General features: G+C 63.4%; 42 protein-coding genes and 1 pseudogene (1 of these 43 running past the window's edge). 18 read left to right on the forward strand and 25 right to left on the reverse strand.

The window, feature by feature from the left end; genetic code table 11:
• The first annotated feature begins 14 nt into the window (after nucleotides 1–14).
• The 6 genes from HV796_RS28850 (at nucleotide 15) to arcC (ending at nucleotide 6,975) form a co-directional block, all read left to right on the forward strand.
• Nucleotides 15–152, forward strand: coding sequence for a hypothetical protein (locus HV796_RS28850; protein WP_281369883.1), 138 nt, complete (start codon nucleotides 15–17; stop codon nucleotides 150–152).
• 10 nt (nucleotides 153–162) lie between these two features.
• Entirely contained in the window at nucleotides 163–1,797 is a 1,635-nt protein-coding gene (locus tag HV796_RS28855) for an NAD-dependent malic enzyme (protein WP_175230255.1), read from the forward strand.
• 376 nt (nucleotides 1,798–2,173) lie between these two features.
• Entirely contained in the window at nucleotides 2,174–3,631 is a 1,458-nt protein-coding gene (gene arcD, locus HV796_RS28860; protein WP_175230258.1) for an arginine-ornithine antiporter, read from the forward strand.
• 21 nt (nucleotides 3,632–3,652) lie between these two features.
• A complete protein-coding gene (gene arcA, locus HV796_RS28865) occupies nucleotides 3,653–4,906 on the forward strand; it encodes an arginine deiminase (protein ID WP_175230261.1) in 1,254 nt (417 codons plus the stop codon).
• Between the two features lie 37 nt (nucleotides 4,907–4,943).
• Entirely contained in the window at nucleotides 4,944–5,954 is a 1,011-nt protein-coding gene (locus tag HV796_RS28870) for an ornithine carbamoyltransferase (RefSeq protein WP_175230264.1), read from the forward strand.
• 79 nt (nucleotides 5,955–6,033) lie between these two features.
• Complete coding sequence (gene arcC / locus HV796_RS28875) at nucleotides 6,034–6,975, forward strand: carbamate kinase (RefSeq protein ID WP_217478029.1); 942 nt, start codon at nucleotides 6,034–6,036, stop codon at nucleotides 6,973–6,975.
• Nucleotides 6,976–7,011: 36 nt separating this feature from the next.
• On the opposite strand, the gene HV796_RS28880 is transcribed toward arcC, so the two are convergent.
• From HV796_RS28880 to HV796_RS28890, 3 genes are read right to left on the reverse strand one after another with little or no spacing between them, the layout of a single operon-like run.
• The gene (locus HV796_RS28880; RefSeq protein WP_175230273.1) at nucleotides 7,012–7,899 is read right to left on the reverse strand and encodes a hypothetical protein; all 888 of its coding nucleotides are present in this window, start codon (nucleotides 7,897–7,899) and stop codon (nucleotides 7,012–7,014) included.
• A 58-nt stretch (nucleotides 7,900–7,957) separates the two neighbouring features.
• Nucleotides 7,958–8,875, reverse strand: coding sequence for a DUF2950 domain-containing protein (locus HV796_RS28885; protein ID WP_175230276.1), 918 nt, complete (start codon nucleotides 8,873–8,875; stop codon nucleotides 7,958–7,960).
• A gap of 11 nt (nucleotides 8,876–8,886) precedes the next feature.
• Nucleotides 8,887–10,380 carry a DUF3300 domain-containing protein gene (locus tag HV796_RS28890; RefSeq protein WP_175230279.1) on the reverse strand — a complete coding sequence of 498 codons (1,494 nt, stop codon included), beginning with the start codon at nucleotides 10,378–10,380 and terminating at the stop codon, nucleotides 8,887–8,889.
• 257 nt (nucleotides 10,381–10,637) lie between these two features.
• On the opposite strand from HV796_RS28890, the gene HV796_RS28895 reads away from it, so the two are divergent.
• On the forward strand, nucleotides 10,638–11,666 hold the full coding sequence (locus tag HV796_RS28895) for a BamA/TamA family outer membrane protein (protein WP_175230281.1): 1,029 nt from the start codon (nucleotides 10,638–10,640) through the stop codon (nucleotides 11,664–11,666).
• Between the two features lie 63 nt (nucleotides 11,667–11,729).
• Nucleotides 11,730–11,987, forward strand: coding sequence for an RNA recognition motif domain-containing protein (locus HV796_RS28900; protein ID WP_175230285.1), 258 nt, complete (start codon nucleotides 11,730–11,732; stop codon nucleotides 11,985–11,987).
• Between the two features lie 71 nt (nucleotides 11,988–12,058).
• Here HV796_RS28900 and HV796_RS28905 read toward each other — a convergent pair whose 3' ends face one another.
• Nucleotides 12,059–12,457, reverse strand: coding sequence for a hypothetical protein (locus tag HV796_RS28905; protein WP_246356097.1), 399 nt, complete (start codon nucleotides 12,455–12,457; stop codon nucleotides 12,059–12,061).
• A gap of 26 nt (nucleotides 12,458–12,483) precedes the next feature.
• Nucleotides 12,484–12,960, reverse strand: coding sequence for a YMGG-like glycine zipper-containing protein (locus HV796_RS28910; protein WP_175230288.1), 477 nt, complete (start codon nucleotides 12,958–12,960; stop codon nucleotides 12,484–12,486).
• A 336-nt stretch (nucleotides 12,961–13,296) separates the two neighbouring features.
• Here HV796_RS28910 and HV796_RS28915 point away from each other — a divergent pair, with 336 nt between their 5' ends.
• From HV796_RS28915 to glgX, 4 genes are all read left to right on the forward strand, one after another.
• A complete protein-coding gene (locus HV796_RS28915) occupies nucleotides 13,297–13,800 on the forward strand; it encodes a hypothetical protein (RefSeq protein WP_175230405.1) in 504 nt (167 codons plus the stop codon).
• 17 nt (nucleotides 13,801–13,817) lie between these two features.
• Nucleotides 13,818–14,033 (forward strand): DUF2964 family protein, encoded by a 216-nt coding sequence (locus HV796_RS28920; protein WP_175230293.1) that lies wholly within the window; start codon nucleotides 13,818–13,820, stop codon nucleotides 14,031–14,033.
• 574 nt (nucleotides 14,034–14,607) lie between these two features.
• On the forward strand, nucleotides 14,608–17,109 hold the full coding sequence (locus tag HV796_RS28930) for a glycogen/starch/alpha-glucan phosphorylase (protein WP_175230299.1): 2,502 nt from the start codon (nucleotides 14,608–14,610) through the stop codon (nucleotides 17,107–17,109).
• 64 nt (nucleotides 17,110–17,173) lie between these two features.
• Nucleotides 17,174–19,186, forward strand: a complete 2,013-nt coding sequence (gene glgX / locus HV796_RS28935) for a glycogen debranching protein GlgX (protein ID WP_246356103.1) — start codon at nucleotides 17,174–17,176, stop codon at nucleotides 19,184–19,186.
• 18 nt (nucleotides 19,187–19,204) lie between these two features.
• Here the strand turns inward: glgX and HV796_RS28940 are convergent, their stop codons facing one another.
• Both HV796_RS28940 and HV796_RS28945 read right to left on the reverse strand, forming a co-directional pair.
• Nucleotides 19,205–24,700, reverse strand: a complete 5,496-nt coding sequence (locus HV796_RS28940; protein ID WP_246356098.1) for a trifunctional serine/threonine-protein kinase/ATP-binding protein/sensor histidine kinase — start codon at nucleotides 24,698–24,700, stop codon at nucleotides 19,205–19,207.
• 154 nt (nucleotides 24,701–24,854) lie between these two features.
• Nucleotides 24,855–25,748: a LysR family transcriptional regulator gene (locus HV796_RS28945; RefSeq protein WP_246356099.1), complete on the reverse strand. Its 894-nt coding sequence runs from the start codon at nucleotides 25,746–25,748 to the stop codon at nucleotides 24,855–24,857.
• A 168-nt stretch (nucleotides 25,749–25,916) separates the two neighbouring features.
• Between HV796_RS28945 and HV796_RS28950 the strand changes: the two genes are divergently transcribed.
• Nucleotides 25,917–26,798: an aldo/keto reductase family oxidoreductase gene (locus tag HV796_RS28950; protein WP_175230308.1), complete on the forward strand. Its 882-nt coding sequence runs from the start codon at nucleotides 25,917–25,919 to the stop codon at nucleotides 26,796–26,798.
• A 15-nt stretch (nucleotides 26,799–26,813) separates the two neighbouring features.
• Here HV796_RS28950 and HV796_RS28955 read toward each other — a convergent pair whose 3' ends face one another.
• From HV796_RS28955 to HV796_RS28980, 6 genes are all read right to left on the reverse strand, one after another.
• Nucleotides 26,814–27,863 carry an NAD(P)/FAD-dependent oxidoreductase gene (locus HV796_RS28955; RefSeq protein WP_175230311.1) on the reverse strand — a complete coding sequence of 350 codons (1,050 nt, stop codon included), beginning with the start codon at nucleotides 27,861–27,863 and terminating at the stop codon, nucleotides 26,814–26,816.
• The gene (locus HV796_RS28960) at nucleotides 27,860–30,307 is read right to left on the reverse strand and encodes a hypothetical protein (protein ID WP_175230314.1); all 2,448 of its coding nucleotides are present in this window, start codon (nucleotides 30,305–30,307) and stop codon (nucleotides 27,860–27,862) included. Before HV796_RS28960 ends, HV796_RS28955 begins: the two co-directional genes overlap by 4 nt.
• Before the next feature lie 158 nt (nucleotides 30,308–30,465).
• Nucleotides 30,466–32,748: a TonB-dependent receptor gene (locus HV796_RS28965; protein ID WP_246356100.1), complete on the reverse strand. Its 2,283-nt coding sequence runs from the start codon at nucleotides 32,746–32,748 to the stop codon at nucleotides 30,466–30,468.
• 625 nt (nucleotides 32,749–33,373) lie between these two features.
• The gene (locus HV796_RS28970) at nucleotides 33,374–35,575 is read right to left on the reverse strand and encodes a TonB-dependent receptor (RefSeq protein WP_175230317.1); all 2,202 of its coding nucleotides are present in this window, start codon (nucleotides 35,573–35,575) and stop codon (nucleotides 33,374–33,376) included.
• A 414-nt stretch (nucleotides 35,576–35,989) separates the two neighbouring features.
• The gene (locus HV796_RS28975; RefSeq protein ID WP_175230320.1) at nucleotides 35,990–37,453 is read right to left on the reverse strand and encodes a GntP family permease; all 1,464 of its coding nucleotides are present in this window, start codon (nucleotides 37,451–37,453) and stop codon (nucleotides 35,990–35,992) included.
• The gene (locus HV796_RS28980) at nucleotides 37,450–38,508 is read right to left on the reverse strand and encodes a patatin-like phospholipase family protein (protein ID WP_175230325.1); all 1,059 of its coding nucleotides are present in this window, start codon (nucleotides 38,506–38,508) and stop codon (nucleotides 37,450–37,452) included. The genes HV796_RS28975 and HV796_RS28980 overlap by 4 nt, the downstream gene beginning before the upstream one ends.
• A gap of 319 nt (nucleotides 38,509–38,827) precedes the next feature.
• Between HV796_RS28980 and HV796_RS28985 the strand changes: the two genes are divergently transcribed.
• Nucleotides 38,828–40,204: an aldehyde dehydrogenase family protein gene (locus HV796_RS28985; RefSeq protein ID WP_175230328.1), complete on the forward strand. Its 1,377-nt coding sequence runs from the start codon at nucleotides 38,828–38,830 to the stop codon at nucleotides 40,202–40,204.
• Nucleotides 40,205–40,624: 420 nt separating this feature from the next.
• On the opposite strand, the pseudogene HV796_RS28990 reads toward HV796_RS28985, so the two are convergent.
• A pseudogene (locus tag HV796_RS28990) lies at nucleotides 40,625–41,770 on the reverse strand (glycosyltransferase family 4 protein); the annotation flags it as partial.
• A gap of 618 nt (nucleotides 41,771–42,388) precedes the next feature.
• On the opposite strand from HV796_RS28990, the gene gmd reads away from it, so the two are divergent.
• From gmd to HV796_RS29005, 3 genes are read left to right on the forward strand one after another with little or no spacing between them, the layout of a single operon-like run.
• Nucleotides 42,389–43,501, forward strand: coding sequence for a GDP-mannose 4,6-dehydratase (gmd, locus tag HV796_RS28995; RefSeq protein ID WP_175230334.1), 1,113 nt, complete (start codon nucleotides 42,389–42,391; stop codon nucleotides 43,499–43,501).
• A 4-nt stretch (nucleotides 43,502–43,505) separates the two neighbouring features.
• Nucleotides 43,506–44,483: a GDP-L-fucose synthase gene (gene fcl / locus HV796_RS29000; protein ID WP_175230336.1), complete on the forward strand. Its 978-nt coding sequence runs from the start codon at nucleotides 43,506–43,508 to the stop codon at nucleotides 44,481–44,483.
• Nucleotides 44,480–45,157: a putative colanic acid biosynthesis acetyltransferase gene (locus HV796_RS29005; RefSeq protein ID WP_175230340.1), complete on the forward strand. Its 678-nt coding sequence runs from the start codon at nucleotides 44,480–44,482 to the stop codon at nucleotides 45,155–45,157. The genes fcl and HV796_RS29005 overlap by 4 nt, the downstream gene beginning before the upstream one ends.
• 7 nt (nucleotides 45,158–45,164) lie before the next feature.
• Here the strand turns inward: HV796_RS29005 and HV796_RS29010 are convergent, their stop codons facing one another.
• Nucleotides 45,165–45,338, reverse strand: coding sequence for a hypothetical protein (locus HV796_RS29010; protein WP_175230343.1), 174 nt, complete (start codon nucleotides 45,336–45,338; stop codon nucleotides 45,165–45,167).
• 64 nt (nucleotides 45,339–45,402) lie between these two features.
• On the opposite strand from HV796_RS29010, the gene HV796_RS29015 reads away from it, so the two are divergent.
• Nucleotides 45,403–45,750 carry a hypothetical protein gene (locus tag HV796_RS29015; RefSeq protein WP_175230346.1) on the forward strand — a complete coding sequence of 116 codons (348 nt, stop codon included), beginning with the start codon at nucleotides 45,403–45,405 and terminating at the stop codon, nucleotides 45,748–45,750.
• On the opposite strand, the gene HV796_RS29020 is transcribed toward HV796_RS29015, so the two are convergent.
• The 10 genes from HV796_RS29020 to HV796_RS29060 all read right to left on the reverse strand — a co-directional run.
• Nucleotides 45,736–47,088 (reverse strand): glycosyltransferase, encoded by a 1,353-nt coding sequence (locus tag HV796_RS29020; RefSeq protein WP_175230349.1) that lies wholly within the window; start codon nucleotides 47,086–47,088, stop codon nucleotides 45,736–45,738. The two genes, HV796_RS29015 and HV796_RS29020, sit on opposite strands and share 15 nt — an antisense overlap.
• A complete protein-coding gene (locus HV796_RS29025) occupies nucleotides 47,085–48,218 on the reverse strand; it encodes a glycosyltransferase (protein ID WP_175230352.1) in 1,134 nt (377 codons plus the stop codon). The genes HV796_RS29020 and HV796_RS29025 overlap by 4 nt, the downstream gene beginning before the upstream one ends.
• Nucleotides 48,215–48,349 carry a hypothetical protein gene (locus tag HV796_RS45495; protein WP_281369880.1) on the reverse strand — a complete coding sequence of 45 codons (135 nt, stop codon included), beginning with the start codon at nucleotides 48,347–48,349 and terminating at the stop codon, nucleotides 48,215–48,217. Before HV796_RS45495 ends, HV796_RS29025 begins: the two co-directional genes overlap by 4 nt.
• A complete protein-coding gene (locus HV796_RS29030; protein ID WP_175230354.1) occupies nucleotides 48,346–49,539 on the reverse strand; it encodes a glycosyltransferase family protein in 1,194 nt (397 codons plus the stop codon). Before HV796_RS29030 ends, HV796_RS45495 begins: the two co-directional genes overlap by 4 nt.
• Complete coding sequence (locus HV796_RS29035; protein WP_175230358.1) at nucleotides 49,536–50,801, reverse strand: hypothetical protein; 1,266 nt, start codon at nucleotides 50,799–50,801, stop codon at nucleotides 49,536–49,538. Before HV796_RS29035 ends, HV796_RS29030 begins: the two co-directional genes overlap by 4 nt.
• Nucleotides 50,802–50,835: 34 nt before the next feature.
• Entirely contained in the window at nucleotides 50,836–51,792 is a 957-nt protein-coding gene (locus HV796_RS29040) for a glycosyltransferase family 2 protein (RefSeq protein WP_175230361.1), read from the reverse strand.
• A 17-nt stretch (nucleotides 51,793–51,809) separates the two neighbouring features.
• Nucleotides 51,810–53,252, reverse strand: a complete 1,443-nt coding sequence (locus tag HV796_RS29045; RefSeq protein WP_175230364.1) for a lipopolysaccharide biosynthesis protein — start codon at nucleotides 53,250–53,252, stop codon at nucleotides 51,810–51,812.
• Between the two features lie 7 nt (nucleotides 53,253–53,259).
• The gene (locus HV796_RS29050; protein ID WP_175230367.1) at nucleotides 53,260–55,230 is read right to left on the reverse strand and encodes an acyltransferase family protein; all 1,971 of its coding nucleotides are present in this window, start codon (nucleotides 55,228–55,230) and stop codon (nucleotides 53,260–53,262) included.
• Nucleotides 55,231–55,312: 82 nt separating this feature from the next.
• Nucleotides 55,313–57,406 carry a right-handed parallel beta-helix repeat-containing protein gene (locus HV796_RS29055; RefSeq protein WP_175230370.1) on the reverse strand — a complete coding sequence of 698 codons (2,094 nt, stop codon included), beginning with the start codon at nucleotides 57,404–57,406 and terminating at the stop codon, nucleotides 55,313–55,315.
• Between the two features lie 2 nt (nucleotides 57,407–57,408).
• A protein-coding gene (locus HV796_RS29060) for a polysaccharide biosynthesis tyrosine autokinase (RefSeq protein WP_175230373.1) crosses the window boundary here: on the reverse strand, nucleotides 57,409–57,671 show its 3' portion. It continues 2,026 nt past the right edge of the window; 263 of the gene's 2,289 nt are visible here — the last part of the coding sequence; the start codon falls outside the window, past its right edge; the stop codon is at nucleotides 57,409–57,411.

The raw sequence follows: 57,671 nt of genomic DNA on the forward strand, positions 1-57,671 counted from the left end.
ACAAGGCCTCGAAGATCGCCCACCATGCGATGGACCACGACCAGACGCTCAGGCAGGCAGCGCTCGAACTCGGTTTCGTCACCGAAGCGGAGTTCGATCGCATTGTCGATGCCCGCAAGATGGTCAAGCCGTATGTCGCCACTGAACAATGAGGAGGTTTCGATGAGCACGCAGCAACCCACACTCGCCGGTTACGAGCTTCTACGCTACCCGCACCTGAACAAGGGCACCGCATTCACCGACGCTGAACGGCGCACTTATCACCTGGAAGGATTATTACCGCCGGGCTATCGCACGCTGGAATTGCAGATTGCGCGCGTCCATTCGGAGCTTGCGCATCTGGACGGCGACCTGCAGAAGTATCTCTATCTGTCAGACCTTCAGTCGCGCAATGAAACGATGTTCTATGCGACGTTAATGTCGGACCCTTCGCGCTTCATGCCGATCGTCTATACGCCGACGGTCGGCGAGGCCTGCCAGAAGTTTGATCACATCTATCGCGGCGCACGCGGCATGTACCTGCCGATCTCCGCGCGCGGCCGCATCAAGGCACTGCTGCAAAACTGGCCAGAGAAGGATGTGCGGTTTATCGTCGTGACCGACGGCGAACGCATTCTCGGCCTCGGCGACCTCGGCATCGGCGGCATGGGCATTCCGATCGGCAAGCTGTCGCTTTACACCGCGTGCGCCGGCGTGCCACCGCAGTACTGCATGCCGGTGACGCTCGACGTCGGCACCAACAACCATGAACTGCTGGAAGACCCGCTTTATCTCGGCCTGCGCCACGAGCGTGTACGCGGCGACGAATATCGCGCATTCGTCGGTGAATTCATTGATGCGGTGCAAGCGCTGTTTCCGAAATGCTGCGTGCAGTGGGAAGACTTCGCAAACTTCAATGCGGTGCCGCTGCTCGCGCACTACAAGGACAAGCTCTGCACCTATAACGACGACATTCAGGGCACCGCGGCGGTCGCACTTGCCGGTATCTTCGGCGCATTGCGAATTTCGGGCGGGAAGCTGACTGACCAACGTTTTCTGTTTCTGGGCGGCGGTTCGGCCGCAACCGGTATTGCCGAGCTGATCAGCGAAGCGATGACGCTGGAAGGACTGACCATCGACGAAGCGCGGGCGCGGCACGCGTTATTCGATGTGCACGGGTTGATGGTCAGGTCGCGTAGCGACCTTGCGGATTTCCAGAAGCCGTTCGCCGTGGACCACGCGCCGCTCGACAAATTCGTCGATGCGGTGAAGGCGCTGAAGCCCACCGGCATCATCGGTGTCAGCACGGTGCCGAAGCTGTTTAACCAGCAAGTGATCGAAGCGATGAGCGAGCTCAACGAACGGCCGATCATCTTCCCATACTCGAATCCGACCTCGCGTTCCGAATGCACGGCGGAAGAAGCCTATACATGGTCGAACGGGAACGCCATTTTCGCGAGCGGCAGTCCGTTTCCTCCGGTCACGCTTCACGATGGTCGCACGTTCGTGCCGGGGCAAGGAAACAATGTGTATATCTTCCCGGCGATGGGAATGGCCGTCTATGCGACCGAAGCGACACGCGTCACGGAGGAGATGTTTATCGTCGCGGCAAAGGCGGTAGCGGAGCAGGTCTCCGAGGAAAGTCTCGAGACCGGATTGATCTATCCGCCTCAGGCGAAGATTCTGGACGCATCGCTGCATGTGGCGGCACGGGTCGCCGAACACATCTTTGACAAAAACCTGGCTCGTGTGCCGCGCCCGAAAGACATCGAGGCCTATATCAGGGAACGCGCGTACAAGCCGGCCTATACAGCGTGATCAAAGCGGCGCCCATGCGGCGCCGCTCCCATCTTGCACGTTGATTAAGTGACCCCGTGAAACGTTAATTATCCTTACCAATTCACTGTTACTCTCAATCATGCCGACCGGACAATTCGTATCGTGTCCTTGAACAATTCGGCTTCATCTACCAGAATGACTTACGAAACACTTCATCCCTGATAGCAAGTATTGCTGGCAACGTGGATTGCAATAGCAAGAATCCCGTGTGCGCTTGTCAGTCCGTCGCGCTTATTTAGCATTCGGAATTAACTAGCCGAATTACACATGTCCTTGTGCAGGGTCTGCGTCCGAACGATGCCCATAAGGCGGAGATCGGCGCGGGACTCGCATGCGCCAGTCGCAGGGAGGAGACATGAACGAAGCAACGGGTGTCACTCACGCGGAGCCCACCACGCATAAGCTCAGGCTTGGTGCGCTCACTGCGCTGGTCATCGGCTCGATGGTCGGCGGAGGCATTTTCTCCTTACCGCAGAACATGGCCAATAGCGCCGATGTCGGCGCGGTGGTGATCGGATGGGTCATCACCGGCATCGGCATGCTGATGCTCGCGTTCGTGTTCCAGACTCTCGCGATCCGCAAACCCGATCTCGATGGCGGCGTCTATGCCTATGCGCAGGCCGGCTTCGGCGATTACATGGGTTTCTCATCCGCCTGGGGATACTGGATCAGCGCGTGGCTGGGAAATGTCGGCTACTTCGTTTTGCTCTTTAGCACGCTTGGCTACTTCTTCCCGATATTCGGCGAGGGGAACACCGTCATTGCGATCGTTTGCGCATCGGTGCTGTTGTGGTGTGTGCATGCGCTCGTGTTGCGCGGCATCAAGGAAGCGGCGTTTATCAATCAGGTTACGACGGTGGCCAAGATCGTGCCGCTCGTGCTGTTTATCGTGATCTGCTTCTTCGCATTCAAGCTCGACATTTTTACCGCGGACGTATGGGGCAAATCCAATCCGCAACTCGGCAGCGTGATGAATCAGGTGCGCAACATGATGCTCGTGACGGTGTGGGTATTCGTCGGCATCGAAGGTGCGAGCATTTTTTCAGCGCGCGCAGAAAGACGCAGCGACGTGGGTCGAGCAACCGTGATCGGCTTCCTGACGGTGCTGCTGGTGCTGGTGCTGGTCAACGTGCTTTCGCTCGGCATCATGACGCAACCGGATCTGGCCAAGCTTCAGAATCCGTCGATGGCGGGCGTGCTCGAACACGTCGTCGGCCATTGGGGCGCGATATTGATCAGCGTCGGCCTCGTCATTTCGCTTGCCGGCGCGTTGCTGTCATGGGTGCTGCTATGTGCGGAGATTCTGTTCTCCGCGGCAAAGGATCACACCATGCCCGCGTTTCTTCGCAGGGAAAACGCGAACAACGTACCAGCCAATGCGTTGTGGCTCACCAATGCGATGGTGCAGGTCTTTTTGATCATCACGCTGTTTTCGAAGGGCACCTATCTGTCGCTGATCTACCTCGCGACGTCGATGATCCTGGTGCCGTATCTGTGGTCCGTTTCGTATGCGTTTCTGCTCGCGATTCGCGGCGAAGGCTACGAGAAGGTCGCCGCATCGGTGCGCAACAAGGACCTGATCATTGCGGGAATCGCGGTGATCTATGCGGTATGGCTGCTTTACGCGGGCGGCGTTAAATACCTGTTGCTGTCGGCGCTGCTTTACGCGCCGGGCGCCATTCTGTTTGCAAAAGCCAAGCGCGAAAGCGGCCGGCCCGTTTTCACATCGATTGAAAAAGTGGTTTTTGCCGCCGTCGTGATTGCAGCGGTCGTTGCGGCATTCGGACTCTACAAGGGGTTCCTGACGCTCTGATTCTGTGATGGGAGAAACGCGATGAGTACCGAGGTCAATAAGCTGGGTGCCTATTCCGAGGTCGGCAAGCTACGCAAGGTGATGGTTTCGTCGCCTGGACTCGCGCATCAGCGGCTCACACCTAGCAACTGCGACGAGCTCCTGTTCGACGACGTGATCTGGGTCAGCCAGGCAAAGCGCGACCATTTCGACTTCGTGACCAAGATGCGCGAGCGCGGCGTCGAGGTGCTCGACGTGCACAACCTGCTGACGCAGACGCTCGATAACCCGGAAGCCCGCACCTGGGTGCTGGATCGCAGAATCAACGACGATACCGTCGGCGTGGGCTTGAGCAATGAAGTGCGCTCGTGGATGAACGAACTGGAGTCGCGCAGGCTCGCCGAATTCCTGATCGGCGGCGCGTCGATCGACGACATCCCAGCCAGCGATGCGCCTGTCGTCAAGCTATTTCGCGAATACATCGGCTATTCGAGCTTCCTGTTGTCACCGCTGCCGAACATGGTGTTTACCCGCGATACGACTTGCTGGATCTACGGCGGCGTGACGCTCAATCCGATGTATTGGCCGGCCCGGCGCAGGGAGACGCTGCTCGCCAGCGCGATCTACAAGTTCCACCCGAGCTTCGTGAATCAGGACTTTGAAGTCTGGTACGGCGACCCTGACAAGGATCACGGCGCATCGACACTGGAAGGCGGCGACGTGATGCCGATTGGCAAAGGCGTCGTGCTGATCGGCATGGGCGAGCGTACGTCGCGCCAGGCCATCGGCCAGGTCGCACGCGCGCTATTCGCAAAGGGCGCGGCCCAGCAGGTAATGGTCGCGGGGCTGCCGAAATCACGGGCCGCGATGCACCTCGATACGGTCTTCAGCTTCTGCGACCGCGACCTCGTCACGATCTTCCCCGAAGTGGTCAATCAGATCATCACCTTCTCGCTCAGGCCCGATGAGAAAAGCGCCTATGGCATGAGCATCCAGCGCGAAGACAAGCCGTTTGTCAAAGCCGTCGGCGATGCGCTGGGCCTGAAGGAACTGCGCGTCGTCGAAACGGGCGGCAACTCGTTCGCCGCGGAGCGTGAACAATGGGACGACGGTAACAACATGGTCTGTGTCGAGCCCGGCGTGGTGATCGGCTACGACCGCAATACGTTTACCAACACGCTGCTACGCAAGGCCGGTGTCGAAGTGATCACGATCACCGCCAGCGAACTGGGCCGCGGACGCGGCGGCGGCCACTGCATGACCTGCCCGGTTCAGCGCGACGCGGTCGATTACTGAAGCGTTAGCACGACATTTCATTCGACGGAGACGACTCATGGCCTTCAATCTGCGAAATCGTAGCCTACTCAGTCTGATGCATCACAGCACGCGCGATTTACTCTATCTGCTCGATCTGTCGCGCGACCTCAAGCGCGCCAAGTATGCAGGCACGGAGCAGCAGCACCTGTGTCGCAAGGAGATTGCGCTGATCTTCGAAAAAACATCCACGCGCACGCGTTGCGCGTTCGAAGTCGCCGCGCACGATCAGGGGGCGAATGTCACGTACATCGACCCGACGTCGTCGCAAATCGGGCACAAGGAGAGCATGAAGGATACCGCTCGCGTGCTAGGCCGCATGTACGACGCGATCGAGTATCGTGGCTTTAGCCAGGAGATTGTCGAAGAACTCGCGCACTATGCAGGGGTACCGGTCTTCAATGGCCTGACCGACGAGTATCACCCGACGCAAATGCTTGCCGACGTGCTGACCATGCGCGAACACGCGGACAAACCGCTTCACGACATCAGCTATACGTATCTCGGCGATGCGCGCAACAACATGGGCAATTCGTTGCTGCTGATCGGCGCAAAGCTCGGCATGGAAGTGCGCATCGGCGCGCCGAAGTCGCTATGGCCCAGCAAGGAACATATCGCGGCCTGCGAGAAGTTCGCAAAGGCAAGCGGCGCGCGCATGAAACTGACTGAAGATCCGAAAGAAGCGGTGAAAGGGGTGGACTTCATCCACACGGACGTATGGGTGTCGATGGGCGAGCCCGTCGAAGCATGGGACGAGCGCATCAAGGAATTGCTGCCGTACCAGGTCAATATGGCGTTGCTCCAATCGACCGGTAACCCGCGCACGAAGTTCATGCACTGCCTGCCTGCGTTCCACAATAGCGAAACGAAGGTCGGCAAACAGATCGCGGAACGGTATCCGCATCTGGCGAACGGCATCGAAGTAACGGAAGACGTATTCGAATCCGACTACAACATCGCATTCGAACAGGCGGAAAACCGGATGCATACGATCAAGGCGATTCTCGTCTCGACGTTGGCCGACATCTGATTGCGTCGGGCCTCGCTCCAGTCTGCGCAGCCGTGTGGCGCTACGGCCCCTGCGGCTGCGCGCAATTTCGGAGGGATCTATCGTGCGCCTAGTGATTGCTTTGGGCGGTAACGCGCTATTGCAGCGCGGCCAGCCGATGACGGATAGCCAGCAGCGCGACAATGTGAGGATCGCCGCCGCGCAAATTGCGAAAGTCGCACCAGGCAACGAGCTCGTGGTTGCGCACGGCAACGGTCCGCAAGTCGGTCTGCTTGCGCTGCAAAGCGCGGCCTACAAGGAGGTCACGCCTTATCCGCTCGATGTGCTCGGCGCACAGACCGAGGGCATGATCGGGTACATGATCGAACAGGAATTGGGCAACCTGCTGCCGTTCGAGGTGCCGTTCGCGACCATTCTGACGCAAGTCGAAGTCGATCCCGACGACCCCGCGTTCAAGCGTCCAACCAAGCCCATCGGGCCGGTTTACACGAAGGAAGAAGCGGAACGCTTCGCAAAGGAAAAAGGCTGGAGCATCGCGCCGGACGGCGACAAGTTTCGTCGCGTGGTCGCCAGTCCGCGGCCGCACCGAATCTTTGAAATCCGGCCGGTCAAATGGCTGCTCGAGAAAGGCACGATTGTGATCTGCGCGGGCGGCGGCGGCATTCCGACTTCCTATGGACCGAATCGTCAGTTGCACGGCGTGGAAGCGGTGATCGACAAGGACCTGTGCTCCGCGCTGCTCGCGCAGGAGCTCGAAGCCGATCTGCTGATCATTGCCACCGATGTCAACGCAGCGTATGTCGACTGGGGCAAGCCGACACAGAAAGCCATTGCGCGCGCGCACCCGGATGACCTCGATCAGCTCGGGTTCGCGTCCGGATCGATGGGACCGAAGGTGCAAGCCGCGATGGAGTTCGCGCGCAACACCGGAAATGACGCGGTGATCGGCGCGCTGCCCGATATCGTGGCGATTGTCGAGCGCGCCGCCGGCACGCGTATCAGCACGCGCGAACATGGGATGCAGTTTTATCCGCCCGCCTAGTACCCGGGCCCGCGATGGGCCCACGCGCACAGACGTCTAACGTGCCGGTGCACGGCCAGGTTGCGCGGACGAAGGTGACGGCACGGCGGGCGGTGTGTCAGACGGAGTTTCGCCGCCGGCCGGCGCCTTTTTTTGTGCGACCGACTGCAGGATGCTGATCAACAGAATGAAGTCGCGGCCTGGATCGGGCATCGACAGGATCGCATGCATCGTCACGCGTGTTGCCCAGCATGTGTCGCTGGGCGTGGCCTGAGCAGGATTGGCCGAATAGTTTTTGAAGCGTGTCATATCGGATTCATCGCCGCTTAACTGCGCGAACAGCGCATGCGCAAGCTGCAGTTTCGCAGCGGCGTACTGCTCGTGCGTGGGCAAAACGATAGGGGCATTGAGCGCGTCACTCACCATCACCTTCGCCAGCAGATCGAAATATTGCGCGGCGTCCGCATCGGACATTTCGCGCAGCGAGACCCGGTTCATCACGTCGTTCATATCGACAAGGCCAAAGCAATCAACCGGAACCAGTTCGTCGAGAAACTTCGACAGAAGCTGGACATAACTCAGCCTGTCGGCCGCGGAAAGCCGTACCAGCCCGTTCAGCAGCACCGTTTCCCGCGTCTGCGTATCAAGAAATAGCCGGCCGAGACCTTGCGCGCCACCCGGAATAGCCGACGCGATAATCGGGTCGTGCCGCATTTTATTAATCCACGTGCGGACGATTTGCGCCTTGGCGGAATCGGGTTCGATGCCCTGCTCGCGAAACATCTGATCGAAGTAGCGCTGCTCGGACTGCCGCGATAGCCTCGGCAATTCGGCGGCTTGCGGAACCAAGACGTCGTCCCAGTCGTAACGCAGTGCCGCGTTAGCGAACGTCGCGGCGAAAAGCGTGACGATGAGCGAGGTCAGGCAAACGGAGAGCCGGTTCATGCTGCCCCCCCGAAGCGAACGAGGCGGCACAGAGGCCTGTCGCCGCGCGCCGTTCGCATCAAGGCGCGACTTTCGTCCAGCCCGGTCCGGGATCGAACGACTTCATGGCGCTTGCGACGGCCGCGCCATCCGGGCCCAGGTCCCGTTGATAGACCTGCCCCGCATGACTCACCATAAAGCTCTTGATGCCCGTGTCGCCATATTTCACGGGCCATGCGACTACCGCGAAGCCGCCGAACAGCCGGCCATGCGTCATATAGTCGTAGGCGCCGCCCGGCGCGTGCGGGCCCTGCGACGTGAGCAGCTTGTAGTGATAGCCGTGATATCCGGCCTCCCCGGCTTTACGCGCGCCCGCCTTGATAAAGGCTGGGCCGAGCGGACTGGGCGGTTCGTTCGCCTGCGTCGGCCAATAGAGGCCGTCCTGCTTGCCTGGCGAACTCCTTAGTTTCGACGCATACGCGAGCAAACCGTCTCCGTTGTGATCGGTCGACGCGTATTCGCGCTGTGCGTCGTAGATCGCGAGCATGGTCTGGATCACCGCGAGCTCGTTGCGTCCGATGCGGCGTGCGCGCATTTCTTCGGCACCCGCATGAGTGTCGAAGTGCCACCCTTGCGACGACTTCACGAGTGGAATCGGCAACGTCCAACCATCGTTGCCGACTGCAATTCGCGCATGAGTCGCATCGACTGACTGAACCGTATGCGATACGCCCCATTCATCGATAAAGCGATCGCGCACGTCGGCGCCGACCGGCGGAATCAGCTGACGGAAGTCCTGGCCGAAGAGCGATTGCAGCCCCGCTTCCTGATTGTGAATGACCGCATCGCCGAACGCGTCCATCGCCGCTTCCGGAGTACTGAAGTTCTTTTCCGCGTGAGCGGCGGACAGCGTCGCGACGCTGAACACGCACGCCGCCGCGATCATGCGAAGCGCGCCAGCGAGCGACGCGGATGCAAACCGTAACCATGGCTTCATGCTGTCGCCTCCTAGCGCCTGCCGCCGCGCGCGCCACCGCCGCCACCCCGCATTCCGCCGCCGCTCGGCCGGTTAAAGCCCGAGCCCTGCATGCTGGAACGTCCGCGATCCGCGCTGCGCTGCGTCGCACCACCCGCGCCTACGCCTTGAAATGCATTGTCGCGCCCGCCACCTCCACCACCGCCAAAGCCGCCGCCGCCAACCTGATCGCTTGCGCGGTTAAAGTTGCCAGCGCCCGCGCCGCCCCGGTTCGATGCGCCGCCGCGATCATTCAGGTTGGACCGATCCGCGGTCGTCGCCCGATTGCCGGCGCCTCCCCGGTCAGCGGTTGTCGCGCGATTGCCGGCGTTTCCGCGATCAGCTGTTGTTGCGCGATTGCCGGCGTTTCCCCGGTCAGCCGTTGCAGCGCGATTGCCCGCGCCCGCCCGATCGGCAGTGGCTGCGCGATTGCCCGTTCCCGCACGATCCGCGACGCTGGCGCGCTGATTCGTACCGTTATTGCGTCCACGGAAATCGGATCGTCCTTCCGCGCCGGGAACGTTGCCTGCGTATTTGTTACGCGTCGCGTTGTCGCGATACGCGACGCCCTGCCGATGGCTCCCATCATGCTGCCAGCGGTTGCCGTTGCCCTGCACCTTCGTGCGATCGAAGTTGCGATCGATGTTCGCCGCTTTGTTGACATTGATATTGACGTCGCCGCCGCCCCAGTTGCAGTCGCTGAAAATCGCGCCTGCAGCGGCAAGACCGATGCCCCACGCAAAGCCAGTCGCGAGCGCCGCGCCCGGATAGTAAGCGGGCGGCGGCGGCCAGTAGTACGGCGGATAAGTCGGATAGCTCCACGCGCCGTAAACGACCGTCGGGTTATAGGCCGGAACGTAAATTACCTCCGGATTCGCGGGCTCGATGCGCACAATGGTCTGCGTGGGGGGCTGGCCTCCGCCTGCGGGAGGGGGCGCCTGCTCGACGACCACCTTCTGCTGCTCGGTCGACTTGAGGTTGCCTGCTTCCTGCGCACGCGCGCGCAACCGCTGAATCGCGGCGAAAACGTCCTTTTCCTGCGCCAGAAATGCATCGCCCAATTTTTGCGTCCAGTCGAGCTTGTCATTCATCGGCTCGAGGATCTGCGGAAACGCCACAAGCGACTTCACGCTGACATCCCAGGGCTCATTCTCGACAGCCTTGACGGCCGCATCGCCCTTCAGCTTCGGGTTGGCCTTGGCCCAGCGCGCCGCATGCACGATCTCAAGCGGATAAGTCGACGCCATCAGCACTTGCGACAGAACAGAGTCCGGATAAAGCGCAATCGGCGCGACCAGCGCTTCGATTTCCTCGGGCTTGAATGGAACAGGCTGATTGGGTTGAGCAGACGGGGCCGGTTGAGCGGGTTGAGCGGGCTGCGGCTGTGCGGGCTCGGTTTGGGCATGCGTAAAACCAGCCGCCGACGTCAGCATGACGAGTAGCCACATGCGCACGGCTCGGGCCCATCGTTCGTTATGCGAGGACATGGCCGCTCCTTGGGTGGGGGCGTCAACTCAATATGATGTTAGGACATTCACCGCCATTTTGTAACGCGGTAACGCACTCAAGTGGAAAATGTCAAAACATCGGCCAATGCATTGATGTGAACCACTAATTGACGTTTGTGAAAATTCTTTATCGGCTCGTAACCATCGCTTTGCTTGCCGCTTCAACGTTGCGCGTGCCGGCCGCCATCGCGGGTGAGAACCTGCCTGAAGCGGCAAATGCCAGTACCGGATTGGACATGAGCAACTTCCTGTTGCGCAGCAATGGTGTATTGCCGGTGCCGATCTTCATCACGGAACCGGCGATCGGCTATGGGCTGGGCGTCGCCTTGCTTCATTTCAGCCTGCCTGACGGCGCCGACGTCGATCAATCCGCATCGCCCGACGGCAATCCCGACGGTAAGACCGCACGCCCCAACATCACGGGGATTGCCGGCTTCGCAACCGGAACGCATAGCTGGGGCGCCGCGGCACTGCATACGCATTCGTGGGACGACGACCGGATTCGCTATACGGGCATCATCGGCAAGATCAATTTGCAGCTGAGCTACTACGGCGTGCAGCAGCAAGCGCGGTCGTATCAACTGGACGGCTTTGCGATGTTCCATGAATTGCTGTTTCGCCTCGGCGAGTCTCGATGGTATGTCGGCCCACGCTATACGTTCTTCGATTCGCATACACGGTTCGACTTCGGATTGCCGACCGACCACGGGAATTTCACCGCCGATCAGCGTGTCGCAAAGGGCGGGCTCGTTACCAGTTACGATTCCCGCGATAACAATTTCTATCCTTCATCGGGCACCTATGCGCAATTCGTCGCCGAGTTCGCTCGTGGCGGATTGGGGAGTACGTCTGATTTCGAGGTGCAGTCCGCCAAGGCATTTCACTGGATGCCGCTCGGTGAGCGCTGGGTGCTTGGCTTGCGCGTCGACAGCGGGTTTTCGCAAGGCAACATTCCGTTCTTCGCGCAGCCGTTCGTGGTGTTGCGCGGCGTGCCGGCCGCGAAATATCAGGACCGCAACCAGTTGACCACCGAAGTCGAGTTGCGCTGGAACGTCACACCGGACTGGTCGGTACTGGGGTTTTCCGGCGTCGGCCGCGCATACGGCAATCTTCACTCCTTTTCCGATGCGCCGGTCGCCTATGGGTTCGGCGCCGGGTTCCGCTATCTGCTCGTGCGCAAGATCGGCCTGACCATGGGCATCGATATCGCGCGAGGGCCAGGCCAGAACGCGTTCTATATCCAGATCGGCAGCCCGTGGCGATGACGGCACGTTCTACAATAAAACGACCGACGACATCAATGAACTGTCGATAGCAAGGAGGTCAAGATGGCCGAGCTCTGGGTAGCCAATATCGAAACCGACACGACCGACGAGGAAATCAGGCAGTTTCTGTGCGGATACGGGTTTCCACCATTCGACTCGATCCAGCGCGTCGAAGGAACCGGCTCACGCCCGGCCGTGCTGCTTGGGTTCGGCGACGTAGGCGCACATGCGCTGCGTAATCTGCAACCACGCGTGAACAACCTGTTCTGGAAAAACCGCACGTTGACGGTTCAGGTGATGCCGGAACGCGAGGAGTCCTGACGCTGCACAGCAGGCCAGCTAATGTCGCTCGCCTTGCGCTTAAAACCCCGCGGTACGTCGAGGTTCACCGTCTATTTTGGCGTGCATGCACCAAACATCACGAACGCATTGTCGCGGTTGACGATGGTCGAGGTCATCTCGCCGGTCGCGGAATCGATCACCAGCGTCCATCCAAAGCCGAGCTCCGTGCCTTGCAGCAGCACCTGACCCGGCGTTTTGTCGATTGACTCGATCGCCGTCGTGCGCGACGTTCCCTGGATCGTCTTCTTGGCGAAATCGATTCTCATGAATTGAGGCAAGCCGATATCGCCCGGCAGCGAGCGTTCGCACAGCACGCCAGGGTCGCACGAATGCGCGTCGTACGTCGCGCAGATGAGCGGCGTTTTGCCATCGAAATCCGCAGCAAGGCTCAACGCCGGCGCAAGCGCGCAGGCAACGGCGCATGAGATTGCTGTTAGGGTTCTCTTCACGGTCGTCACCTTTCGTAGCGTGGAAGCTAATTGATGGTGTAGCCTCGTCCGTTCATGCACGCCGAGACGGCGCGGTTGAATGTAGCCAGTTGCTGCGACGTGTCTTGCGCGACGGCCTGTTGCTGCTGCGACGCGGCGGCCGCATTTCGGCGCTGGCGAATGCCGCCGCCCACCGTTCCGGTCACCGCGCCGATTGCCGCGCCTTTACCTGCGTCACCCGCTATCGCGCCAATCGCCGCGCCCATCGCGGCGCCACCTGCGGCGCCGCGCACCCGTTCGCCTTGCGGCCCCGGTGGCGGCGGCTGGTTTGCCGCGCGTTGCGCAAGCGCGTTCGGGTCGACGCCGGTCGTTTGGCGTGCCCACGCTTCGCATTGGCCCATATCGCTTGCCTGCTGCTGCGGGCTCTGGCCCCTCGCGGGGTAGATGATCGGTTGCTGCGCATGCGCACTGCAGATCAGCAGCATGATCGCCAGTGCCGGCGCGAGTCGCATCGTCTGAGACATTTCGAGAACCTTTTGACGGCCCGCTTCAAGCCGTGCGGGCGGTTTCCTGTAATGGACGCGGCAGGTATCGATTGCTAACGTCGTTTGAACAAGGTCGTGTGGACCAGCAGCGCCGCGGCTTGCCCGTTTTCAATCGATTTGCCGCCACGATCGAGTATCGGACGGCGGCGCAGTAAACGATATTGGACCTTGATCCAATAGCGGGTGCCCTATCCGCGTATTAAGCTGGTTGGTCACTCGTGAGTTGGCACGACACGCAGGCATATTCGATCGGGATACTTAGCACTCTCCAACCAAGCGACGCAGCGCGCCGTGACCGTCGGCGGGAGAACCATGATGGGTAGGCGATTCGCGTGGTTGCGTACTTGCGCAACGGTGTTGGTGATATCCGCGTGTGCGCAGCCGCATCAGCAGATCCCGCCAGGCGCCGACGAAGCGTCGGTGATCTCGCGTCTTGGTCCCCCGCGCGAAACATACGATCTGCCGGATGGTGGCCGGCGCCTGATGTGGCCGACACAGCCGATGGGCACGACCACCACGGCGGTCGATATCGATGCGTCCGGGAACGTGGTCAGCGCGCGGCAAGTCCTCCAGGAGAGCGAGTTCAACCGCGCGCAGGTGGGCACATGGCCTCGCCACGACGTCCTGATCAACTTCGGCCGGCCGTTCCAGACGTCCTACTTCAGGCGGATGCAACGCGAAGTGTGGTCGTATCGCTATCAGGAAAACAACATCACCAACCTGCTGTTCAATTTTTACTTCGACGACCAGGGCGTTCTGCGTCTCACGCAGAAGACCCCAGACCTCACGCGCGATCCGGGCCTGCGCGGCAGGTTTTAGCAACGTTAGAGGCGACGATGAAGAAATCCGAACGACGAGTGGCTATCGCGCTGGTGGGTGTCGCGATCTGGCTCGGTGGACTTTATTCGGCGATTCACGGCTTGATTTATGACCGAATGACGGAGTTTCGCTACGGCGCGCTCGCGATATTTGTCGGCGTCGCGATAGCGGTAATCGCACTCAACCTGATATCGATTCGAAGGTCGCCGCAAAAGAAAGGGAAAGGCGCCTGATGACCAGGCTGTGACCGTCGCTACGAACGCCGGTTCAATGCGCATCGGAGGCCGGCGCCTGCGGCGATGTCTCCTTTTTTGATTTCGTCTGATTTTGCGTGGCGCCGCTCGCACTTCTCGCGGCACGGGCCTTTTCGTGCGCGGTCCGTTGCGCGTTCTGCATATGCTGCGTCACGCCGCCACCCGTTTGCGCGGACGCGTAATCGACCGACGCAACGCACAGCAAAAGGCAAGTTGTGGCAGCTAGAGCGGCTGGAAACGACCTGTTCATGACGTCTCTCCTGAAGCCGGCGCGCACGCGCCGCGGCACGCGAAAGCGGCCGGAATCGCGCCTTGCAATCTACGAATAGTAACGTATGCTGCGTTGTGGTACGCCCTTGGGCAATGCGAAAGCCATTTAAGTACAGAGGGTCCGCCGCCAGGCGCGACGCATCAGCAAGCATCGCCAAACGGGCTCTCAGGAAGCGGCGCTTTGCAGTGGGGAACACCCGCTGATCGCCGCATGGTGGCGCGCATGCAATTGCCTGTCGGTCGGCACGGTCTGCCTGGTCGACAGCAAGGACAAGGACTGCCCATGGACGAAGCCCTCACCATCACCTCGACACCCTGCGCGGAGCCTGCTCGCAGTGGTCTTGGCGTCGATGCGCTGAAACGCGACATTGTCGATAATCTGATCTGCCTGCAAGCGCGGTATCCGGAGATTGCGACCCCGCACGACTGGTATATGGCGCTCGCCTATGCGGTCCGCGACCGGATGATGGCCCGCCGGGTCGCGACCACGTACACCTATGTCGCGCGCAATGCGAAGGTCGCGTGCTATCTGTCCGCCGAGTTCCTGATCGGCCCGCAGCTCGGCAATAACCTGATCAACCTGGGCATCGAAAGCAATGCGCACGCCGCGTTGCAGACGCTCGGCATCGACCTCGATACGCTGGTTGCGATCGAGGAAGAACCGGGGCTCGGCAATGGCGGACTCGGGCGCCTCGCGGCCTGTTATCTCGACTCGCTGTCGACGCTCGAAATTCCGGCCATCGGCTATGGCATCCGCTACGAATTCGGCATCTTCGACCAGGAGATTCGTGACGGCTGGCAGGTCGAAGTGACCGACAAGTGGCTGCAAAAGGGTAACCCGTGGGAAATCCTGCGCCCAGATGTCGCGTTCTACGTGAACTTCGGCGGCCGCACCGAACAGGAAACCGATGCGCAGGGACACCTTCGCGTGCGCTGGATTCCAGCGTACACGGTCAAGGGCGTGGCCTGCGATACACCGCTGCCGGGCTATCGCGTCAACACGTGCAACACACTCAGGCTTTGGAAAAGCGAGGCCGTCGAATCGTTCGACCTGCAGGACTTCAATGCCGGCGACTACTACGAAGCTGTACACGAGAAGGTCCAGTCCGAGACGCTATCGAAGGTGCTCTATCCGAACGACGAGCCGGAAGCCGGCAAGCGCCTGCGGCTCGCGCAGCAGTACTTCTTCGTTTCATGCTCGCTGCAGGACATGCTGCGCTTGCTCGAGCTCAAAGGTGAATCGGTCGACCGCTTTGCGCATGTGTTCACGGCGCAACTGAACGACACGCATCCGTCGATCGCGGTCGCCGAGTTGATGCGCCTGCTCGTCGACGAGAAACTTCTTCCCTGGGACAAGGCGTGGGAGATCACGCGACACACACTCGCCTATACGAATCACACGCTGTTACCCGAGGCGCTGGAAACCTGGGGTTTGCCGCTGTTTCAAAGCTTGCTGCCGCGGTTGCTCGAAATCATCTATGAGATCAACCGGCGCTTTCTCGATGAAGTCCGCCTGCGCTATCCCGGCGACGACGCACGCCTCGCGCGTATGTCGCTCATTGATGAGAGTGGCGCGAAGCGGGTGCGTATGGCGCATCTGGCGACCGTCGGCAGCCATGCGGTCAATGGTGTGGCGGCGTTGCATACGCAACTGCTCGAGCAGACTGTGTTGCGCGATTTCGCCGACCTGTGGCCCGAGCGCTTCCACAACGTCACCAACGGCGTGACGCCGCGCCGCTTTATGGCGCTCAGCAACCCGGGCCTTGCAAAACTGCTGGACGAAACGGTCGGCGACGGCTGGGCAACCGACCTTGGCCTGCTGCGCAAACTCGATGCGTATGCCGACGATGCCGCATTCCAGGACCGCTGGCGCAGCGTGAAGCGGGCGAACAAAGAAAGGCTCGCCGCAAACATTCGCAGTGCGACGGGCATCGTGGTCGACCCGGCCGCACTGTTCGACATCCAGGTCAAACGCATTCACGAGTACAAGCGGCAGCACCTGAACGCGCTTTACATTATCGCGCTGTACCTGCGCCTACGCCGCGATCCGAAACTGGCCGTGCCCCCGCGTTGCTTCGTGTTCGGCGGCAAGGCGGCGCCAGGGTACGCGATGGCGAAGCTGATCATCCGTCTGATCAACGGCGTAGCCGAAGTCGTGAACCACGATCCGGCCGTAAACGGGCAGTTGAAGGTCGTGTTCTTCCCCGATTTCAATGTGAAGAACGCGCAATTCATCTATCCGGCGGCGAACCTGTCCGAACAGATTTCGACGGCTGGCAAGGAAGCGTCCGGCACGGGCAATATGAAATTCATGATGAACGGCGCACTGACGATCGGCACGCTGGATGGCGCCAACGTCGAGATTCGCGAGGAAGTGGGCGATGAAAACTTCTTCCTGTTCGGCCTGACTGCGGACGACGTGGAACGGGTGAAGCGCGAAGGCTATCGGCCCGCCGACTACGTGCGTGCCAACGAAGAACTGCAAGGTGTATTCGACTTGATCAGCAGCGGGCATTTTTCGCGCGGCGATCGCGAGATGTTCCGTCCACTGGTGGACAACCTGCTCAATCACGACCCGTTCCTCGTGCTGGCTGACTATGCAGCCTATGTGGCGCGCCAGCAGGACGTCAGCGCCGCGTGGCAGGACTCGCGGCACTGGACGCGCATGTCGATCGTTAATACCGCGCATTCGGGCAAGTTCTCGTCTGACCGCGCAATCCGTGAATACAGCGAACAGATCTGGGACATCAAGCCGGTGAGGATCGCTCTTGAGCAGCGAGTCTGATACCCCATCGGCCAGCCGGTATGCGGTTCGCGCCGGGTCGCGATTTCCGCCGGGCGCGACGGTAGTGCCCGAAGGGGTCAATTTCAGTGTCTTCTGCCGGCACGCGACGCGTGCCGAGCTGCTTTTGTATGCGGCGCCCGATAGCGCTGAACCGTTTCAGGTCATCACGCTCGCGCCCGAGGTCAATCGCACCTTTTTCTACTGGCATGTACTTGTCGAAAATCTGCCGCCGCATACGTGCTACACATGGCGGGTAGACGGACCGCGCGACACACAACGCACCGGCCGTGCGTTCGATCCCGCTCACGAACTGCTCGACCCGTACACGCGCGCGGTCGCGAACGACCTGTGGGTCCGGCGCCCCGTCGAGGGTCGCGCACGCACCGAACACGCGACGAACCGTGGGATCGTCGCCGCATCGCTACCCGTATCCGCGATGCGGCCCTGGCGCGACCTGAATGATGCGGTGATCTACGAACTGCACGTTGGCGGTTTTACGCGCGATCCATCGAGCGAGGTCCAACACGCAGGAACCTTCGCCGGTCTGATCGAAAAAATTCCGTATTTGAAGGATCTCGGCGTCACGCATGTGGAGCTTCTGCCCGTGATGGCCTTCGACGAGCAGGACATCCCGTCGGCGGCAGCCGCGCGCGGACTGGTGAACTTCTGGGGCTATAGCACGCACAGCTACTACAGCCCGCATCCCCGCTACTGCAGCGACCCCGCTCGTGCGCCGCAGGAATTCCGCGCGCTGACCGATGCATTGCACGCCGCTGGCATCGCCGTGCTGCTCGACGTCGTGTTCAACCACACGGCGGAAGCAGGTGCAGCGGGGCCGGTCATCAACTTCAAGGGCCTCGCAAACGACATCTTCTATCAACTCGACGCAGACGACCGGCGCCGCTATCTCGACTACACCGGCTGTGGCAATACGGTCAATTGCAACCATCCGCTGGTCTGCGCATTTATCATCCGCTGCCTCGAATACTGGGTGCAGGAACTGGGCGTCGATGGCTTCCGCTTCGATCTCGCAAGCGTGTTCGCGCGTGGACAGCATGGCGAACTGATGTCTGATCCGCCGCTTCCGTGGGCGCTCGAAGCGTCACACGTGCTGTCGCACGTGCCGCTGATTGCGGAAGCATGGGACGCCACGGGCCTCTACCAGGTCGGCGCGTTCCCCGGCATGGCGTGGGCCGAATGGAACGGCCGCTACCGCGATGTAATCCGCCGTTTCGTGCGTGGCGACCCGGGCCTCGTCGGGGAGGTGGCCACCTGCATTGCCGGCAGTTCGGATCTCTACGCGGATGACGGCAGGCTGCCGACCAACAGCATCAACTTCGTCACGTGCCACGATGGCTTCACGCTGCACGATCTTGTCAGCTACAACGTGAAGCATAACGACGCGAACGGTGACGAGAATCGCGACGGCAACGACCATAACCTGTCATGGAATTGCGGCGTGGAGGGAGAAACGCGTGACGCTGCGATTCTGAGCCTGCGCCGCCGTCAGGTGCGCAACCTGATGGCGATCCTGCTGCTGAGCCAGGGCGTGCCGATGATTCTTGCGGGCGACGAGCGGCTACGTACCCAGCGCGGCAACAACAACGGCTATTGCCAGGACAACGCGCTTTCGTGGCTGGACTGGACGACGTCGGAAGCAAGCGAGGGCATGACGCGGTTCGTGCGTGAGCTGATCGCGCTGCGCCGCCGTCATGCGAGCCTGCACCAGCCGCGCTTTCTCACTGGAAAACCCGCTGCGGCGCAAACGCAGCCTGATGTGGCGTGGCACAGCGAACGCCTGAACGAACCGGCCTGGCAGGACCCCGTCGCGCGGCTGCTGGCCTTCACGCTCGCCGGTATGGCGTCCGATGAACCGTCATTGCACGTGGTGCTCAACATGCACGAGTCGCCGCGCGACATTGCATTGCCCGTGCTTGACGGCCAGCGCTGGCGGCGCATCGTCGATACCGCGCTCGATAGTCCGCGTGACATCGCGCCGGCTGCGGAGTCGATCGCGATCGAGCACGACCGCTGTCGCGTGGAGGCACGCAGCGTCGTGGTGCTGGAAGAAGGCTGACGCACGCACGAAGGGTCGCTACGCCACCGCCCCATCCACCGGCAACGTAAACCGGAACACCGCGCCACGCGGTTCATTCGCGCCAGCCCACAGGCGCCCGCCGTGCGCCTCGACAATCGACCGGCAAATCGCAAGCCCCATTCCCATCCCGCTCGCCTTGGTCGAGTAGAACGTTTCAAACAGCACGTCCACATGCTCGGGATCCAACCCCTGCCCTGAATCCCGCACCTCGACGAGCACACCGTCCAGATCGTCCGCTCGCCAGGTACTGATCGACAGGCGCCGCACGCCGCCGGCCACGCCGCTCATTGCCTCGATCGCATTCACGATCAGATTCAACAGCACCTGCTGCAACTGCACGCGGTCGCCATGAATCAGCGGCAGACCGGCTGCGAGTTCGGTCCACACCAGCACGTCGTTCTTCGCGATCTCGCCGCGCACGAGTTCGAGCACTTCCCGAATCGCATCATTGATATTCAAACGATCCTTCACCGGCGGCGCTTTCTTGATCAGCGCGCGGATACGGCCGATTACATCAGCCGCCCGATGCCCTTCCTTGACGATGCGCTCCGTCGCTTCGCGCACTTCCTTCAGATCGGGCGGTTGACGGTTCAGCCAGCGCAGCGCGGCCTCCGCATTCGACACGGTCGCGGCAATCGGCTGGTTGACTTCATGCGCGATCGACGCCGTGAGCTGTCCCATCGTCGCGACGCGGTTCACGTGCGCGAGTTCCATCTGCATCACGCGCAATGCCTCTTCGGCCCGCTTGCTTTCAGTCAGATCGAGCACGAACGACACGCCCTGATTGCGCGCTTCGTCAAAGGACGTCGAGCCGACCAGCACCGGTACGCGTGTGCCGTCCTTGCGGAAGTACTCTTTCTCGTAAGGCTGCACGTTGCCGGTCAGCTTCAGTTCCGGCGTCCACTTGCTGTCGTGGTGCACGCGCCATTCCGGCGGCGTCAGATCGGTCCAGCGCAAGCGGCCCGCGGCCAGGTCTTCGCGGTCGTATCCGACAATCTGCAGGAACGCGTCGTTGGCCGCGTGTATCGGCCCTTCGAGATCCCAGAACGAAATGCCGATGATGTTCGCATCGACGATGCGCCGGATCCTCGCTTCGCGTTCCGCGAGATCGCGATACAGACGCGTATTCTCGAGCGCGATGGCCGCCTGCGACGCAATCAGATGCAGCACCGTGATGCGCGTCGGCGTGAACGCGCGCGCCGTGAGGTTATTCTCGAGATAGAGCACGCCGACTGTCTTGCTCTGATTGGCGAGCGGCACGCACAGCACCGAGCGCACGGCACGTTGGCGGATATACGGGTCGGCGGCATACACGGAATCGGCGAGCGCATCGTCGAGAATCAACGCTTCCTGCGTGCGCAGCACCTTCTGGACGATCGCTTCGGATAACACATCGGCATGCAATGGCTCATCGAGCCGCCGCACGGTAATTGTCTCGCCGACGGTGACGGCTTCCGCCGCAATCCGCTGTTCATTGCTCTGGGAAAGAATCAACAGGCCGCGCACGGCCCCGGCATGCTCGATCGCGGTTCGCATCAGCGTGTCGATCAGCTTGTCCAAGACGATTTCGCCCGACACCGCTTGCGATACCCGCAGCACGGTTGCGAGATCGAGGTGTTCGACGGGTGCGCGGATCGTGCTGGTCGGCCCCGGCGCGGACGCTTCCGACGCCAGTTGCGCATAGCGCTGATCGAGTTGCCGCACCTTGCTGTCCGCGCCCCAGCTCAGGTAACAGCGCCGCGCGTTGCGCAGAAATGCCTCGGTCATCGTCGGCAAGCCGCGCGTGGTGCAAAAGCGCGCCGCGCGTTCGTTCGCTAACGCCTCGTTATGGATAAAGCCGCCTTCGCGCGCGAGCCGGATCGCCTCTTCGTACAGGCGCAACGCTTCCATATCGCGCCGGTCGACCCGCGCAATTTCGGCGCCGACCAACGCGACGCGGTCGGCAAAATTCACCGGGCAATTCGACGCCCACACGGCAAGCTGCTCGTGATGTTCGTCGAGCGCTTGCCGATACCGACTGCGCTCGACCGACGTCACCGAATCGCAATGCGCAGCACGTGCAAGCGCCGCGTAGAAATGGAATTCGGCGCATTCGAACTGCGTCGGCGTGGTCCACAGCAACGGCACCGCTTTTGCCACCGCCGCAATGGCGCCCGCTTCATCGCCGAAATGGATACTCGCTTGCAGCTTTCGAATCCAGTAGTACGACGCCGCGACCGCCAGCTGCGGCGTGTCCTCAAGCCGCTGTTCGAAACTGCGCGCATCGAACGCGGCGTTGAAGTCCGCTGCCTCCGACGCGGCCGGGCCGCGCAAGGTCCGCGTCAGCAGCAATTGCCCGGTCAGGATGTCGTTCATCAAGCCAAAACGGACCTTACGTGCGAATTCGAGCCCGTGCAGGGCTTCTCGCTCGATGTCGGCAAGCGCATCGCCGGCGGCGATCCGGTTCGTGGTCACGTCGCCGCATGCATAACAGGCGTACGACAGATCGCCCGCCTCGAGCGCGGCTTCGAACGCACGCCGCAAAAACGTGCGGGACACCTGCAAAGGCTCCATCCAGTGCGAAATGTGCACGGCGAACACGAGGTACACGCGAGCCCTGAAGCGATCGAGCCCGCGCTTTTCCACCAGTTCGAGTCCGAGGCGGCCATAGCGGAAGCCAGCCGCATATTCGCCGAGGTACGAGCCGAGCACGCCGCCAAGCCATGTGTACGCGAGCGACGAACCGTCGCTATTGCCGTGCTCGAGACTCAACGAGGCCATCTCGCTGACGACGAGCCGGAACAGATTCGGATCGCTGAACAAGGCCGGCGACGTCAGCACGGTCAGCACGTCCATCGTCGCGCGACGCTCCGGGTCTTTCATCAGCGGCAGGTCGAGCAGCGCGTCGCTCGAGCTCGCGCGCAGCCGTCGCCACAGGCGTTGATAGGTATCGAGCACGACATCCGCAGCAGGATGCGGCGACCACTCGCCGCCCGTCTTGCGTAGATACTCGAGGCCTACTTCGACCGCGCTGTCGCTCTGGTCAAGCGTCGTGAAGAGATTGATGCGAATGCACGTCACCGCGGCGAGGTCGATCAGCGTCTGCGCGGCGGTAGAGAGCATCGCGAGATGGGCGCTCGCGGCGGCCATTTCACCGATCAGGTATTCGCACTCAGCGGCATTCAATTCAAGGTCGAACTTCAGCCGATAGCCCTGTTCCCACTCGTTTTGCGCAAGCAGGGCGCGGCCGGCGCGGCAATACCGGAGCGCCGCGTCATAAGCGCTCGCCGCTTTTGCTCGCTGGCCCGCCATCAGGTTCAGCCGCGCGACCTGCTCGCGCTCGGGCTGCGTGCCGATCAGCGCGGCGCCGAGGTCGAACTGGTTCACGATATCGAAGATGTTGTCCCCGAGTTCGTCGGTTGGCGTCGCGGCCGCAAGCGCGCGGCCGATCCGCAGATGCGCGCCGGCGCGCGCGCCCTCGGGAATCAGCGCGTAGGCCGCCTCGTGGATCCGGTCGTGAAGAAACGTGTAGGTCCCGTTTGCGCGCACCACGAGGCCGGAGCGCACCGCGTCCCACAATGCTGCGTGCGTCGTCTCCTCGGCCGCGCCGTAGACCACCGCGAGCGTCTCGGCCCGCGCGATGTTGCCGAGGCACGCGAGCCGCCCAAGCGCCTGCTGCGTGTCGCGCGGCAGGCGGCCGAGCTTGGCCGCCATCAGGTCCGCGACGTTATCGGTGAAGCCCACCATGCGGATGCGCGGCAAATCCCAGGCCCATGCCACCGCATCCGTATCGAACGCCAGCAGCGCCTGGTCGGCGAGCGCCAGCAGGAACTGGATCGTGAAGAACGGGTTGCCGCCGGTCTTCTCGAACACCAGTTCGGCTAGTGGCCGCACGCGCGCCGCGTCGAGATGGAGCGCGTCGGCGAGCAGCCGGCCGACGTCGTCGAGACCCAGCGGCGCCAGCACGATCTCGTCCACTCGGCCGCCCACGCCACGCAATCGCGCGAGCGTGCGCGCAAGCGGATGGGCAGGGCCAACCTCGTTGTCGCGGTACGCGCCGACCAGCAACAGGTGGCGCACGTCCGGATGCGCGATCAGATGTTCGATCAGATCGAGGGTTGCCGAGTCGAGCCATTGAAGATCGTCGAGAAACAGCGTCAGCGGATGTTCCGGCCGCGCGAATACGCTGAGAAAGCGGCGGAACACCATCTGAAAGCGCGCCTGCTGGTCCTGCAGCGGCACGTCGGGCGGAGGCGGCGGCTCGCCGATGATCAACGCGAGCTGTGGCACGAGGTTGACCATCAACTGGCCGTTCGGCCCCAGTGCCTCCTGCAGCGCGGCGCGCCAGCGGCCCAGTTCTTCGTCGCTCTTGCCAAGAATCTCCGAAACGAGGCACTGGAACGCCTGCGCGACCGTCGCATACGGCACGTTTCGCTTGTACTGGTCGAACTTGCCCCACGCGAAAAGGCCGCGCGGCGGCACCAGCACCTTGTGCAACTCGTTGACCACCGACGACTTGCCGACCCCTGAATAGCCTGACACGAGCACCAGCCGCGGCGTCCTGTCGTGGACGACACGCTCGAACGCGTCGAGCAAGGTTGCGATCTCGTGCTCTCTACCGTAGAGCTTTTCGGGAATCAGCAGACGGTCCGGAATATCGTGCTCGCCGAGCGCAAATGGATCGATGCGGCGCTGTGACCGCCAGCCGGCGAGCGCGCGGCGCAAATCGTACTGCAGGCCAGCGGCCGTCTGATAGCGCTCTTCGACCGTCTTCGCCAGCAGCTTCATCACGATGCGCGAGACCTGCGACGGTACGCGCTCGATCCGTTCATCGGGCGGGACGGGCTTGCGCGCAATATGGCAATGCACCCACTCCATCGGCTCCGATGCGGTAAACGGCAGCGCGCCCGTCAGCATCTGATAGAACGTGACGCCAAGCGAGTACAGGTCGCTGCGTGCATCGATCGAGCGGTTCATCCGGCCGGTCTGCTCGGGCGCCATGTAGGCCAGCGTGCCGGCGATGGTCTCGGGCGAAGCGGGCGCCTGGCGCTCGCGGGGCAGCAAGGTCGCAAGCCCGAAGCCGGTGAGCCGTACCGAGCCCGCGGCTTCATCGACGAGGATATGCGCCGGCTTCAGGTCCTTATGCACGAGACCGCTTTGATGGAGCTCGCCCACCGCCGCGGTCATGCGGATTGCCAGTGACAGAAAGCGCGCGGTATCGAAAGGCGCCCCCAGCAGGCGCCCGAGCGGCTCGCCGCCCGGGTCCTCGCAGACCATCACGGTCTGGTCGCCCTGCCGCACGAGCTCGAGCGGACGCACTGCCCATGCGCTGTGCAGCTGGTCTTTCAAACCGTATTCGTGTGACACGCGATCGAGGCTGGCGGCTGTCGGCGGCTCGCCCGTGGGCCGCACGGTAAGCACCGAGGTTTGCGTACCGTCGGGATTGGTACGCGTCATCCGGCAAAAAGCACGGTCGCCGTCGTTCGCAAGGACTTCGAAGCTGCTGTCCACCACTGCAACGACCCCATAAAGTCAGGTTCGACTGCTGGTCTCCGCTATCGAGAGGGTTGCCGCGCCGCCGAAGGAACCTGTACGACCGCATGGCGGGTCACAGCGCGGGAACCTAGTCTGCCACAGAAGACGGGCCGATGAAGTGGGGCGGTTCCGTCTATTGCATGTCATCTGCCTTCAGAAAGTCGACGAACGCGCGCAACGGTGCAGGCAGATGACGGCGTCCCGGATAGTAGAGAAACGGCCCGGAAAACGGCTGCCACCAAGGTTCGAGAATCGGCTCGAGCGCGCCGCTATCCAGATGCGGGCGCAGCAGATCTTCATAGAGGTGAATCACGCCAAGACCGGCCAGCGCAGCACTGATGGCCAGTTCGACCGCGACGCCGGGCCGCACGACCAGCGGCCCCGGCGGATCGACGCGGAGCACCTCGCCGTCCCGCTCGAAGTCCCAGGTCGGCATCGCGCCGCCGGCGAACTGCCCGCGCAAACAGGCATGCATAAGCAGTTCGCCTGGGTGGGTGGGCCGGCCGTGCGCATCGAGATAGACAGGCGTCGCAGCGGTCGCGAAGCGTTGTACGCGCGGCCCGATCGGAATCGCGATCATGTCCTGCTCGAGCCGTTCGTCATAGCGAATGCCCGCATCGCAGCCGATCGACAGCACGTCGACGAAACTGTCCTCGACCACGACCTCGACGCGGATACCGGGGTAGGTCTTCAGAAATCGCGTGACGATATTCGGCAACACGATGCGCGCGACGCCCGACGGCACATTCAGCCGCAGCGTGCCGGTCGGTTTGTCGCGGAACACGTTCAGCACGTCGAGCGCCGCTTCCATTTCGCTGAAGAGCGGCGTCAGCTTTTCGATCAGCCGCTCACCTGCTTCGGTCGGCGCGACGCTGCGCGTCGTGCGGTTCAGCAGCCGCAGGCCGAGCTTCGCCTCGAGGCGGCGCACCGCCGTGCTGAGGCTCGACGCGGACACGCCGTTAATGCGCGCGGCGTCGCGAAACCCACCGGCGCGCGCGACCGACACAAACGCGGCGAGGTCATTCATCTCAGTGGCCATTGTTCACCTTTTTGCACAGCCCGTGCGAGCTGGATGGGATTATCTAACAACGCGATCGCTCCCATACTGGCGACCAAGGTTAGCCCCCGTCATCGGCCGGCGTTAACCCGCGACGTCAACCACCGACGTCAACCACTAGCCAAGGAGACCACCGTCATGTCGAACCTCACCCCCAAGGACACGTTTTCGCTTGCCGGACGTCCGGTGCGCCGCATCGGCTACGGCGCGATGCAGCTGGCCGGTCCCAACGTGTTCGGGCCACCTGAAGATCGCGGCGCCGCCGTCGCGGTGCTGCGCGAAGCGGTGGCCGCCGGCGTCAATCACATCGATACGAGCGACTTCTACGGGCCGCACATCACCAACCTGCTGATTCGGGAAGCGCTTCACCCCTACCCGGACGACCTGACAATCGTCACGAAAGTCGGCGCGCGCCGCGACCATGCTGGCGCATGGCTGCCCGCGCTTGAGCCGGAAGACCTGCGGCAGCAGGTTCACGATAACCTGCGCAATCTGCGGGTCGACGCGCTCGACGTCGTCAACGTGCGGATCATCGGCAATTTGCATTCGCCCGCGGAAGGCTCAATCGAGCCGCAGGTGACGGCGCTCGCTGAACTGCAGCGCGAAGGGCTCGTGCGCCACATCGGGCTGAGCAATGTGACGTCGGCGCAGGTGGCCGAAGCGCGCAGCATCGTGGAAATCGTCTGCGTGCAGAACCTGTATAACGTGGTTCATCGTGAAGACGATGCGCTGGTCGACGAGCTCGCGGTCAAAGGCATCGCATTTGTGCCGTTTTTCCCGCTCGGCGGGTTCACGCCGATCCAGTCGTCGGTGCTGACCAAGGTCGCGCAGACCGTGGATGCGACGCCACGGCAAGTCGCCCTCGCCTGGCTGCTCTATCGGGCGCCGAATATTCTGCTGATTCCGGGTACGTCGTCGGTTGCGCATTTGCGCGAAAACATCCGGGCGGCGCAGGTCGAATTGCCGTCTGAGGCACTCGCCGAGCTGGATGCGATAGGGGTGACGCAAGCGAAAGCGTGAGCGGCACCGAGCGGGTCAACCTGCGATGCCAGCCTCATTCGCCGAGGCTGGCGTGCGCCGGATCAGTTCATCGCTTTTGCGGCGAAATTCCTGCGCGACGAATGCGTCATAGCCGGCCGCTTCCAGGGCCCGCAAATGCGGCGCCTGCTCGACGGCGATGATCGAGCGCACCGCCGCCAGCGCCGACGACAGCGCGAATGCCACCCCTTGCCCGCTGCGCGGATCGAGCACTGCGGCGGCATCGCCCACGATCCGGTACGCCGCGCCGGCGGCCGGACGCACAAGGCGCCAGCTCACGTCGAAACCGCGCGCGGCGACCGCATCGCCTGCTGCAGCCGTGAAGGGGTAGGTCGCCGGCGGCGGCGCGTTCGCATCGCCGGCGTCACCCGCCCAGGTCCATGCCAGCGAGCCGTTGTCCAGTGGCGCCTGCCATAGCCAGCCGTCCCTGGAAGTGTGAAACGTCGGCATCGTCGAGGCCGTTTCCCGCAGCGCTTCAGGATCGGGGGCGCGCTGCAGCTGCGTCACGCCGCGCCACGCAAGCATTCGCGCACCGCGTGTGACGGTGGTAAGACCGAGTAGCCGCTGCAGCACACCACTGCGTCCCGACGCATCGACCAGCCAGCGCGCACGATGACGCACCGTCGAGGTCTGCACCGTGACGTCTTTCGTTGTGCACGCTGCTTGGGTTACGCGGTCCCGGCGCAGCGTCAGGCCCTGTTCCAGAGCGTGGTTCAGCAGAACCCGGTCGAATAGCCCGCATTCCACGTGCCAGCCCTGGTCGGACGACATACCGCTTGCGCCGTAAAACCGTCGCGCCACACCATCGGACACCATGCCGTCGAAACGCCCGGCAATCGCGGCGTCGAACCGATGAGCGGCAAGACCCGCCGCTTCAAGCAGGACCGGCACCAACGGAGGGACGCTCTCGATCGCGCCTCGATGGTTCGCTGGCATCGGCGGCGCGAGCATCGTGCATCGCAAACCCGCGCGAGCGAGCGTCAGCCCGGCGATACAACCTGCGGGGCCGTCGCCGACGACCAGCACATCACACGTTGCGTCGTTCATCGTATTTCTCGCTCCTGCCAGTCGCCGTATGCGCCGATCGTTTCGTCGTACGATGCATAGCGGACTACGCACGGCACCAGATCGTCGGGGCGCTCGAATTGGCATTCGGCCTTGATCCGCTTGCTGACGGGCCGCCACAATCGCCAGTAGCCCGGCGCGGCGGCACTCGATACCGTGCTTGAGACGACCGGCTGCACGTGGTCGTTATCCGGCACGCACAGCTGGAACGTATAGTGCGTCGCGCGTGGCTCGGCATTCCAGACGGCGGTCGCACTGACAATCCAGTACTGCGTGAGCGCGGGCATCTCCGAGCCGGCCTTCGGTATTGCTTCGATACACGCGCGCAGCGCCTCCATCCGGCGAATCAGTTCTTCGCTCGACAGATCGAATACACGCGACGCGAACGTAAGCTGCGTCGCGTTGTACACATAGTCCGAGCGCCGGATATCCGCCGAGTTGACGCCCGCGACGCCCTCGCGCATCTGGAAGAACGGACCGAACTCGCCATCCCAGCCCGGCTGCGCATCCGGTGCGCCGTAGGGGCTGTCCGGATGAAAGCCGAGTTCATCGTCGAGCATCGGGATCGCGCTCGGAATGCCGGGCCGCTCGAACGTGCGCGCGGCATCCGGCGCGGCAGCCGGCCAGTAGGCGTTTGCCGACGCACAGAACTTCACGTCCTCAGGGAACGGCGAACCGAGGCCATGTGTCGTGTAGTAATACGTGCCGTCCTGTTCGTCGTATGAGACATCCCACCCTGGCGCGAATTCGTTGGACGCGCTGTCGGCAAGAAATCCGCCCGCGCGCCGGCGGAAAGCGGTGCCTTTCGGCGGCAATCGCCCGTCCGCAGCCGATGGCACCGCACGCGACACCAGTGCCGCTACCGTGTTGTCCGTGCTGGCAAATAGCGGCTCGCCGCTCCAGGGGTCGTTCAGCAGCAGGTTCGGCACAAATCGCCCGGCGGATAGCGGCGTCGGGCCGCCTTCCTTGAATTGATGCAACGCTGCCCTCGACGGAAGAGTCTGGCTCCATGCCTGAAGATCTTCCTCATCGGCGCGCGGGAAGAAGTCGGGCGCCGTGACGAGTACGAAAGCCGCCGATGTGGGAACACCGTCGACCACTGCCCACACAGCGCCATCCATGACACCATCGTCAAACATCGCCGCTTCGAAGCCGCCGGCGTCGAGCAGCGCTTCATACTCGCCGGCCGGCAACGTATTGCCGAGTACCGTGATACGGCCGTCGGGCTCGACGCGGTGCCGGATATTCACGTACTCCGGCGCGACGCGCGGCCGCACTTTGGGCAGCGGATAAAGCGCGCCGGGGAATACGTGCTCGAGCTGCGCAAATGCGGTTTCGAGCACAAGACGCGTCTTGCCGGACGGCACCTGCATGGACGTGTAATGCCGGTTAAAGCTCAGATTGCCCGCATCGATGCCATGTCCCCGCAATAGCGACGGCGGCCCGTCGCGCGGCGGAACCGTGAACCGCGCGATCTGCTCCTCCTGCATGGCGACCGACACCAGTTGCGCACGCGGCCGTGGCCCGACCACGCACGCGCCCTCGAACGCATTGAGTTCGATATACGCATCGCCGCCGCTCGCGCCGACCGGCACTTCGACGCGCGCTTCGTTGACGAACGGCGCGCGCGTCACATCCAGCGTGCCGGGCACGCTTGTGCCGCTGACGTCGATCACGCGCTTAAGCTTGTCGCCGAGAAAGTAGCCGCGAAAGCGGATCGAGCGGATCGCGGAAGCGAAGCCCGGGATGCGCGCGCCTTCAAACAGCTTGCGCACCGGCAACACGAAATTGCGCTGCGCGTCGCCGTCCACGTTATCGAGGATCGACACGTTACCGGCCGCGCCGTCGACGATGCGGCACAGAAACAGGCCGACGCGTGCACGCGTGACGCGAAAGCCGTCGCCGGCCCACGATTCCCAGCTTTGCTCCGTGGCGCTGAAACGGGCTTCGCGCGTGCCCACGCGGGTAATCGCCACGCGCGAATAAACCATGTCGGCATGAAGGCGATGCGGGGTCGCGGCGCGATGACGATACGCGTATGCGAGCACCATCGGCACGAGTGAGCCATCAGGCACGGGCACGGGCTCGTGCTCACCCAACACGTACAGATAATTTTCGACGAGGTCGAGTTCTTCGAGCGACGGGCGCTCCAGACCGTGAGTCGGATGAGCACCGGCCCATACGTGATAAACGATGCTTTTCGCCGGGTCGTTTGCGCAAAGCGCCGCATGCGCATCGGACGCGAGATCGCTGACGAGCGGGTCGTCGCGGTTAAACGGCGCAAGCGGCTGGAGGAGCGAATCGCGCAGCGCTGCAACGGGCGCGTTAAAGTCCGGGGCGATTCCGAAGCGCGCGAACACCGGCGCCCAGCCGGCCGCAAACCGCTTTCGCAGAACATCGAGCGCTCGAGTTTCAATGTCAGTCATGTCGGAGGTCTCTGGTTACGGCTCGCGAAGCATCGCGATCACCGGCTTGTCACCAGAACACCGCCGACGTGTCGGCTATTCCGTACACCATTGAACGGCGCGAAAACAAGCGCATGGCAGGCGCCCGCAAGACCGCGAGTGCCTGCCAGCGTGCAGGCTCAGAAATTCGCGTGCACGTTCACGAATGCGCTCAATGATTCGCCGACGAACGCACCCGCGGCATTGGCGGCAACGTAGTAGCGGCGGTCAAAGAGGTTGTGGACATTCAGGTCGACGCCCCAACGCGGCGCCTCATAGCCGAACGCGGCATTCGCGATCACATACGACGGAATCGAGTTGACGTTGGTGATGTCGCTGTAAGTCTTCGCGACATAGTTCACGCCCGCGCCCACATGAAACCCCGGCACACCCGCAATCGAAAAGTCGTAAGTAGACCAGAGGTTGCCGATGTAAGCGGGCGCGCCTTGCGGACGATTGCCGACCGACGAGATCCCTTGCGGGTTGTCGGTGATGACCGGGTCTTGCGCGGTGAAGTTGGCGATCACATGCCAGTGGCTCGTGATCGCCGCATCGATCGACGCCTCGGCGCCGCGCGTTTTCTGGCTGTCGAATACGACCGACTCGACACCGTTGACGGTCTGCAGCGCCGCGACGTTATCGCGCTTCACGTCAAACAGCGCGGTGTTCAGGATCAGCCTTTCATTGAGCAGCGAAAACTTGACCCCAACCTCGTACTGCAGTGCGGATTCCGGTGCGCCAATGCCGTTCTGCGTATTCTCCGAATTGAAGTTCGCGAAGTGGCTCTTCGAAATGCCGAAGTATGGCGACATCCACGGCAGCAGCTTGTACAGCGCACCGATATTCCAGCTGACCGGCGCATCGTTGCGCGAGTCCGTCACGCCGGCCAGCAGCGGCTGGCCATTCGTGCCGAAACGACCGGGCACCGAAATGTTCGGCGTCAGCGACGTATCCCACCAGTCCTGGCGGACACCGGCGCGTACCTTCAGCTTGTCGGTCACATCGATCTGATCGGTCGCGTACACGCTGTAGTAGTTTGCGACGAGGTGATCGTTGTCGCAGGAATGCTTCGCGTCGCACAGGAATGTCAGCTGATTGAGGCTGGTTTCCGGTGGAACCGGATTGAACGCGTCCGGAATGTTCGGCAGATCGGCGGTCGAGCGTTCCGTATCGATCAGTTGATGCTGGTACTCGAAGCCTGTCAGCAGTGTATGTCCGACACTGCCGGTCGCGAATTTCCACACCGGTTCGAGCTGATAGTCGAACGTGTTGTCACTGTCGTCCTGCTGCCGCAACTGCCGGCCGACCACTTCGCCATCGCTGATCTTGGTGCTGGTGCTATCGCCGTTGGTCAACGCGTCGAGTGACCGGTGCAGATACGAAAAGCGATTGTTGATCGTCAGGAAGTCGTTGACCTGCCACTTGTCGGACAGCGTCGGGCGCACGTAGGTTTGCCGCGCGGTCGCGAACGGCGTCGAGAACTTCGCGTCGCGCGAAACGCTCGAAAGCGGCGAACCATTGAAGTAGATGATCCCGTACGAGTCCGGCGTTTCGTGTATATCGCGCAGGTCCAGCGAGAACTCTAGCGTGTGCTTGCCGAGTTGCCACTGCAGATCCGGTCTGACTTCATAGTCGCGGCTCGCGAGGTCGCGAAAGCCGTCGGTGCGCGAGAAGGTCGCATCGACGCGGTAATTCAGGCCCGCAATACCGGTCGGCCCGGTAATGTAGTCGGTGTTGGTCACCGCACCGAACGACCCGGCCTGGATGCTGCCGCCATAATGTAAATCCGACGATGGCGTGTAGTGCACGATATTGAGCGTGCCACCCGGCGGCCCACTGCCAAACAGCGCCGACCCCGGACCTTCGACCACCTCGACACGCTCGACGCCGTTGAGCGAATGCGAAATGCCGCTGAGTTCATCGCCGTCGGAGAAACCGTCTTCGTAGACTTGCGCGTTCAGGCCACGAATCAGAAAGTGATCGTAATAGCCCTTCGAATCCTGACCGCCGTAGTTGACGCCACTCGCGTTTGTGATCGCGTCGCGCAACATCGTCCCGCCCTGTTCGTTCACCAGCTGGCGCGGAATCACCTGAACGCTGGCCGGTAGATCCTCGAGCTTCGTGCCCGTTTTGCTCGACGCCGCGCGTTGCTGCGGATCATTGACACGGTCGGTTTCGACGAGCGGTCCGTATCCGGTCGGCGCCGACCCCTGCACATGAATCGCAGGCAATGTGGCATCGGGCAACGTATCGCCGGATGAAGTCGCGGAGGGTGCGGTGGATGGCGATTGTTCCTGCGACTGGGCCCAGCCGGACTGCGCGAATACGATGCCCATGCACAGCGCGGCAAGCCGGACGTCGGCTCGATTGCGCGCACGCACACGAGAGGCGTACGCGGCCTCTCGAGCCTTTCTGATACTCATGAATCGATCCCCTTTCAAACGCACTTCAGTTGTGTGCCGCCTCGCTGTATGGCGCGCGGATGACGAATAACGACAACGTGGCGCGACGCGCGAACGGCATGCGGCAGCTACGCGCGGCAACGCGCGGAGCTGAAAAAGCACGAAAGTGGGGACTTCATCGAATACGAACGCTACTTCGGCGATCGCTAAAACGGCGTACGCGCGCGAATCGCGCGCGTCGTGGTGTGAACGCGACCTTCACGGGGTTTATTCCAGTGCGTTGAAAATATTTTTGACAGGCCTGTCATCAGGCTTACGGTTTGCAAGTTCCACGTGCAAACGCGTGCGAATCCGGCCATGCCAAGGATCGACCGTGAACGCTAAAGCGGGAGCGAGCGCGGCTTCTCCGCGCTCGCGTGGCGAACACTTGTGTGGTCGTGAATGACCCGCTCAGATCGAGCGTGTGGGGTGGAATTGAAGTCCAGCCGGGCGGTAACGTTGTGTGCTCAACGTTCCGTTTTATATCGCGAGTCTGCGCTCCCGAAAAAGCTCACCTCTGCTTTGTTGCCGGTATTCGTCGGCAATCCGCGTCGCGCCCGCGATGCATTGAAACCGCCGCATCGCGGGCGAACCGTCACACTGCGCATCAGAAATCTGTCGTCACCGACAGCAGCAGCGCGCGCGGCGCGCCTTGCGTCAGATAGCCGCCGATGGTCGACTCCCAATATGACTTGTTCGCCACGTTCAGCACGCTCGCGCGGAACGTCGTCGGCTTGCCGAACACGACAGTCGCGTAACGCGCACCGAGGTCGAAGCGGTTCCATGCAGGAATCGACAACGTGTTCGTCGCATTCAGATACTGGGGGCCGGTGTGAATCCAGCGTGCGGTCAGCGTCAGACCGTTCACCATCGGCACGTCATATTCGCCACCGATGTTGAAGATGAAAGTCGGCACGCCGATCGGCCGGTTGCCGTCAGTCGCACCGTTTGCCGTATCCAGCTGCTGCGCGTTGATATACGTCGCGCCGGCGATCAGACGCACGCCTTTGTACGGCTCGCCATAAATCGACGCTTCGATGCCGCGGTGACGCTCGGTGCCATCGGCAACGAAGACATTCGAGCTGTTCGTGAACGTGAACGGCTCTTCGATCTGAAATGCCGCGAGCGACGCGCCGTATTTTTCGTTGTCGTACTTGACGCCCACTTCATACTGTTTCGTGCGAGCAGGCGGTAGCATTTGACCGAAGTTCGCCGCGGTCGACGGCGCCTGGGCGCCGGCCGCGAGCGCCTCGCTGTGATTCGCGAAGAACGCGACGTTCTGCCATGGCTTGACGACCAGACCGAACAGCGGCGTCGTCGCCGAGTCGTTGTACGCCTCGGTCTGCACGCCGGTGTAGTCGAAGTTATCCGCATGCAGCGACTGATGGCGCACGCCCACCGTGAACAGCACGCGATCGTTCAGGAAGCCGAGCGTGTCGGACACCGCGACGCTGCGCAACAAGGTCAGCGCGGTCGTCTGTGGGTGCGCCAGGTTGCCGCCTGAACCGATGGTCGGTGGAAAAGGCACTTGCGGCGTGTTGTAGAGGTCCGTTGGGAACGAACTGCTGAACGTGAACGCCGACTGCGCGTCGACTCGCACGATCGACGCACCCGCAGTGACGAAGTGCGTGACCGGACCCGTGCTGAAGTGGCCGCGCACACCCGCCTCCGCAGACGTACCGTCTTCCTGGTGAGGGACGCCCAGGCGCGACGCCGTCGTGCCGGTGTCGCTGAAGGTCGGCTGCGAATACTGACCCTGCTCGTTCGTATGACGTGCTCCGCCCGCGACATAAGCGGTCCAGCCCGGCACGAAGTCGTACTCCGCACGCAAAATGCCGACCGTGTCTTCGAGCGAACTGGACGTCCACGGTTGCGCATAGTTGTGCGTCGCGGACGGCGGCTCCGGCACGATGTCGCCGCTCACCAGCACCGTTGGCCGGCCATCGTCGATACGCTGGCGCTGATAGAGAAAATCGGCATACAGGCGCACTTTCTCGCCGCGCCAGTCGAGCGACACAGCCGTGGTGTTTTCGCGCCGGTGCTCGCCGTCGATACTGGTTTCGCCGTCGCGATTCGCCTGGTTCACGCGAATGCCGAACTGATCGTCGCTGCCGAAGCGCCGGCCGATATCGACGTGCGCGCCCAGTCCGCCCGAGCCCGTGCCTTCGAGCGTCACGCGAGTGAGCGGCTTGTCGTCGGCACGCTTCAACTGCAGATTGATGCCGCCGCCGATCGCGGAGCCCTGCGGCGACGCGCCGTTCAGAAACGAATTCGCCCCTTTGAACACGTCGACCCGTTCGAGCGCGTCGGTTGAAACCAGCTGACGCGGCGTGATGCCGTACAGGCCATTCAACGACACGTCGTCGCCGTCAAGCTGGAAACCGCGAATGATGAAAACCTGCGAAAAGTTGCCGAAGCCATAGGCGGTACGCACGGATGGATCGTTATCAAGCACGTCGGCAAGCGTGCGTGCCTGCTGGTCTTCGATCAGCTTCGACGTATACGTCGTCATGCTGAACGGCACGTCGATGTTTTTCTGCTGGCCAAGCACCCCGAAGTCGCCGCCGCGCGCGACCTGGCCGCCGCCGAAAGTGGGCGCCGGGTCGCCCGGCAACTGCGCCTTATCCGCCGACACGCGAACCGCGGGCAGCGTGCCATCCGCGGTTGGCGACGAGGTATCGGCAGATGATTGCGCATGGACAGCAGCGGGCAGGCTGAACGCCGCCGCAATGGCGGTAGCGATGGCGGTGGAGCGGGCGGCCGCTTTCACGGGTGCGGCCAGTTCGATGTGCAAACGGGAGACGGACATGGATGGACAAAAAGCGTGGTGGTGAGCTGGCGCGCGCGGTCAGGCATGCTGCCGAGGCGCTGGTTGGGTATTCGCTGCGGCACGCGTAACGTGTGATGTAAGCGTGTCGAAAAATTTGTAAATGCGAATTATACGCAAATGCGAATGATTGTTATTTGTTTTCGACGTGATGCGCGATGCGTTTTGCATTTACGCAACACTTCGTGGGCGCAGATGACGGGATGACGGCGGGAGGGGTACTGCGGGCTGCCGAAAGTTGGAAGTGCGAGAAGTCGGCATCGAAGCCGGCGGTGGCGGTGGCTCGTGACGTTCTGGAAGCTTGACGCCGTCGCCTGGCGCAGGGTCCAGCGGAATCAACGAGCGTGCGCCGATCAGAGAACCAGCGCCCCGCTCACGCGGCACGGAAACCGGGCACTAGAAGCTGCCGAAAAGCGAGCCCAGCACAATGACGACGGCCAGCGCAATCAACGCGCCGACTACGGCGACCACCACGATGTCCCGATAGCTTTGCTTATGCGTCGTGCCGCACACCGCCAGCAGCGTCACGACCGCGCCGTTGTGCGGCAGACTGTCGAGCGTGCCCGACGACATCACCGCGACGCGATGCAGTAGCGCGGGATCGATATGATGCGCCGCGGCCAGTTCCAGATACGTGTGTCCTAACGCGTCCAGCGCGATGGTCAGGCCACCGGACGCGGAACCCGTCAGCGCCGCAAGCAGATTCGTCGCGACCGCCAGCGACACGAGCGGCCCGCCGCCGATGCCGAGCACCCATTCGCGCACCGCTTCGAACGCGGGCAACGCCGCGATCACCGCGCCATAACCGACCAGACTGCCGACACTGAGCACCGGCAACACGGACGCATTCGCGCCCGCATCGACACTGGCGCGCAGCAACGGCAGCCGCGCACGGTTAAGCATGGCCAGCACCACGATCGCAACCGCCAGCGCGACCAGCACACCCCACACGCCGCTGACCGCGCCCAGCGTCGTGCTGCCCCAACGCGGCTCGCTCAGATACGATGCGTCGATACGCGGCAGGATCAGCACGTTCATCGCGAAGTTCAGGCCCACCACCACCACAAGCGGCACGATGGCGACGCCGAACGGCGGTCCACTTGCGCTGACGCTGCCGTGCTCAATCTCAGCCGGGTCGAACGATTGCGACACGGTCGCCCGCTCGCGCACCAGTTCCGCGTCATTCGCCGTCGGCGTTTCCGCGCCGAAGCCCTCACCTGCGCGCCGGGCCGCCGACTCCTCACGCGCGAGCCACCACAGACCGAACGCAATCATCACCGCGCTCGCGATCACGCCAAGGCCAGGCGCCGCAAACGGCGTGGTGCCGAAGAACGGCATCGGGATCGCGTTTTGTATGGCCGGCGTGCCGGGCAACGCGGACATCGTAAACGTCGACGTGCCGAGCGCGATGGCAGCCGGCATCAGCCGGCGCGGCACATTGGCGGACCGGAACAGCGCCTCGGCCATCGGCGCCAGCACGAAGAACGCGACGAACAGACTCACGCCGCCATACGTGACAATCGCGCCGCCGATCACCACCGCAAGCACCGCGCGGCGCGCACCGAGCTTTCTCATCATGTACTGCGCGATCGCGTCGACCGAACCGCTGTCTTCCATCAGCTTGCCGAATAGCGCGCCGAGCAGGAATAGCGGGAAGAACTGTGAGACGAAGCGTGCCGCGCTTCCCATAAAGGTCAGCGTCCAATGCGCGAGCACCGGTTCGCCAGACACGAGCGCGGCGAGCATCGCGGCCAGCGGCGCAAGCAACAGCACGCTCCAGCCGCGATACGCAAACCAGATCAGCGCAACCAGGCTCAACAGCATTCCGGCGAGGCCGATACCCAGCGTCATCGCGGTCATTGGAGCACTCCATCGAGCAGTGCGTCGAGGTCGAGCGACGAGCGCACGCCGAGCGCATCGCCATGCTGCTCCAGAAACGCTTGCGCGCTCTTGCGCCCTTCGTCACGCAGCATCGTGAGAAAGCGCCATTCGGCATTGAGCTTCGACGAGTAGCCAAGCGACGTCATCACCGGACTTGAAATGCGGTGGATGCGCATCGCCGCCCAACGTCGCCCTTCTTCGCTGCCGGCATCCGCGACCTTGTGCAGCAGCGCCATCATGCGCAATTCCTTCACCAGCGGCGCGTTGAAAGCAACCTCGTTCAGGCGGCTCACGATATCGCGCGCCGAACGTGGCGTTTCCGCACGCTCGACCGGATTCACCTGCACCAGCAACGTGTCGGTCGAATCGCATTCGCGAATCAGCGGCGTCATGGTCGGATTGCCGGCATAGCCGCCGTCCCAGTAGGCATCGCCGTCGATCACGATGGCCTGAAAGAGGGTCGGCAAACACGCGGACGCAAGCAGGACGTCCGGTGTCAGATCGGCGTTGCGAAACACGCGCCCCTGTCCGGTGCGCACGCACGTCGCGGTAATGAAGAGCTTGATGCGCGCCGCGCGCAGTGTGTCGAAGTCGATACTTTCGGCAAGAATGCGGCGCAACGGATTGAGCGGCGCGGGGCTCAGGTCGTAGGGGGACAGAACCCGCGCCATCATGTCGAGCGCGAGGAACACCGGGGAATGATCGAGCGTCCAGCGGCCGAGCAGGACGTCGAGCGGACTACGCCGGAATGGGCTGAAAAGCGCACCATCGGCGACACGCCGCCAGAACGATTCGAGCGCCTGTCGCGCTCCCGCCGCACCGCCCTGCGCCAGACCGCTGACCAGCACCGCCGCGTTCATCGCACCGGCCGACGTACCCGATATGCCCTCGATCTGTAAGCGCGGCTCTTCGAGCAACCGGTCGAGCACGCCCCATGTGAAAGCGCCGTGCGAACCGCCGCCCTGCAATGCCAGATCGATAAGCAATGGCGATTGATTGCCTGATGCCTGAAGAGGAACGGATGGATCAGTCATCGCGTCTCCGGATCGTCGCAGTATCACGAAGGGTATACGCGCGAGCGCTGAATGGTAAAGAAATCAATAGATACATGCGCGATGCACGTCAGACGATTCAGCGAGCATCAGCGAATCGGGCCGTCGCGCGCACGATCGAAGCCGATCACTAAGCCGATCGCTAAGCCGATCACTAAGCCGCTCCCGAAAACCCTCACCTGGACGCAACTTTGCGGCAACCCGCGTCATATCTGCAGCATGCGGGCGGAGCGATTAAGCTTCGCATCACGGGCTACGCTGGCAATTCCCCGAGAGGGGAACCTCAACCAAGGAGGTCAACATGATTGAAGTTGTCCAGGCATTCGACCGCGAACCGATCACGCAACTTCCGGGCGACGATGCCGCCGCGCTCGAGCGCAAACTCTCCACTGCGTCGAAGCGATTCAAGGACCGCAAAGGCTGGTTGAAACCGCATCAGCGTATCGACGTGCTGCGCAAGCTTGCGACGCTGATGGAAGCGAAGCGCGAGCACTTCGGCCGTCTGATCGCGCGCGAAGGCGGCAAGCCGTATACCGATGCGCTGATCGAGACGGACCGGGCAATCGATGGCGTGCGCAATGCGGCAGAACTACTACGTACCCGGGCCGGCGCGGAGATTCCGATGGGCCTCACGCCGGCGAGCGACAATCGCCGTGCGTGGACGATTGCCGAACCGATCGGCGTCGTCGCCGCGATCTCGGCCTTCAATCATCCGCTGAACCTGGTCGTGCATCAGGTCGCGCCTGCCATCGCCACCGGATGTCCGGTCATCGTGAAGCCCGCGAGCGCCACGCCATTGAATTGCTTCGAACTGGTCGATCTGGTCAACGAGGCCGGCATGCCGGAAGGCTGGGTGCAAACCTTTTTGCCGGAAGAACGCGGACTATCCGAGGCATTCGCGAGCGATGCGCGGATCGCCTTCCTCAGTTTCATCGGGTCCGCCCGCGTCGGCTGGCATTTGCGGTCGAAGCTCGCACCGGGTGCGCGTTGTGCGCTGGAGCACGGCGGGGTGGCGCCCGCGATAGTCGACCGGAGCGCGGACCTGGACCGGATCATCGACCCGATCGTCAAGGGTGGCTACTATCACGCGGGCCAGGTGTGTGTGTCGATCCAGCGCATCTATGTTCATGCGGACCTGCAGAAGGAATTCGTCGATCGCTTCGCCACGCGTGTGGCGGCTTTGCGAGTCGGCGACCCGGTTCAGTCCGAAACCGAAGTGGGACCGCTGATCACGCCCGCCGAATCGGCGCGTGTGGAGGGCTGGATCAACGAAGCGGTATCGGCAGGGGCGAAGCCGCTTGGCGGCGGCCGTCTCAGTGCAACGACGCTAAAGCCGGCCGTGCTCGTGAATCCACCGAAGGACGCGAAGGTCTCGACGCTCGAGGTGTTCGGTCCGCTGACCTGCGTGTATCCGTTCAACTCATTGACCGAAGCGATCGCCGAGGCCAATTCGCTGCCGGTCGCATTCCAGTCCAGCATTTTCACGCGCGATCTGGCCTCCGCGTTCGAAGCGGCCGAAGGGCTTGATGCATCGGCGGTGATGATCAACGACCATACCGCATTCCGCACGGACTGGATGCCGTTCGCGGGGCGGCATGAGTCCGGGTACGGCATCGGCGGCATTCCGTATACTGCTCATGAGATGACGGCCGAGAAGATGATCGTCTTCAAGATGTGATTTCCGTTCGCCGACGCGGGATCGGGTGCGGCAGCCGCGGCGTGCGCGGCTGCCGTTCGCGCAGCTCCCGAAAACGCTCACCTTTGCGCTGTTCGCGCTTTCGTCAGCGGCGTAGATCGTCCGTACACAGCCTGATGTTAATGGGAAAATTAGTTCGAATTAACCGTTCGGATTCCATAGTAAATCGACCTGCGTCCGTGACGCTCGGGTGAGAAATCATTCCTGTTTGCAGCCATCTATCAATCGGAAAGCGAGTCGTTCCTTCATGCTGACGGCGTTAACTGATAGGTGACGACTCCTACCGCACTACCATCTGCACCGACATCCGATGTCTCATCGCTGCCTGCCAAGCGTGAATTCCGTCACGGCTCCCGCAAACCCTCACCTTCGAAGCCCGCAGGCCGCCGCCGCGCCCGCCAGCGGCGCTTCGACGGGCGGCAGCGTCGAGTCCCGCAGCGCGGGGACCCTGGCGCGCACATGCGCGAAGAAACGCGTACGAAACAGCGCAGCCGAAAAACGCTCAGCATTCGCACGACAATCGGTAGGCGAAAAACACCCCGGATTCACGGCAAAACCTTCGACCGCTGCCACAATCGCGTCCACGGTCTGCTCGCCGAACAACACGCCGGTGGGGTGCGCGTCGGACAGGCCGCGCACCGTTTCGAGCGCGCCGCCCTTGCCGAACGCGATCACCGGTGTGCCGCACGCCTGCGCTTCGACCACTGAACTGCCGAAGTCCTCCTGGGCGGCGAACACGAACGCTTTCGCGCGCCGCATCCGGTCGAGCAGCACCGGGAACGGCTGATCGCCCATCACCTCGATGTTCGGCGCCGCCTTCGCGCGCACCTTGTGCATGTCCGGGCCGTCGCCGATCACGACGAGACGCCGCTCGGGCATCTTCGCGAACGCTTCGACGATCACGTCAACCTTCTTGTCCGGCACGAGCCGCGACGCGGTTAGATAAAAGTCTTCTTTCCGCGTATGCAGCGCGAAGCGTTCGACATCGACCGGCGGAAAAATCACGGCAGCGTCGCGCTGATAGGCCTTCCAGATCCGCCGCGCGGTGGACGTCGAGTTGGCGATGAACGAGTCGACCGAGTTGACGGTCGGGATATCCCAGGTACGGATATAGTGCAGCACGAGCCGCGCGAATGCGGCCTTGAGCCCGCTCGTGCGCTTCGCTTCGTTCAGATACTGCTGCTGCAGGTCCCACGCGTAGCGGATCGGCGAATGCACATAGCTGATATGCACCTGGTCAGGCCCGGTCACCACGCCCTTCGCGACCGCGACGCTGCTCGAGATCACGACGTCGTAAGCGGACAGATCGAACTGCTCGATCGCCAGCGGCATCAGCGGTAGATACGCGCGGTACTTTGCGCGCGCGCGCGGTAACTTCTGGATAAAGGTCGTCGTCACCGGTTTGCCGCGAATGAAGGACCGGTCTTCAAGAAAATCAACGAGCGCGAACAGGTCTGCGTCCGGAAAGCAGGCGATGATCTGCTCGAGCACGCGTTCGGCGTCCGCATACGTTACCAGCCAGTCGTGAACGATCGCGACGCGCACGGTATTGCATGCGTGCATGGCTGCGCCCGCAGTGCGCCCCGGCGACACGGGCCAACCGGGCGTCCCGATGTGCCCATTGCTCATGCGCCCTTCTCCGGATCGGGTGTCGCAGCCACGTCGAGCACGATCGGCCGCGCGTAGATGATTGACACATTCGTCAGGCTGCCCTTACCCATGCGCAATAGTGGTTCGCTTCAAGTGTTCGGCACGCCGCGAGCGCGTGGATGAGCGCCTTCGGCCCTCGATCAAAAAACAACGCGAAGAAGATGGCTCGACATACCGCCACCGACCTCGCCGTCGACAAGACCGGTTGGCAGATCGATGTAACGTTGCTCAATCTAAAGCACGGTCACGATTTGGCAAAGTTTAATTTGCAAACCCCTTCGGAATTTTTTGCGCAAATTCGTGATCTTGTTGCATGCTCAATTAACGGTTTATTTTTTAATTCGGAGCCTTACGTAAGGCCGGCTGTTCGAGCAGTTTCACCGCGCCAAACTACCGTTGCTATCCGCCAAAAAATTAAATGCGCTTGCGTAGTGTTTCGTCGGAGCGCTTTACTGCTCAAAGCGCTTTGCTGCTGTCACGCACCTCCACCATTCACTAGCCACTAGCGAGATATCAATGTCGAAGACCGCGTTGATCACGGGTATCACCGGCCAGGACGGTTCATACCTGGCAGAATTCCTCTTGTCGAAGGACTATATCGTTCACGGCATCAAGCGGCGCACTTCGCTGTTCAATACGGACCGCATCGATCACCTCTATCATGCCCCGCAGGAAGCGGATCGCCGCTTCATCCTGCACCACGGCGACATGACGGATTCGTCGAGCCTGATCCGCATCATCCAGGCCGTACAGCCTGACGAGATCTACAACCTCGCCGCGCAGAGCCATGTGGCGGTGTCGTTCGAGGAACCCGAATACACCGGCAATGCCGACGGCCTCGGTACGCTGCGCATCCTCGAGGCGATCCGCCTGCTCGGCCTCACGAAGAAGACGCGTTTCTACCAGGCGTCGACGTCCGAGCTCTACGGCAAGGTCCAGGAAATTCCGCAGAAGGAAACCACGCCGTTCTATCCGCGCAGCCCGTATGCGGTCGCGAAGATGTACGCGTACTGGATGACGGTCAACTATCGCGAAGCCTATGGCATGTACGCATGCAACGGCATCCTGTTCAACCACGAATCGCCGCTGCGCGGTGAGACCTTTGTCACGCGCAAGATCACGCGCGCGCTGGCGCGGATCTCGCTCGGCCTGCAAGACCGTCTCTATCTTGGCAATCTCGATTCGCTACGCGACTGGGGTCATGCGCGCGACTATGTCGAAATGCAATGGATGATGCTCCAGCAGGACAAGCCCGAAGACTTCGTGATCGCCACCGGCAAGCAGCATAGCGTGCGTGAGTTCGTCGACCTCGCGGCGCGCCATGTCGGCATGGAAATCAGCTGGGAAGGCAAGGGCGACAAGGAACGCGGCATCGTCTCGGACGTCAGCCTCGATCCGCGCGTGAAGATCGGCGATGTCGTTGTCGAAGTCGATCCGCGCTATTACCGCCCGACCGAAGTCGAGACGCTGCTCGGCGATCCGAGCAAGGCGAAGGAAAAACTCGGCTGGGAACCGCGCATCAGCTTCGAACAGCTCGTGCAGGAAATGACCCTCAGCGATCTGACCGAGGCCCGCAAGGACACGCTGGTTCATCAGCACGGCTTCCCGGTTTTCGAACGACAGGAGTAAGACCATGGTGCTTTCCAAACGCAAGCGCGTCTTTGTCGCGGGGCACCGCGGCATGGTCGGCTCCGCCATCGTGCGGCGACTTGAAGCCGACGGCAACGTCGACGTCGTCAAGCGCAGTTCGTCGGAGCTCGATCTCACGAATCAGTCGGCCGTTCGTGATTTCTTCAGTTCGCAGCGCATCGACCAGGTGTACCTGGCCGCGGCGCGCGTCGGCGGCATTCACGCGAACGATACCTACCCGGGCCAGTTCATCTACCGCAACCTGATGATCGAATCGAACGTGATTCACCAGGCCGTGCAGACGGGTATTCAACATTTGATGTTCCTGGGCTCGTCGTGCATCTATCCGAAGCACGCCCCCCAGCCGATCGTCGAGGAAGCCCTGCTGACCGGCCCGCTCGAGGAAACCAACGAGCCGTACGCGCTCGCGAAGATCGCGGGTATCAAGCTCTGCGAGTCGTATAACCGCCAGTATGGGGTCGACTTCCGCAGCCTGATGCCGACCAATCTCTACGGGCCCGGCGACAACTATCATCCGGTCAACAGTCACGTGATTCCCGCGCTGATCCGCCGCTTTCATGAGGCCAAGGAAAGCGGCGCGCAGAGCACGGTGCTCTGGGGCACGGGGCAGGTGCGCCGCGAGTTCCTGCATGTCGATGATCTCGCGACGGCCTGCGTGCTGACGATGAACGTGCCGAAGAACGTCTACTACTCGGTCGCTTCGCCGCGGTGTTCGCATCTGAACGTCGGATCGTCGACCGACTTCACGGTGCTCGAGATCGCGCAGATGGTCGCGCGTGTGGTCGGCTACACGGGCCGCATCGAGCACGATCTGTCCAAGCCGGACGGTACGCCGCGCAAGCTCATGAGCAGCGAAAAGCTGGCTTCGCTGGGTTGGGAGCCGCGCATCGGTCTTGAAGAAGGGCTGCGCGGCGCGTACGAAGCCTTTCTCGAGTCCGAGGCGTTGGTCGTCGTGCAATGAGCGTGCGGGGACAGGCGGTGAAAAGCGGCTGCGACACGTCCAGTCTGCACGCGTTTCGTGGCGTGCCGCCCGCGCCGCAGCCGCCGTCGGGCGCCGATGTCGAGACGATCACGGAGCCCGGGCGCTATCTGGACCTGTCCCTGTTCAAGGTGCCGGCCGGCTTTCGTGGCCGGTCGGGCTGGTACGTGCAGCTCTGGTGGATCGTGCAGGCCCTGCTGTTCCGGCCGTCGCCGCAGATCGCCTATGGCTGGCGGCGCATGCTGCTGCGATGCTTTGGCGCACAGGTCGGCGTCGGCGCGATTATCCGGCCGACGGTCCGCGTGACCTATCCGTGGAAAGTCACGATCGGCGATCACGCATGGATCGGTGACGACGTCACGCTGTATTCACTTGGCCCGATCGACATCGGCGCCCATTCGGTCGTTTCGCAAAAGTCGTATATCTGCGCGGGCGACCATGACTACGAGTCAGTTGATTTCGCGATTCGTGGCCGGCCCGTGCGGATCGGCACACAGGTCTGGATCGCCTCGGATGTCTTTGTCGCGCCCGGTGTGACGATCGCCGATGGTGTCGTCGTAGGCGCACGCAGCACGGTGGTGCGCTCGTTGCAGAAAGGGTTTGTCTACGTGGGCAACCCTGCGCGGCCAGTGAAGCCACGCAAAGCGAACGTGTGACGTCGACTTATTGAGTATCGGTTGCGCCGAACTTGTAGTTGTCGGTCGGCGCAGCGGCGGCTCGCGATTTATAGATCGCATCGGTATTGCGTCCCGTGTCGTCCGCGCCGTAGTTGTAGTCATATAGGCTGTGTGTCGACGATGAGTTCGCCGTTGCTTCGCTGGCGGGCTTCAGCTTCAACCTCGGTCCCTTGCCGCTGGACGACCCCGTACGCGAACTCAACGAACCAGCGTGGCTGCCTGCCATGCCGCCGACGCTGCCCGAACTGCCCACACCGGATCCCGTCATCGAACTGCTGGAACTGTGCTGCCCGAATCCGCTCGAGGCACTTGAGCCGGATGAGCGGCCGAAACCACTGCCTGGCGACGACAGGCCCGTGCCGCTCGATGAACCGATACCCGGCGACGAGGACATACCAGCCATCCCGGTCATGCCGCTTTTGTGGCTTTGCCCGAAGCTCGAAGTCTGCGCGATCGCACTCGCCGGCACGAACGACGCCACCGTGGCCATCGCGCAAGCGAAACCGACACCCGATATCGCAGCCAGGGTGGCGCGTAAAGTCATCGCTTGCATAGGGTTAGCGCTTCCTTGAAGAGGACACGAGACTCACGCTGCCGACCAGCTGACGCGCGGCGGTCTCGATCCGGAAATGGCGCTGATAACAGGCCAGCGCGGTATCGCGCAGCGCTTCGCGCGAGGCGACCGTCGTGTCGAGCGCCCAGCGCCGCAGCGCGTCGGCCACGCTGTCACGCGTGTCGTCGCAGACCCAGCCGCCACCCGACGCTTCGATCTCGCGCCAGATGTTGACCTTGTTCGTGATGATCACCGGCGTACGCGAGGCCATCGCCTCGACGACCGCAATGCCGAAATTTTCCTGATGCGATGGCAACACGAACACCTCGGCCGTGCGTAATGCGCTCCACTTGAGCACGCCGCCGAGCATGCCGGTCCAGACGATGCGGTCAGCGATCCCGCGCGACGCGGCCATGCCCTTGAGTCGATCGACCAGCGCGGGTTCGCCGGGCCCTGCGATCACGAGGCACAGGTCGCGATCACGATCCGCGACATCCGCGAACGCATCGATCAGCAGGTCGCACCCTTTCTTCTCGTGGATGCGTGACAGGAATAGCCACACGCGCTTGTTGCGAACCTCGGGAAACGCGTCGCGAAACGCGTGCGCGGGGACCTCGTCATCGTCGGGCACCGAGTCGATGCCGAAGCCGTTGACCGCAAGCCGGTGCCGGTCATTGAGAAACGGCCGGCGCGCGAGCTCAAGCTCGGTCTCGCAGGTGAACAGCACCCGTTCGGCGCGATTGAACACCCATTGTTCGAGCAACGCCCAGTAGATGCGCTTCTTCAGGTGCTTTTTCGGGTAGGTGTGCTGGAACCACGGGTCGAGCATGCCGTGCGGGAACACGAACAGCGGCGTGCGCGAGCCGATCACGCCAAACCACGCGGCGACGCTGTGGAATTGCCAGATGCCGTGGACCACGAACGCATCGAAGCGCGCCCGATTCGCGCGCAGCCAGCGCACGAGCGGCAAACTCAGGCCATAGAAGCCGCGGCCCGGCCCGACCCGATGCACGGGCGCATCGACGCGGTCGAAAGCGGGGCCATCGGGTGCGTCGAGCGTCACGACTTCGCTTGCGCAGTCGAACGGCGTCATATGACGAACGAGCTGCACGACCGCTTCGGCGACACCGCCCATGCGCGGATCGAGCGACGGCAGGATATGCAGCACACGCAGCGGCCCGCGGTTCGTGGCTGATGCAGGCGCGAGCGGCGGCGCGGCAGACAGCGAGGGCACAGACAACGGCCCGTGTTGCAAGTGGCCATGCGTCAATGGCGGCGCCCCATATGGGCGGGCAGCGTCGGTGTCGCCCATTTCGCGCTGCCGGTCACGCGGGACCGGCGAATCGAGTGGATTCACAGATAGAACTCCTTGGGGCGCGGGGCACCACCGATCCGATGCCGGACGATCTGTTCGAAATACGAGGCGCCGGCGCGTGCGGTCAATCGTTCGCGCGCCCATTTCACGCGGATACGACGCGCGCGCTGCGACAGCGCCCCCCTGCGTTCAAGGTCATTGATCGCGGCGGTGATCGCGAGACTGTCGCCGGGCCGTACGACGCGGCCGTTGCGCGGATCGTCGAGCAGGATCGACGCGCCCGCGCAATGCGAGGCGACGACCGCCGCGCCCGCCATCAACGCTTCGCTGACGACCGCGCCCCAGCCGTCATCCTTGCTGATCGACGGCAGCACGAGTACATCGAAATCGAGCATGCGGCGCTGGACCTGTTCGATCGGCAGCACGCCGCAGAATTCGGTCTCGACACTGGACTCGCTGGCCTGCGCAACGAGCCGCTCGCGCAGGTCGCCGTCGCCGATCAGCGTGAGCCGCGCGCGACGCCCGAGCCCGCGCATCGCCGGTAGCAGGAACTGCACGCCTTTCTTTTCGATGAGCCGGCCGACGTACGCGATGCGCAATTGCGCGGCACGCGCGAGCGGCGCGTCGACCTCGGCCGGCGGCGGCAGAAAGTACGCGAACGGAAACACCCGCTCGCGCCGATAGCCGACCGAACGGAACCACGGCGGACCGTGCCGTCCGATCGCGAGCACGAACTGCACGCGGCGGCGCAGCGCGGCTTCAGTCATCCACGACTGAAGGTAGCGGACCGCGCCCGCGAAGCCCGCGTTGTCGCGCGGCTCCGACATGATCGCGAACGGGCGTCCCTCGCGCTGCACGATGGCGAGCGCGGTCGTCAGCGTACGGAACCAGCGAATCCCCGAGAACACGTGCAGGCAGCGGTCGCCGTCGCGTTGCACGAGCGCGGCGATCTCTTCGTCGGATGGCGCGACCACAGTCGGCGGCAACGCCGCGGCGCCATCGCCCCAGCCGAGCGCCTGACGTGCCTCGGGCACGCCTTCGTGCGCGACACAGCTGACGTCGACGTCAGGCCCGAAACGCTCGGCGACCGCGTTGATGAACGCCGACTTATGCGGCGACACGCACGGCTCCCAGAATACGATCCGCGAATAGAGGGGCGACGGCGCGTTCATATGAGCTCCCGCCTGATCGTCGCCGGCCAGAGGGCAAGCAGGAGGTCAACCGGATTGTCACCGGCCGGCCGGATCGCGACGAGCGCAAGGTTGGCAACAGGGTGGCGTTGCGCGCCGAGGATACGTTTCATCGTGTGCTGAGCTCCGGGGTGACGCCGAGAAATTCGACGAGACGCTGTCCGACCGACCGGCGGCTGCACTGCTCGACGATCCTGCGCTGCCCGGCGGCGGCGATCGGGGCATACCGCGCGGGATCGTCGGCGATCGCGGCAAACTGGTTCGCAAGCGTGGCCGCTTCCGCATCCGGCAGGATCACCGCGGTGTCGCGATCGAACAGCAGCGAGATATCGCTGATGTCGGTGGTTAGCACGAGCAGACCGTGGCTCGCGAGCTCGATGACCTTCGACGGGAATGTCGTCGCATTGAGTTCGCTGTCCGGCAATTTCAGTGAGAGACCGACATCGGTGCGCGCGAGGATCTGCTTGTACTCGTCGGGACCGGTGTCCTGACGCACGTCGAGTGTGAAGCCCGTCTGCGCGAGTTCGCGCGCAAGCGCCGCGAGCTGCTCGCCGCCGCCGAAACCGGTGACGACGAAGTGGGTGCGCGCGGCGAGCTCGGGGCGCGTGCGCGCGAGCGTGCGCAGGGCCGACGCGAACAGGTCGAGACCGGTGTCGGTGTTGATCGAGCCGCCGTACAGGAAGCTCACGCGTGTGCCGAATGCCGGGCGCCCGGGCCCGATGTCGGGCGACACGCCGTTGACCACGCACGCGTCGTCGATCTTCATCACGTCGGCAAGCGTGCGCGAGACAACGATCGCACGTGGGCTGCAGACACGCGACATCAGGCGCAGGCTGAAGCGGTTCATATAGCCGCGCAGGTTCTTTTCGTCGCTGCGTGGACCATCCTCGATATCCATCACGACCCTGTCGCGGCCGAGCCGCCAGCGCAGGAACGCCGCGACGGGCACGTATTCGGGAAAATAGTTATAGAACACCACGCCATCGCCGCGCCGGATGTGCCGCAACGCGAAGCCCAGATAGGCCAGCGCGGCGAACACGCGGTTCAGTCCGCGCACGCTGATCGCCGGCAGATACGCGCAGGCGAGCTGCTGGTCGCGGCAGACGAAACCGCCGAAATATCGCCGGCGCTCGCTCGCGGTGACGATCGGCGAGCTCACGATGAACGACGCTCTCGCCTGGCTGCGCACCCCGGCCGCCATGCCCATGACCTTGTTGGAGGCGGCATTGACCGGGAACCTCGTGCCATTGCTGCGGTTATAGCGGGACAGGACGACCGGCGCAAAGAAGAAGTGGCGGCTCATGAGTTCTGAACGGAAGGGTGGGACACGGCACGCCGGCCGCCGGCAGCGCGCACGCGCGGCACCGTCAGGCGGGTCAGCGTATGGAGATCCGTCGTCGCGCGAACGTGGCGCGCGAGGTGGATCGCGAAAATCGCCATCACGATCTTGTCGAAGTCGAACGGCGCGCCGTTCTGGCAAAACAGCAGCAGCAGGAACAGCGCGCAGATGCCGCCGCCCGCCGTGCGCAGGAGCATCCAGAGCACCGCGAAGCCGAGCCAGCCGAACGCGAACAGCACATTGAATGCGCCGTTCTGGAATGGCGCGTCCTCGAAGCGCTGGACCATGCCCTGGCGGATGAAGTATTCGAGCGACGTCGTTTCCGGCACACCGAACGGCGTCTGGAATAACACGTGGTTGAGCACCTCGAACGGCTGGAACACGCGCAGGCCCGCCGATACGTCGTTGCCCGACAGGATCCGCTCGATCCGGCTCGGCTCGGCCGCGAAGATCGGCAGTGCGAGCGTCGCCAGCCCGAGCGCGGCGAGGCAAAGCAGCACGTTCTTGTTGATGTAGCGGTGGTAGAACGCGAACATGATGACCAGGTTCGACAAGAGCCCGAACATCGTCTGGGCGATCACGCAGGCAACCACCGCCGCGACGTTCGCGACGAGCCGCGGGCGGCCGCGCAGCATATGCAGGCAGATGAAGTTCAGGAACAGGCTGATGCCTCCGAGATACGACGGCTCGGAGAAGCTCGCGGACGGGCGGATCGCGAAGTCATAGCCGTGTTCGCGCGCATGCTCGGCCCAGGCGGCGGCGAGCGAGACGTCATTGCTGTTGATGAAGAATTTGGTCGGTACGTAGAGCGCAATACCCTTGCGACCCGCGACAGCTTGCAGCAGCGCCGCGCAGGCCAGCGCGAGCAGCAGCAGCAACGGCCACCAGCCGTTGAACTTCGCGAAATCGTGGCGCGGCTGACCGTTCAGCCCCCACGCGAGCAGCAGCATGCCGACCGCGAGCCGCGCCTCGCGCGGCATATTGGGCATCTCGGGCAGGTACATCGTGTTCCAGAGCAGGCTGAGCGAGACGGCGATCACGATGATGCCGGTCGTCAGCGGCGTGATGCGCATGCGCATGTTCGACGCAAGCGCGACGAAAAGCAGCGCCGCGACCGACACGAAATAGCTGAGCCCGAACTGCATCGCGGGCACCAGCAGAATCAGCCCGTGCGCGAAAGGGTTCGCGCGGAAGTCCGCGATCATGCGCACGACGATGCGTTTCATCGCGAGTCTCCCGTTGCGCCACGCATGGCCGCGTTCATGCGGTGACCTCAACGGTCTCGACGTGCCGCATGCTGAGCAGCCGGCCATACAGCGCCTTGCCGCCGCGCGCGCCGAGCAGGCCGATCGCGAGCCAGAACGCGGTGCGCCGCGAACCGCGATCGGCGATCAGCGCGCGCACGAAATAGTCGAGCGCGGCGAGATAGTTCGAACTGAGCCGCGCCTTGCCGTTCGCGATCAGCGCGTCAACCCGGATGCGCCGCCGGAATGCCGCGAAGTCGGTGTGCGCGTTCATTTCGGCGCCCCACTTCTTTTCGATCGCGGCGAGGCCGGCCATGCGCCGCTGCAGGTTCACGCTCGTGCGGTCGCCGCCGTGCTGGATGAAGGTCACGAGCGCGTCGTCGACGTAGCCGAAATCGCCGAACGCGAGGCAGCGCAGCCACATGTCGAAATCCTGGAAGCTCGGCAACGTTTCGTCGAACAGGCCGGCGTCGACGAGCACGGCCTTCCTCACCAGCACAAGGCTCGTCGAGGTCGGGCACTCGCCGCCGAGCGCCTGCGTGCGCGTGAACACGGGCGCGCTCGGGCGGCAGCGTCGCGCGTGATTGAACTCGACGTCGACGTCGATGTAGTGGCACACCGCGCCGACATAAGGCGTGCGTCCGAGCAGCGCGACCTGCTCGCGGATCTTGCCGGGCATCCAGAGATCGTCGTCGTCGAGGAACGCGATGCACTCGCCGCGCGCGCGCAGAATGCCGGTGTTGCGCGCGCCGCACGCGCCTTTGCTACGCGCATTCGGGATGACGATCACGTTCTCGCCAAGGCCGGCGAGCGCGTCTCGGACCGCCTGCTGTTCGGCGGGCTCGGTGTTGTCGTCGACCACGATCACTTCGAGCGCTGGATAGTCCTGCGCGAGCACGGTTTCGACGGCGCGACGGACCATCTTCGCGCGGCGGTAGGTCGGGATGACCGCGGTCACCAAGGGCGAGTTCATCGATAAGTCCTCAAGGTTCAGGCAAAGCGCAGCGCACGGCGCAGCGCGAACATCTGTTCGGGGTTGAAACGGCTGACGTGCCAGAGGCCATAGGCGGCCCCGACGAGGCCCGGGACGATCAGGCGCGCGAGGGCCGGCCAGTCGAACGTGCCGATCGCGCGGCTCGCGAGCATCGCGACGAGGCAGACGCCCACGCCGAGCACGACTTGCCAGCGCAACGCGCGATAGAGCGCGCTGAACGGCATGTCAAGCAACCGCGCCGTCACGCCGAGGTGGATCGGCGCGCTCGCGAGCGTGGCGACGAGATAACCCGCGGCGACGCCCTGCACGCCGAAGCGCGCGCCGATCAGCCAGCATGCGATATGCAGCACCGCGACGCAGAAGTTGAGCATCAGCAGCAAATCGGTGCGGCCCTTGACCATGAACACCGCGGGCGCCGTGCTCAATACCGACTGCACGAAGCCGACCGGTGCGAGCCAGACCAGCAGCGTCGCGACGCTCGCCCATTTGGCGCCGAGCGCGACCGCGATAAACGGCTCGCGCAGCGCGACGAGGCCGCCCATCAGCGGCGCGGTGATCAGCGCGACGAACGACACGCTCTGCAGATAGCTCGCGCGCTGCTTGTCGGGCTCGGTCTGATTCGCGCTGAGCACCGGGTAGAGCGCCTTGGACGCGACGAACGCGATGCTCTGCAGCGGGTACAGCATGATCTTGAACGCGAGCGAGTAAGGACCCAGCGCGATCGCGCCGAGCACCTTGCCGACGATCATCGAGTCGGTGTTGCGGTTCAGGTAGAGCACAAGGTTCGACAGCGTGAGGTTCGACGAGAAGCCGAAGATGTTGCGCACTTCCTTGCCGTCCCAGCGTAACGTCGGGCGCCACGACGACGCGAGGTACATCTGCAGTGACGACATGCTCGAATGCACGAGCGCCTGCACGACGAGACTCGTGAGCCCGAGACCGAAACGCGCGGAGACGATCGCGGCGCACATGCCGCTCGTGTACGAGACGATGTCCGAGCGCGCGACCGTGCGGAACTGCGACGCGCGTTCAAGCAGCGCCTGATGCGCGGCGCCGAAGGCCATGATCGGGAAGGTCAGCGCGAGCCAGCAAAGCACGTGGCTTAACGAGGCGGCGTTGAACAGCCGTGCGAGCGGCACCGAGAACGCGACGATCACAAGCGCGATCGCCGAGCCCGCGCTGATGTTGACCCAGAATACCGAGTTCGCAAGCGTCGGCGACATGTCGCGGCTGCGGATCAGCGCGGGGCCCGTGCCCATGTCGCGCAGCAGGCCCGCGAAGTTGGTCACGATGGTCGCGAGCGCCATCACGCCGAAGTCGGCGGGACTCAGCAGATGCGACAGGATCGACAGGCCGACGAGCTGAACCACGCTCTTGGCGATCTGCGCGGTCGCGAGCCAGCGCGCGTTGCGTCCTACAGAGGGTTGCGGAGTGGACATGGTCGGATCAGCTCGCGTCGAAGAGTGGGCGGAACAGCGGCATCAGCCGGCGGCTGCCGCGTTCACTCAGATGGTCGCCGTCGATATACAGCGGAATCAGCGCCTGCGAGCCGTAGCAGCGGCCATCGCGGCACAGATACGGCAGCGGATCGAGGGTCTTGACACCGCAGCTCGCCGCGGCGTCTTCGATCGCCGCGCGCGCGACGGCGTTGCGCTTGTAGTAGTCCGTTTCGGCAATCGACACGTCTTCCGTAGGCTTGCCGAGGATCATCGACTTCGCGAGCGCGCTCGGCACATCCTCGTTCATCTCGGGGATCGGCAGCAGCACATAGACCGGTCGGCTCTTCGCGAGCCCGCAGAGGTCCTGGGTCAGGAAGCTCGCATAGCGCGTGCGGCGCGCGGTGGGGTCGCGCAGCGGCCGTTCGCCGTTGTAACCGATCAGGATGGTCGGGTCGGCGCTGTCGTTCTTGCCGTCGACATACGCGGAGAACCGCGCGACGACGACGACCGGCACGCTCGGCGGGAACTGCTTGAGCTCGTCGGCGACGCGCTTCGCGAAGAAGCGGCACGGCTCCTCGGTGTGCTTGCCGAACCGGCTCGCGCCGACGAACGGCGGGCAGCCTGAGGTGCCGTAGAACATCACGCTCTCATTGGCGGCCGCAGCCACCGGGACGACGCCGGGAATCACCGCGTTGCCGTGACTGTCGCCCCAGACGATCGCGCCGATCTTCGGCGATTCGCCGTATTTGCAGCCGATCTCGGCCGAGCCGCTGATCATGCGCTGCACGCTGTTGGTCAGGCATTCGGTGCGACGGGGATCGACATCGGTGCTCTCGGCGGAGACGAGTCTGATCTGGTTCGGCAGTCGCGCGGCCGCGCCGTTCATGTGGATCACGGCCGCGCAGGCGAGCACCACCGCGATCGGCGCGCTCGCCAGCGTGCCGAGTCCACGCAGGCCGAAACGGTCGCGAAGGCCCGAGGCACGGCGTTCGACAAGCTCGTACGAGATGAAGCCGAGCAGCACCGAGAGCGCGAGTCCGATCGTGATGACCTCCGGGTTGTGGCTCGGCAGGTCAAGGTAGTGGATCAGCACGGTCAGCGGCCAGTGCCACAGATAGATCGAATACGACCAGCGGCCAAGCAGTTGCAGCGGCATGAAGGTCGAGAACGCACTGTCGTTCGCGGCCGAGAGGATCACGAGCGCCGCGCCGAACACCGGCACGAGCGTCATGACGCCAGGCCAGTCGTACGCGTCGGTGAAGAACAGACCCGCGCCCATGATCGCGGCGAGACCGATTGCCTGGAGCGTCGCGGCGGTGCGCGCGCCCAACACGAAGCGCTCGGCATTGAGCATCACGAGACCGCCGACCACCATCTCCCAGGCGCGCGTCGGCAGCAGGAAGAAGTTGGCCTCAGGGTGGTTGCGCGCGATCACGGGGTCAAGCGCGAACGAGACGAGCCCGATCAATACGAGCAGCACCTGGTAGACGCCACGCTTGTTGCCGAACACGCGCGCACCGAGCATCAGGATGATCGGGTACACCATGTAGAACTGCCACTCGACCCCGAGCGACCACGTATGCAGCAGCCACTTGGCCTGCGAGGAGACGTCGAAATAGCCGGCTTCGCGCCAGAACACGAAGTTCGAGATGAAGGCGAGCGACGCGCCCGTGTGTTCGGCGAGCACTTTGTACGCATGCGGGTCGAGATAGAACCAGCCGAACACCATCAGCACGGCGCCGAGTGCCGCGAGCGCGGGCACGATCCGCGTGAAGCGCGCGACATAGAAGTCCCACAGGCTGAAACGCGCCTTGTCGAGCCGGCCGACGATGATCGCCGTCATCAGATAGCCCGAGATCACGAAAAACACGTCGACGCCGATAAAGCCGCCGTTAAAGCCCGGGGTCTGAAAGTGGAACAGCGCGACGAGCGCGACAGCCACTCCTCTTAAGGCATTGATGTCTTGTCTGAAGCGCATGATGTTGCGTGTCCCGTGTGAAGGCCCCTGGCGGACCCGTTGCCGGTGATGCGTGCTACCGCTATGTGCTGCGTCCTGCGTGCTACTCGTGACCTGCTGCCTGCTGCTTGCCGGTGCCCGTCACGGCGCTCGGACGGAACATCGGCAACGGGAATCCCTCGTGGAGCGCCGGCGAAGACGGTGCGATCCGGAGATCGGCGAACGTGCTGCGCTGCGCGTCGGGCATGACCTTGACGAAACTCACGTCACGCGCGCCGAACGCCGGCCCGACGTGGATATACGGTGTCGCGCGCATATCGATCGAGGTCGCCTCGCCGCCGATCACCGCATTGCGGCGCAGGACATTGCCCTTCGGCGCGCCGGGCGCGTCGTCGAGCAGCGTCGCGAGACTCGGGTAGTGCGTCGAGTAAGGCGGCTGGTTGTAGTGGACGAGCATGAGCTGGTGCCGCAGCTGCCCGTTCGGATCGTCTGCGAGGCCCTTCTGCCACGAGAGTCCGCGCGAATCGATATAGATCGCGGGCGTGCAGTTGACGAACAGGTTGTCCTCGACGAGGTTGTCGCGGCCACCGCCGATGAAGATCGCCTGGTTGACCTTCGAGAACACATTGCGTCGGATCGTCGCGCCGCCGCCCTGGTCGTCGAGATAGATGCCCATCGTCGCCTTCGGCTGGGCCGGGCTGCCGATGTCGTGCAGGAAGTTGCCTTCGATCAGCGTGCCGCGCGCGGTCCAGTCGCGGCCCGTATAGAGCGCGCCTGTGTCGCCGGTTTCCCGCGCGACGTGGTCGACTTCGTTGCCGCTGATCACGTGATCGTTGCCGTTGAACACGATCGCCGCGTGCGGGCCGTTGTAGATATGGTTGCGCTCGATCCGGTCGCCGACGCCCGAGAGGCTGATCGCGGGCCGGTACGCGCGCGTACGCAGCGCATAGTCGTGGATCACGCTGTCTTCGACCGAGACATTGCCCGCCCCGAGCGTCTGGCGGTTGCCCGCGAACACCACGAAGCCGCCTTCGCCCGTGTTCCACACGTTCATGAAGCGGTAGTGGCTGTTGCTCGCGGTCGACCAGACCGCGACGCTGCCGGCGTTGCGCACCGTCGCGTGATCGATCTCGACATTCATGCCGCCGTTGATCTCGATCGCGTTGCCGCGCGTGTCCTCGAAGCCGAGGTCGTGGATCGTCAGGTTCGAGGCGGTGGTCGCGACGAGCAGCTGGTTGCTGACTGACGCTTCGATATCGCCGTCATGCAGCGGCGCGGGCGGCCAGAAGTACACCGTCATCGACGCGCGGTCGAGATACCACTCGCCGGGCCGGTCGAGTTGCGACAGCGCGTTCTCGAACACCATGCGCTGGCCGGTCTTCATGCCGAACGTGGGTGCCGGCGCGGCAAGCGTGACGGTGCCCGAGGACGGATCGACCGCTTCGACGGGCAGCATCGTATCGGCCCAGTCGCGCGCCCAGTATCCCATCGCGCGCAGCTCGGGTTCGGCCTTGAGCGCATCGAGCGGCGCGCCCGCGACCGTGAAGCTTGTGCCCTTCTCGCCGCCGGGCAGCGAGGCGATCGTCGCGAAACCCTGGTTTGGCCAGCGCGCGAGCGTCTGCGGCTCGCCGCGATAGAACAGTTCGAGCGGTGCGGGGGTCACGCGGATGCCGAACCCCTGACGCTCGAACGTGCCCGCATCGTCGATGCCGCTGTCCGCGAGCTTCGCGACGAGTACGTGACCGCGCGCGGCGGCCGGCAGACGCGCGGCCGCTGCGTCGTTCGTGCCCGGCGCATGAAAACCGCGCACGATCCTCGCGCCCGACAGAATGGTGCGATTCGCGCCCGCGCCCGACAGGGTCACCGGCGTACCGCGCCAGCTCGGATCGATCTGCATTTGCAGCGGTTGCGCAAGCCGGTAGGTCCCCGCGCCGAGCACAATGTCGAGACGATCGACGTTGCCGTCCGCGAAGCGCGACTTGCTCGCGGCGAGCACGGCAACCGCCGCGCGCAGCCCGATGTCGCCATTCGCCTGGGTGGGCGCGGTCGCCGCGGTCGCCTGCGCATCAGCCGGCGTATCGGTCGCGGCGGCGCTGACATGAAGCGTCAGCGCGGTCGCGCAGGCCGGCAGCACGCACGCGCCGAGTCCGAACCAGCAGGCCACGCGACGTGCCGGGGTCGAGATGCGAAGGGTCATGGTCAGGCCTTCGAAGCTTGGGCGTGCGGGCCCGTATAGGTGTACATGCCGTACCCGTAGGTTTTGTCGCCGGGTCGCGGCTTCACGTCGTTGAGCACGAGCCCGTCGAGCGTGACACCGACGTGAGCGAGTCGCTTGGCCGATTCCTTGATCTGCGCGATGGTCGTCGACCCTTGGCGCACCACGAGGAACGCGGTGCCTGCGAGCTGACCTAGCGAACCCACGTCGGCGACCGCGAGCACCGGTGGGGTGTCGATCAGCACGA

The sequence above is a fragment of the Paraburkholderia humisilvae genome (assembly GCF_902859855.1).
In the GTDB taxonomy this organism is placed as follows: Bacteria; Pseudomonadota; Gammaproteobacteria; order Burkholderiales; family Burkholderiaceae; genus Paraburkholderia; species Paraburkholderia humisilvae.

Excerpts from the sequence above, each read along its gene's own strand:
- HV796_RS28920 (WP_175230293.1), top strand. The coding sequence starts at position 13,818 with ATGAAGAAATCCGAACGACGAGTGGCTATCGCGCTGGTGGGTGTCGCG.
- HV796_RS28930 (WP_175230299.1), top strand. The coding sequence starts at position 14,608 with ATGGACGAAGCCCTCACCATCACCTCGACACCCTGCGCGGAGCCTGCT.
- HV796_RS29045 (WP_175230364.1), bottom strand. The coding sequence starts at position 53,252 with ATGTCCACTCCGCAACCCTCTGTAGGACGCAACGCGCGCTGGCTCGCG.
- HV796_RS28855 (WP_175230255.1), top strand. The coding sequence starts at position 163 with ATGAGCACGCAGCAACCCACACTCGCCGGTTACGAGCTTCTACGCTAC.
- HV796_RS28890 (WP_175230279.1), bottom strand. The coding sequence starts at position 10,380 with ATGTCCTCGCATAACGAACGATGGGCCCGAGCCGTGCGCATGTGGCTA.
- HV796_RS28945 (WP_246356099.1), bottom strand. The coding sequence starts at position 25,748 with ATGAATGACCTCGCCGCGTTTGTGTCGGTCGCGCGCGCCGGTGGGTTT.
- HV796_RS28915 (WP_175230405.1), top strand. The coding sequence starts at position 13,297 with ATGGGTAGGCGATTCGCGTGGTTGCGTACTTGCGCAACGGTGTTGGTG.
- arcA (WP_175230261.1), top strand. The coding sequence starts at position 3,653 with ATGAGTACCGAGGTCAATAAGCTGGGTGCCTATTCCGAGGTCGGCAAG.
- HV796_RS29005 (WP_175230340.1), top strand. The coding sequence starts at position 44,480 with ATGAGCGTGCGGGGACAGGCGGTGAAAAGCGGCTGCGACACGTCCAGT.
- HV796_RS28895 (WP_175230281.1), top strand. The coding sequence starts at position 10,638 with ATGAGCAACTTCCTGTTGCGCAGCAATGGTGTATTGCCGGTGCCGATC.
- HV796_RS28955 (WP_175230311.1), bottom strand. The coding sequence starts at position 27,863 with ATGAACGACGCAACGTGTGATGTGCTGGTCGTCGGCGACGGCCCCGCA.
- HV796_RS29055 (WP_175230370.1), bottom strand. The coding sequence starts at position 57,406 with ATGACCCTTCGCATCTCGACCCCGGCACGTCGCGTGGCCTGCTGGTTC.
- HV796_RS28975 (WP_175230320.1), bottom strand. The coding sequence starts at position 37,453 with ATGACCGCGATGACGCTGGGTATCGGCCTCGCCGGAATGCTGTTGAGC.
- fcl (WP_175230336.1), top strand. The coding sequence starts at position 43,506 with ATGGTGCTTTCCAAACGCAAGCGCGTCTTTGTCGCGGGGCACCGCGGC.
- HV796_RS28900 (WP_175230285.1), top strand. The coding sequence starts at position 11,730 with ATGGCCGAGCTCTGGGTAGCCAATATCGAAACCGACACGACCGACGAG.
- HV796_RS28960 (WP_175230314.1), bottom strand. The coding sequence starts at position 30,307 with ATGACTGACATTGAAACTCGAGCGCTCGATGTTCTGCGAAAGCGGTTT.
- HV796_RS45495 (WP_281369880.1), bottom strand. The coding sequence starts at position 48,349 with ATGAAACGTATCCTCGGCGCGCAACGCCACCCTGTTGCCAACCTTGCG.
- HV796_RS29035 (WP_175230358.1), bottom strand. The coding sequence starts at position 50,801 with ATGAAACGCATCGTCGTGCGCATGATCGCGGACTTCCGCGCGAACCCT.
- HV796_RS28885 (WP_175230276.1), bottom strand. The coding sequence starts at position 8,875 with ATGAAGCCATGGTTACGGTTTGCATCCGCGTCGCTCGCTGGCGCGCTT.
- HV796_RS28965 (WP_246356100.1), bottom strand. The coding sequence starts at position 32,748 with ATGAGTATCAGAAAGGCTCGAGAGGCCGCGTACGCCTCTCGTGTGCGT.
- gmd (WP_175230334.1), top strand. The coding sequence starts at position 42,389 with ATGTCGAAGACCGCGTTGATCACGGGTATCACCGGCCAGGACGGTTCA.
- HV796_RS28950 (WP_175230308.1), top strand. The coding sequence starts at position 25,917 with ATGTCGAACCTCACCCCCAAGGACACGTTTTCGCTTGCCGGACGTCCG.
- HV796_RS29040 (WP_175230361.1), bottom strand. The coding sequence starts at position 51,792 with ATGAACTCGCCCTTGGTGACCGCGGTCATCCCGACCTACCGCCGCGCG.
- HV796_RS29050 (WP_175230367.1), bottom strand. The coding sequence starts at position 55,230 with ATGCGCTTCAGACAAGACATCAATGCCTTAAGAGGAGTGGCTGTCGCG.
- arcD (WP_175230258.1), top strand. The coding sequence starts at position 2,174 with ATGAACGAAGCAACGGGTGTCACTCACGCGGAGCCCACCACGCATAAG.
- HV796_RS29025 (WP_175230352.1), bottom strand. The coding sequence starts at position 48,218 with ATGAACGCGCCGTCGCCCCTCTATTCGCGGATCGTATTCTGGGAGCCG.
- HV796_RS28910 (WP_175230288.1), bottom strand. The coding sequence starts at position 12,960 with ATGTCTCAGACGATGCGACTCGCGCCGGCACTGGCGATCATGCTGCTG.
- HV796_RS28870 (WP_175230264.1), top strand. The coding sequence starts at position 4,944 with ATGGCCTTCAATCTGCGAAATCGTAGCCTACTCAGTCTGATGCATCAC.
- HV796_RS29015 (WP_175230346.1), top strand. The coding sequence starts at position 45,403 with ATGCCGCCGACGCTGCCCGAACTGCCCACACCGGATCCCGTCATCGAA.
- HV796_RS28970 (WP_175230317.1), bottom strand. The coding sequence starts at position 35,575 with ATGTCCGTCTCCCGTTTGCACATCGAACTGGCCGCACCCGTGAAAGCG.
- HV796_RS28880 (WP_175230273.1), bottom strand. The coding sequence starts at position 7,899 with ATGAACCGGCTCTCCGTTTGCCTGACCTCGCTCATCGTCACGCTTTTC.
- HV796_RS28980 (WP_175230325.1), bottom strand. The coding sequence starts at position 38,508 with ATGACTGATCCATCCGTTCCTCTTCAGGCATCAGGCAATCAATCGCCA.
- HV796_RS28985 (WP_175230328.1), top strand. The coding sequence starts at position 38,828 with ATGATTGAAGTTGTCCAGGCATTCGACCGCGAACCGATCACGCAACTT.
- HV796_RS29030 (WP_175230354.1), bottom strand. The coding sequence starts at position 49,539 with ATGAGCCGCCACTTCTTCTTTGCGCCGGTCGTCCTGTCCCGCTATAAC.